Raw genomic sequence first — 44361 nt, 5'->3', positions numbered from 1 at the left:
GCCACCGCCACTGCGGCCAATGCGGCCACGGCGGCCCCGGCCGCGTCGGCCGCGCTGCGCCACGAGTTGCCGCTGGCGGTGGCCGCCGGCCTGCTGCCGCTGAGCGGCATGCTGGCCTTCAGCGCCAAGGCCGGCCTGCTGCTGCAACTGGCCGCCGTGTTCGCCGGCATGAGCCTGCTGACCTTAGGCGGCGGCTATGTCTTCATCCCGCTGCTGCAACACACGGTGGTCGACGCCTACGGCTGGCTGACGCCGCACCAGTTCGTCGACGCCCTGGCGCTGACCCAGCTCAGCCCGGGCCCGGTGATGATCAGTTCCGCCTTCGTCGGCCTCAAGGTGGCCGGACTGGCCGGCGCCGTCGCCGCCAGCGTCGGCATGTTCCTGCCCAGCGCCGTGCTGATGATCGCCGCCAGCGGCGCCATGCAGCGCATCCGCGGCTCGGCCCAGGTCCAGGCGGCGCTGCGCGGCGTGCGCGCGACGCTGGCCGGCATGGTGTTTTCCGCCGCCGTCACGCTGGCCGGCCTGACGCAGCCGAGCTGGGCGGCGGTGCTGATCTGCGCCCTGTCGCTGTGGGCGCTGACGCGCTGGCGCATCGACGCCGCCTGGGTCGTGCTGTGCGCGGCGCTGGCCGGCTGGCTGGTTTTCTGAGGAGAGTTGACATGAGCACTACCGTATCGCACGGCGGCCAGCAACGGCCGCGTCCGGTGATGATGATACCGCTGCGCCGCTGCGGCAGCCACGCGCTGCGCCTGCGGCTGAATGCATCGCCGCAATTCTATTCGCCCTACCCGCTGCACATCGTCGACCTGGTGCCGCTGCTGCCGCTGTACGGCGACCTGAGCGACGACCGCGCCTACTTCAGCCTGGTGGTCGACGTGATCGGCCTGCAAGCCGTGAGCATGGTCAAGTGGCCGGACATGGTGTTCGACCCTGTGGAACTGTTCGAGACCCTGCGCGACCAGCCGCGCAGCGTGCACCGCGTGGTGTGGGAACTGCTGCTGCGCGCCGGCCAGCGCCAGGGCGCCGCCGTGGTGATGGACAAATCGCTGGACAGCGTGCACTACGCGCCGGAGCTGATGCGGCTGTATCCGGACATGCTGTTCGTCAACGTGGTGCGCGATCCGCGCGCGCAGGTGGCGTCGATGAACAAGGCCATCATCCACGACTTCGACACCCTGCTCAACGCCCAGACCTGGCTGGCCGCGCACCAGGCGGCGGACCAGGTCATGCGGCAATGGCCGGAGCGCGTGCTGACGATACGCTATGAAGATTTCCTGTCCCGCCAGCAGCACACGCTGGAGGCGGTGTGCCGCTTCCTCGGCATCGCCTTCCTGCCGCAGATGCTGGACGTGGCCGCCTCGCGGGAAGCGCGCCAGCTGGCGCAGATGTCGTCGCTGTGGTCGTCCAACTGCTATCCGCCGATCGCCGCCAACATCGACAAGTTCAAGCAGCAGCTGACGATGGCGGAGATCGAAATGATCGAAACGCTGACCGGCGGCTATATGGACCGCTACGGCTACACCCGCCTGACCCCGGGCGACGCCGGCGGCCTGCCGGCGCTGCGCGAGCAGGCCGCCCACCGTTCCAGCGCCGGCCGGGCGCAAGCGTGGTGCGACCTGGAGCGCAACAATTTCCGCGACTACGCGCTGCGCCGCAGCCGCGCCGACTACCTGGCCCAGCTGCGCGCCCGGTTGCAGGCGCAGCCGCCCGGCCGCGACGGCGGCGCCACGCTGGAGCGGCTGGACCCGGCGACATTCGAGGTCGGCGACTGAGCAGGCCGGCCTAGGTCAGGTGGCCGGTGCACTTGGCCAGCGCCAGCCGCAGCTCGCGGATCTTGGGCGGTTTGCTCAGCACATGGTCGACATGCACCGGCGCATCGCCGCTGTCGGGGATCAGGCGCTGGCCCCAGCCGGTCAGCAGGATGACGGGGACGGCCGGCGCCACGCGCTTCACGGTCTCGGCCACCTTGCGGCCATCGACATACGGCATGCCGAGGTCGGTGATGACGACCTCGTAGCGGCGCCCGCCCGCCTCCGCCTCGTTGAACAGGTCGATGCCGGCCTGGCCGCCGTCCGCCTTGCTCACATGGTGGCCGTCCAGGCTGAGGATGTTCTGCAGCGAAGCCAGCACGGTGGGATCGTCGTCGACGATCAGGATGCGCAGGCCCGGCTCCGGCGCATACGACGGCATCACCGGCGCGCTGTCGTCGGACGCCGGCGCCACCGGGAAGTACATCTGCACCGCCGTGCCCTTGCCCAGCTCCGACACGATGGCGATGCGGGCCGAATGGCGCTCCGTCATGCCATACACCGTGGCCAGGCCGAGGCCGGTGCCGCGCTCGCCCTTGGTGGTGAAGAACGGCTCCAGGCAGCGCCGCTGGGTCGCCTCGTCCATGCCGGTGCCGCTGTCGGCCACCTCCACCTGCACGTAGGGGCCGCTGCCGTCGTCCATCTGCTCGGCGTAGCGGGTGCGCAGCGTGACCGCGCCGCCGTCCGGCATGGCGTCGACGGCGTTGAAGATCAGGTTGGTCAAGGCTTCGCGAATCTCGCCCTCGACGCCGAGGATGGGCGGCAGCTCCCCGGCCAGCTCCTGGCGCATCTCGATGACGATGCCGCGCTGCTGCGGCATGTCCGACCAGCGCGCGCGGGTCAGGTCGACCACGTGCTGGATCATCAGGTTGACGTTGACGGTGCTGTGCGTCAGCTGCGGCTCGCGCTGGCGGTAGAACTCGCGCATGCGCGCCACGGTCGAGGCCACGTCGTCGATGGCGCGCTCGATCACCTGCAGGCAGGAGCGGCCGTTCTCGCTCAGGCCATGCTCGGTTTCCAGCAGCGATTCGGCGTACAGGCCGATCGGCGAGATGGCGTTGTTGATGTCGTGCGCGATGCCGCTGGCCATCTGGCCTAGCGCCCGCAGGCGTTCCTGCTTGGTCACCTGCACCTGGCTCTGGTGCAGGTCGTCGTAGGCCTGTTGCAGCGCGCCGTACAGCCTGGCCTGGTTGGCCGCCAGCGCCACGTGTTCGCTGAGCTGGCGCAGGAATTCGCAATCGGTGCTGGAGAAGTCGCCGCCGCTGGAACGGGCGACGATCAGCACGCCGAACACGGTGCTCTCGGCCAGCAGCGGCGCCAGCACCATCGAGCGCATGCCGGCCTTGGCCAGCCGCTGCGGGAAGGGGAAGTCGACCGCGCGCACATCCGGCTCGTACACCAGTTGCCCGCGCACGCAGCGCGACAGGCCGTTCTGGTCGATGCCGATCTGCGCGCCGTCGGTCATCGCCATGGTCTGCGCCAGCGGCCGGCTGCGCAAGCCCACGCTGGCGACTTCCAGCGCGGCGCCGTCGTACATGCAGATGGCGCCGAAATCGATGGGCAGCTGGTCCTCCAGGCAGCGTATCACCACCTGGAAGATGCTGGGCAAGTCCTGGCGGTCGCCGATCGAGCGGGTGATCTGGTGCAACAGGCTCATGCGCGCCAGCTGGGCCACCACCTTGCGCTCGGCCGCCAGCCGCTCCGACACCTCGGTCTGCAAGGCCACGTTGGCGTGGATCAGCTCGTCGCGCGATACCGTGGTTTGCCGCAGCCGGTCGACCATGCGGTCGAAGGAGCGCGCCAGGCTGCCGATCTCGTCGTCGGCGCGCGCATCGAGCACGAAGTCCAGGCTGCCGGCGCCCACCACCTCGGTGGCCTGGTGCAGCCGCAGCAGCGGCTTGGTGACGCTGCGCAGCGTCAGCCCCATGGCGCCGATCACCACCACCAGCACCAGCCCGCCCAGCAGCGCGCCGGAGGCGACCAGGTTGGACTGCGCCGTCAGCATATTCGCGCGGCTCAGCCGGGCCAGATCCTCGGCGTCCGACATCATGGACTGGGCGCGGTTAATCATCAGCCCGGACAGGCGCGCCTCCAGCTCCAGCAGGATGACGCGCCGTTCCGGCATGCGTGCGAACTCGCCCTGCAAGCCCTGCAACTCGGCGAACAGGCTGCCCAGCGACTGGTGGCGCTCGCGGATATCGTTCAGCAGGTCCAGCTCGGCCTCGCCGGCGAAGTCGCTGTCGCCGGCGATCACCGCCTGCAGCGAGCGGTGCCGCTGCAGCCACTGCGCCCGGGTGCGGGTCTGGTGGTACAGCACATACTCCAGCGACAGGTAGCGCAGCGCCGCCGCGCCGCGCAGCACCTCGCCGCTGACCGCGGCCTTGGCGATCTCCTGCCGCATCTGCTGCGTGGTGCGGGCAAAGATCGCCGCCATCACCGCCAGCAGGATGATGCAGATGATTTGCGCCAGCTTGAGGCGGGTGGAAATCTTCACGCGCGGCCCCTAGTAGATGATGGTCACTTCACCCGGCAGCACGGTCTTGAGGCCATCCAGGTAAACGTGGTCGAGGAAGTTGGGCACCTCGCGCGCCTTCGTCAGCTCGCCCTTGATCGCCCAGCGCGACTGGTCCTCCAGCACCAGCAGCAGGCTCTGGTCCAGCGCCAGTCCGAAATGATGGGCGGGCCAGGCCGCCAGCATCGCCGCCTGGCCCTTGGGCGACAGCTTGGGGAAGAACGCCACGGCGGCGGCCGGATTCTGGATGCAGTAACGCTCGCCCTGGTCCAGCGCCTGCAACAGCCGCACCATGGTCTGCGGGTGCTGCTGTATGTAGCCGGACAACGCCACCATGTTGTAGATGCTCTCGTAGACATCGGCGCCGCTGAAGCGGATGGCGTTGCTCCCCAGGCTTTCCTCGGCCGCCGCCAGGAAGGGATCCCAGCCGCTGATGGCGTCGACCAGGCCGTCGGCCAGCGCCTGCGCCAGCGCATCGGGCGGGTAGTTCCGCAGCTCCACGTCGCGGCTGTCCAGGCGCTGGCGGTTGAGGAACACGTCCAGCGTGAAGTGGCCGGAGGTGGCCAGCGTCACGCCGATGCGCTTGCCCTTCAGGTCGGCGGGCCTGGCGATGCCGCGGTCGCGCCGCGCCACCAGGCCGTGGTCGCTGCCGGTGCGGAAGATGGTGCTGACCACCTGCACCGGCGCCGCCTCCATGGCGAAGAACATGATGGGAATATCGGCCACGGTCGCCACGTCCGCCCGGTTGGCGACGACGGCCTGCAGCGCGCCCCTGCCGCTGGTGTAGGGCTGGAGCTGCACCGCCAGCTGCTTGCCGGCGAAATAGCCCTGGGCCTGGGCCGCCAGCACCGGACAGGCGCCGACATACTCGGTGTTGGTGGCGATGATGATGGGGGTCGGCGCCGCCTGCAGCCTGGCGCCCGGACGCAAGGCCAGCCACAGGCAAACGCCGGCAACGAAGACGGCGACGGCAAGCAGCAACAGGGCCTTGAAATCCAGACGTTTCATACAGACTCCTGCGAAGGATGGCGGTCAGTTGGCGTGGTGCATCGTGGTGCGGACTCCGGGGTTGGTCGTCGCGGCGTTAATCAGCGGCAGTTCGATGCGGAAGGTGCTGCCTTCGCCAGGCTTGCTGTCGACGCCGATGGAGCCGCGCATCGCTTCGATCAGGCGCTTGGTGATGGTCAATCCCAGTCCCGTGCCCTCCTCGTCGGATTCGTCGAGCCCGGCGCGGCCGAAGGGCAGGAATATGGTTTGCAGCTGCTCCGGCGTCAGGCCGATGCCGCTGTCGCTGATGGCGACGCAGGCGTAGCCGCGCTGGCCGATGCTGCAATCGACGCTGACGCTGCCCTGCGGCCGGTTGTACTTGATCGCGTTGGAAAACAGGTTGACCAGTATCTGCTTGAGGCGCATGCGGTCCACGCTCAGCTCCAGCCGGCAATCGGCCGGCAGCAGCAGCGCGATGCGGCGCTTCTCGGCCAGCGGCGCCACCAGCGCATGGACTTCGCGCAGCACCTCGTCCAGCATGACGGCTTCCAGCACCAGCGACACCTTGCCGGCCTCGATCTTGGACAGGTCCAGCATTTCATTCACCAGCGACAGCAAGTGTTTTCCGGAAGAGACGATGTTCTGGGAAAATCGCTGTCGCTCGCCTTCGCCCTTGGGGAAGCGGTCGCTGGCCAGTATCTGCGCGAAGCCGAGGATGCTGTTGAGCGGCGTGCGCAGCTCGTGGCTCATGCTCGACAGGAAGGCGGACTTTTCGTGGTTGGTGCGCTCGGCTTCCTTGCGCGCCGCTTCCAGGAACAGGTTCACCCGGCCCAGCTCGTCGATGCGGTCGCGCAGCGCCGCCTCCAGCTTGACGTTTTGCTGGCGCAGCTGGCGCGATTCCAGCGCGCGCGCCAGCACCGGCAACAGCGTCGCGGCCTTGAAAGGTTTGATGATGTAGTCGAAGGCGCCGATCTTCATCGCCTTGACGGCGGTATCGACCGTGCCGGCGCCGGTCATGATGATGCAGGCGATGCCGGGATCGAGCGCGCGCACCGCCTCGATCAGGGCCAGCCCGTCCATGCCGGGCATGTTCATGTCGGTCAGCAGCAGGTCGTAGGCCTGGCCGCGCAGGTGGGCCAGCGCCGCCTCGCCGGTGGTGAAGCCGGCGGCGTCCAGATCATGCTGTCCCAGGATGTCGCACAAGGCTTTCAGGTGCACAGCCTGATCGTCCACGACCATAATACGCGAACGCGGGACAAGCTCGGACATAGCGCCTCCATCAACCATTGTTGGGCTAATTCATTATGCCAAGTTTCACCCCCATAAAACTCACCAATACTATCCGTCGTGCACACGCTCGGCACCGCGCTGCGCCTTGCCGAACATCATGCGCTGGTAGCGGAAAGCATCACGGATATTGGCGCGCAGCGCGTGGTCGTCCCAGGGCTTGGTGTAGAAGCGGTAGATCTCGCCACGGTTGATGGCGTTGAGCACGCCCTCGACGTCGATATAGCCCGACAGGATGATGCGTACGGTGTCGGGATACAGGCCTTTCACGCGGCTGAGGAACTCGGTGCCGTTCATGCCCGCCATGCGCTGGTCGCTGACCACCACCTGCACCTGGTGGCTGGCCAGCAGGTCGAAGGCCTCGGCCGCGCTGTGGGCGCGCAACAGGCGGTAGCCGTCCGGACGCAGCAAGCGGGTCAGCGCGGCCAGGACGGCGGGCTCGTCGTCCAGCATCAGCAGGGTCTGCTGTTCTCCCGGCGTCTCGTCGGCCGGCAGCGGCAGGCTGCGCTCCTCGCGCAGCAGCGCGCCGAAATCGTCGGGCGGCAGCGGCTTGCTGAACAGATAACCCTGCATCTCGTCGCACAGGTGATGGCGCAGGTAAGCCAGTTGCGGCGCGCTCTCCACGCCCTCGGCGATGACGCGGAAGCCCAGGCTCTGGCCCAGCGCGATGACGGAGCGGACGATGGCGGCCACCTTGGGCTCGGCCAGCATCTCGCGCACGAAGGACTGGTCGATCTTCAGGTAATCGACCGGGAACAGCTTCAGGTAAGCCAGACTGGAGTAGCCGGTGCCGAAATCGTCGATCGACAGCGCGATGCCCATCTGTTTGAGCCCCTTCACCACGGCCACCGCGCCTTCGACGTTGTGCATCACCAGGCTTTCGGTCAGCTCCAGTTCCAGGTAGCGGGCGTCGAGGCCGCTGTCGGACAGCGCCGCCTGGACTTCGGCGCTCAGTCCCGGATCGCGGAACTGGCGGGCCGACACATTGACCGCCACCCGCAGCGGCGTCAGCCCGGCCTGCTGCCAGGCGACATTCTGGAAGCAGGCGCTGCGCAGCACCCAGCGGCCGATCTCCACGATCAGCCCGGTTTCCTCGGCGACGCCGATGAAGCGCGCCGGCGACACCATGCCCATGGCCGGATGCTGCCAGCGCAGCAAGGCCTCCATGCCGATCACGGCGCCGGTGCGCAAGTCCAGCTTGGGCTGGTAGTGCAGGCTCAGTTCGTCGCGCGCCAGCGCATGCCGCAGCTCGGCCTCGATCAGCGCGCGCTCGCTGATGCGGCTGTGCATGGCCGCCTCGTAGAATTGCAGCCGGTTGCGGCCGCCCTCCTTGGCCCGGTACATGGCGATGTCCGCATGCTTGAGCAACTGCTGCGGTTCGCCGCCATCGAGCGGGTAGACGCTGACGCCGATGCTGCACGTGACCGTCAGCATCTGCCCGGCCAGCGTCATCGGCGCGGCGATGGTTTCCTGCACCTGCTGCAACAGCGCCGAGGCCGGCGACTCGGGCGAGTCCGACAGCAGCAGCAGGAATTCGTCGCCGCCCAGCCGGGCCACGGTGTCGCTGTCGTCCAGGCAGGCGCGCAGGCGCAGCCCGATCGTGCACAGCAGCTCGTCGCCGGCCTGGTGGCCCAGGCTGTCGTTGACCAGCTTGAAGTTGTCGAGGTCGATGAACACCACCCACAGGTGATGGCCGTAGCGCTCGGCATAGCCGATGGCCTGCGCCATGCGGTCGCCGAACAATGCGCGGTTCGGCAGGCCGGTCAGCGGATCGTGGTTGGCCTGGTGCTCCAGCTGCACCTGGTAGTTGATCGACTCCGTCATGTCGGTCAGCACGCACACGTGATGGCTGGGCGGGCCGTCGACGGCGGGCACCGGCGCCACATGCAGCCGCGCCCACAGCAGGTGGCCGTCGCGGTGGACGATGCGCAAGGTCATCGTCAATTCGTGCACGCCGCTCAGGGCCGCGCGCAAGGCGTCGCGGTCGTCGCTTTGCTGCTCCAGCAGCATGTCCAGGCTGCGGCCCGCCGCCTCCGCCCCGGTGTAGCCGAACAGCCGCGTGAAAGCCGGGTTGGCGTAATCGATCAGTTCGCCGGCCGGGCCGTGGGCGGTGATGACGACCGCGTTGTCGCTGGCCTCCAGCGCGCGCTGGCGCAGCTGCAAGGTCTGCTCGGCCTGCTTGCGCGCGGTGATGTCCTCGATCGTGCCCAGCACGCCGATGATGTTGCCGCGCTGGTCGTGGAAAGGCAGCTTGTTGACCAGGTACCAGAGCACGCTGCCGTCGCGCTGCGCCAGATGGTCTTCGACGTTGAGACGGGCCTGGCCGGTGGCGATGATGTCGCGGTCGTCGGCGCGTATCGCCTCGGCGTTGTGGCGCCATGGAAAGTCGTCGTCGGTCTTGCCGACCACTTCCTCGTTCGCCGTCAGGCCGGCGGCGGCGGCAAACACCGCATTGCAGCCACGGTACTTGCCGTCCAAATCCTTCCAGAAGATCTGGTGGGGAATGTGGTTGATGACCAGCTGCTTGAGCTCGCGCGACGCGTACAGCGCCGCCTCCATGCGCAGCTGCCCGGTCACATCATGGGCGACGACAAAGCGCGCCTGCCGGCCGGCGATGGTGACGGCGTGCGAAGAGATCTGCACTTCGATGCGGCTGCCGTCGGCCTTGACGTGGGTCCAGTTGCCGGCCTTCTCCGTGCCTTTGAGCGGCGCAGCGGCCAGGTTGCGTTCCAGCGCCGGGATGTGCTCGGCCGGACGGATGTCCCTGATGGTCATCTGCAGGAACTGCACCTCCGTGTAGCCGTAGTGCGCCACGGCGGCGGCGTTGACGACCAGGAAGCGCAGCGTCTGCAAATCGTAGACCCACATCGGCTGCGGGTGGTCCTGGAACAGCCGCTTGAAGCGCAGCAGCGATTCGTAGACATCGTAGTGGTTCAGGTCGTAGGCCAGGCACAGCAAGCGCGCCGGCAGGTATTCCGTTGCAGGCTGCAACTCGATGGACTGGGTCACGGGATGGAGGCTGCCGTCGGCGCCCCGCAGTTCCAGCTCGCCGTGCCAGCAGCCATGTTCGCGCGCGGCCGGCAGCGCCGTCTCCAGCAGCACCAGTCCGGCCCAGTCGGCATACAGCCGCGCCGCCGGCTCGCCCGAGGCAAAGGCGCCCAGGTGCTGGCGGGCGTACAGATTCAGGGCCGCCAGGCGGCCGTCCAGCGTCACCGTCAGGACGAAATACGGACACTGGTCGTAGCTCGGTGGCGGATCGATGGGCGGCGCCGCGTGCTGCCACGCGCCGGCGCCGGAAGGCAGGGCATGGCTCAGTGCTGCCGGGACTGGTGGATCGAATTCCATGATCGAGCAAGCGTCGCTTGACGCCCCGAAAACTTCGTCGATCCATCTTAGCAGAAGCCAATAAAGCGGCGCGCACCGCTTTCAGCAGTGCGCCCGCCGTCGCGCTTACTCCGCGCGGTCGTACGAGAACTGGATGCCGGCGGTGCCGCCGGTGGACACGAACAGGTCGATGAAGGCCGGCACGGTGTCGCTGCGTTTCCAGTCGCGCTGCAGTTCGCAGAACAGCTGCACGGTGCTGATCAACTTGCCGCCGGCCTGCTCGATGCGGCGCAGCGCCATCTCGTGCGCGGCCACCGAGGTGCCGCCGACGGCGTCGGCCACCACGTACACTTCATAGCCGGCCTTGAGCGCGTCGAGCGCCGGGAAGGTCAGGCAGGCTTCGGTCCACAGCGCGGTCATGATCAGTTTCTTGCGGCCGGTGGCTTCCACCGCCTGGCGGAATTCCACGTCTTCCCACGAGTTGATGGTGGTGCGGTCGATGGTCGGATAGTCGCCCAGCACCTTGCGCAGTTGCGGGATGGGCGGCTTGTTCAGGCCGGTCTTGACGTTGACCGTCGAGTGGATGACGGGCAGGCCGTAGGCCACGGCGGCCTTCGAGGCGCCGACGATGTTGTTGATCAGCAGTTGCCGGTCCATCGAGGCAATCGAGTTCACCTGGACAGGCTGGTAGTCAATGATGACAAAAGCGCTGTTCTGCGGCGTCAGCAGATGGTCGGTGGCGGGATCGCGGATGGTTTCGCTGGTCATGGGGGGTACTCCTTTGGTTGAAAAAACAAGACTGCGCACATAGTAAATCCTTAACATAATTCTCGGAAGTAACATAAAATGCCGTCAGTGTTCTCCATTTGGGACAATCAGCGATCATGGATTTAAACGATTTATATTATTTTGTAAAAGTGGTCGAGCATGGCGGCTTCACGCAGGCCGGCCGCGCGCTGAATATGCCGAAGTCCAAGCTCAGCCGGCGCATCGCGGCGCTGGAGACCGAGCACAATGTGCGCCTGTTGCAGCGGACCACGCGGCATTTCTCGGTGACGGCGATGGGGCAGGAATTCTACGAGCGCTGCGTCGGCATGCTGGTGGAGGCGCAGGCGGCGCGCGAGGTGATGCAGCGCGAGCATTCGGAACCGCAGGGCATCATCCGCATGAGCTGCCCCACCGCCCTGCTCGATTATCGGATCGGCGACCTGGTGGCGCGCTTCATGGCCGAGTATCCCAAGGTGCAGGTCCACCTCGACGCCACCAACCGCCGCGTCGACGTGCTGGGCGAGGGTTTGGACCTGGCCTTGCGGGTGCGCTTTCCGCCGCTGGAGAATGTCGACCTGGTGATGCGCGTGCTGTCGTCCAGCCCGCAGCGGCTGGTGGCCAGCCCGGGCCTGCTGGACGGCTTGTTCGCCGGCCGCAGCCGTCCCGCCGCCCCGGCCGATCTCGACGACCTGCCCAGCCTGGACTGGGGACCGTCGCGCGACCATGTCTGGCAGCTCGACGGCCCCGACGGCATGGAAGCGCAGGTGCGGCACCGCCCCCGCTACCTGACCGACGACATGACGGCGCTGCGCCAGGCGGCGCTGCGCGGCACCGGCATCGTGCAGCTGCCCTACATGGTGGTCGAGGAAGACCTGCAGCAGGGACGGCTGGTCGAAGCGTTGCCGGGATGGTCGCCGAAGGGCGGCATCATCCACGCGGTGTTTCCGTCGCGCCGGGGCTTGCTGCCCGGCATACGGCTGCTGATCGACTATCTGGCCGACCACATCATCAAGGAGTGAGCGCCCTACTCGGCGATCTTCTTCACCTCGATCGATTGCAGCCATTTGACGTGGCGCGGGCCGCTGCGGATATCCTTGCTGGAGACCATGGCGATGCGGCCCTCGTCGTCGCCGAGCGGCTGGCCGTCTTTTTCGAAGTAGACCAGCACGCCCTCGCCCACCGGCGAGTTGAACAGCTCGGACCACGAGAACACCACCTTGTAGCCATCGCTGGCGGTGGCGATGACGACCATCTTCTTGACGTCATTGTGGTCGCGCGACACCACGACGGCCTGCTCCAGCAGATCGCGCAGGCGCACGCCCTTCAGGTTTTCCAGCTGGCCGGCTTTGGCGCCGCCCTGCCGCACCAGCGGCAGCTCGCCCAGCTTTTGTGCCGGCAGCTGGCGCAAGTCCGCCACGTTGAGGTTGAGCGCGTGCTCCACCGCGCCCGTCACGGCCAGGCGGGTCGTGACATATTTGGCGGTGTCGCCATCGGTGGGATGCGCGGCCGCGTGCACCGAGGCACACAGCGCGATCGTGAAAAACAGCCTGCGTAGTAAATAGCCCATCATCTTTTCCTTTGCTTGGGGTTGCTTAGTATTGGTAATTGACGTTGCCGAACCACTGGCGTCCGGCGCTGGGGAAGCCGTCGGCCAGCGAGTAATTCCGGTCGCGCAGATTGCTCACGCCGGCCGCCAGCGCGACGCCGCGCGCGGGACGGTAGACCGCTTTCAGATTCAGCGTGGCGTAGCCCGCCAGCTGCACCGTGTCCGACGCCCAGCGGCTGCTGTTGCGCTCGGCGATGGCGATGAGGTCGATGTCGTCGCGCGGATGCAGCATGGCTTGCGCGGTCAGCTTTTGTTGCGGCACATCGGTCAGCCGGGTCGTTGGCGAGCTCAGGTTCTTCAGCTCGGTGTAGGTGTAGTTGGCCGCCAGCTCGACCATGCTGCTGAGCGTGCCGCGCGCATCGAGTTCGATGCCCGACGAGCGCACCCTGCCGATATTGCGCATCTGCGACTTGATGCCGGAGACGTTGGCCACGGCCTGGATCTTGTCGCCGATCTCGCTGTAGAAGTAGGCGGCCTGCAACTGGCCATCCTTCCACGGCTGGCCCTGGTAGCCGATCTCATAGTTGCGCGCAGACTCGGGCCGCAGCGCCGGGTTCTCGATGTAGGTGCCCAGGCGCTGCGAGTAGCGGTCCTTCAGCGTCGGCAGGCGCGACTTGTGGGCGATGGTCGCGTACAGCCGCGCGCTGGCGGACAGGTCTTCGAACAGGCCGGCCTGCCAGTCATGCGCGCTCTTCGTGTCCGGCAGCGTGTAGGGATTGCCGGCGCTGTAGACGGTCTGCGGCCGCAGCTGGTGGCGGCCCGCGCCCAGCGACAGCATGGTCGACGGGCGCAGCTGGACATTGTCTTCCAGCGCCAGCGACGCCAGCGCATCCTTGAAGATGGCGTTGGTGGCGCCGGTGCCGTCGCGTTCGACGTGCTTGTCCACCTTGTAGTGGGCGATCAGGCGCAGCGTGTTGATCGCCGCCTGGCGCGTTTCAAGTTCCATCGACGCGCCGCTGGTCCAGTCGCTGTAGATGCTGCGGCCCGTGCCCAGGCTGCCCGCGCCTGCGGTCTTGAGCGTGGTGTAGCTGCCGTTGGTGTAGCTGTCGACTTCGTTGCCGTAGTTGTCGTGGTAGGCGCGCACCTTCAGCGCCGCGCTGGCGCCCAACGCGGTGCGCGAGATGAAGTACATGCTTTCCTTGTCCCAGTATGGCCACTGCCAGTAGCGCGCGGTGGCCGGATCGGTCGATGGCGGCTGGCCTTTACTGCCGTGCTGCTGGTAGTAGCTCAGCGCGTACTCGTCGCCCGCGCGCGGCGTCACGCCCAGCTTCAGCGAGACCTTGCTGTCGCGCCGGTAAGCGTTGTTGCGGGCGCCGCCGTCTTCGGTGGCGGTCGGGCGGAAATCGGACGACAGCGGGAAGGTGTCGCTCTGGTCGTAGGCGGCGCCGGCCTGCACATACCAGATGCCCTGCCTGCTGCCGACGTTGGCCGAGGCCTGGCGTCCGTGGCCGCTGGCCCAGCCGAGCGCCGCGTCGCCTTCGAGGGCGGCCGTGGGCTTGCGCGAGATGAGGTTGATGGCGCCGCCCAGCGCGTTCGGCCCGTACGCCATCGAGCTGAAGCCTTTGGCCACCTGGATGCTGGCCAGGTCGGCGGTGCTGAAGCGGGCGAAGTCGACATAGCCGTCGTACGGCACGTAGACCGGCACGCCGTCGATATACAGCGGCACCTGGCGCGCATCGAAGCCGCGCACGGCGATGGTTTTTTCATTGCGCGCATTGGTCGACAGCGTGACGCCGGACAGCAGGTTGAGCGCATCGCCGACATTGTCGCGGTTAAACTGGCGCATCTCCTTGCGGCCGATGACGGAGGCCACCTGTTCCTTGCCGATTTCGCCGACCTGATCGAGCGTGCCGGTGACGACCACGGTGCCCAGCTCGAACGGCCGGGCCTCGCCGCCCTGTTGAGCGGCCACATTGCCGCCGGCTCCCAGCGCCAGCAACGCCGACGCCATCAACGTCAGCCGACGGCCGCGCTTTTCCTTCTGATCCATATGACTTCCCCATGTAAAAAAACCTTAGCCCCGGACCTTAAAGAATCCCGGCTTACAGCGCAATATAGTTGGCTATATAGCGATTATCGCAACAAAAAAGGTTTTATGGGATAAGCAAGAAGGAGTAGATACCGCCATTCATCGACGAAATGGCGGCGATACGCTACGCGGCGGGTACGGCTTCCGTCAGCGCAGCCACGGCTTTGACCAGCTGGCTGTTCAATTCCTCATGCTTGAGCACGCCGCGTTCGAGATCGTAGTTGTCATGGAAGCTCGGGATGGAAAGGCTGGCTTTGACGTGGCCGCCAAAAAACGGCGCGGAGCCGGTCGCCGCCGCCAGCACGCTGGCGCCGCCACGGGCGCCCGGCGAGGTGGACAGGAGAACCAGGGGCTTGTTCTGAAACACCTTGGACTCGATGCGCGAGCACCAGTCGAACAGGTTTTTAAAGGCCGCGCTGTACGAGCCATTGTGTTCGGCGAACGAAATCAGCAAGGCGTCGGACGCCGCGATTTTTTGCAGAAAAGCCTTGGCCAATTCAGGATGGCCCGACGCCGCTTCCCTGTCGATGCTGAACAGCGGCATTTCGTAATCGTTTAAATCCAGTACCTCGACCTCCGCACCGTCCACCAGACCGGCCGCGTAAGTCACTAATTTTTTGTTGATCGATTTGCTGCTATTGCTCGCTGCGAATGCCAATAACTTCATATTCCGCCTAAATCCTGAAGCATAGCAAAAATATGGTTTTTTGATAAATGTTTTCAATCCGGCCGCCGCCGCGAGAAGACGGCCGGATCGTCACTACCGCTTACTTGAAGCTGTAGTCCAGGCTGACATACACATAGCGGCCGCGCGGATCGCCCCAGCTATCGTTGTAACCCAGCGAGGAGCCCGGATCGAAAGCCGGATCGCGGTTGAACACATTGTTGGCGCCAACGCGTATCACCGCGTTCTTGATGCCCGAATAGGCCAGCGATGCATCCAGCGTGGCGATGGCCGGAATGCGCCGTCCCTTGGCATAGAAGTCATACCATTGGTTCTGCACGGCCGATGGCGAGCGGTCGACCTTGGTGCCGGCCACGTATTTGACGATGCCGGTGCCGCTCCACACGCCCTGGTCCCAGTTCACGCCCACGTTCGCCAGCACGCGCGGATTGCCGTACTCGCCGGCGTCGCACGAGGTGTTGTTAGGGCAGTTGATGTAGACGTTATCGGCCAACAGCACCGTGTCGTAGCGCAGCGTGTAGTTGGCTTCGCTGAACACCTTGATGCGGCCCAGCTTCTCGGTGCGGAAGGTGTAGGACGCTTCCAGGTCGATGCCGGAGGTGTGCGTCTGGAAGCGGTTGACCCAGCCTGTCTTGATGTTGGACAGCTCGCCGCGCAAAGGCCCCAGCCGCGCCTTGTCGGCCGCCGACAGCGTCGCGTAGGCCGCGATATCCTCGGCCGTGACATCGTCGCGCGTCACGTGCGACTTGTAGGCGCCGTCTTCGTTGTCGAGCACCGTCGTGGTATCGAGGATGTCGATCTTGTTTTTCCACTTGATGTCGTAATAGGTCAGGCCGATGTTCAAGTCCTTGATCGGCTCGATGACGAAGCCGATGTTGTACTGGTTCGACTTCTCCGGCTGCAGATCCTTGGTGCCGACGTTGGACGCCTTGACCTGGCGGGTGCAGTAGGAATCGAAATACACATCGCCCTCGACGCAGCGGTGCGGATCCTTGGTCTGGTAGAAGGCGTCGCGGCCCTGGCTGAAGCGCTGCGGCAGCGACGGCGCCACCATGCCGGTGCTGTAGTTCGCGCGCAGCATGATCTCCTTGCTCGGCTTCCACTTCACGCCGAACTTGGGATTGGTGGTGGCGCCGGCCAGCTCATATTTGTCGTGGCGCACGGCGGCCTGGGCCTCCAGCGTTTTCAGCAACGGCAGGCTCAGCTCCGCATACACGGCCGACAGTTTTTCCGAACCGGAGATCGGCGGCAGCACCGCGTACTGGCCCAGCAAGCCCTGCTGCCAATCCTGCGACGGCGTGTACGACAGCGAATTCTTGCGCAGCTCGGAGCCGACCGACACGCCGACCTTCCCGCCCGGCAGCTCGCCGAACTCGGTCGCGGCCTGCAGCTTGATGGAATCGGATTTGCTGCGGGTCTTGACGAACATCTCGCCCGACAGCTCGCGGATCAGGGCGTCCGAATTCTTGTTGACGCCGAAGGGGTTGAAGCGGCCGTCGTCGACCGCCTGGTTCAATTCCTCCAGCTTGTAGGCGCCCAGCGTATCGGTGCGGCCGCGCTCCTCGCCGTGCGACAGCGTGGCCGACCAGTCCCAGCCGGCCAGCTCGCCCTTGAGGCCGGTCATCAGCCAGAGGTTGTCGACGTTGGTCTTGATGCCGCCTTCGTAGACCGGGAAATCGCGCCGCACCGTCACCGGCTTGCCGTAGGTGTTGAAGGGATTCGAGGCCGGAATGACCAGGTTGTTGCGCGCGCGGTTCTGCAGCCACGACGACTGGCCGACGATGCGCTTGTCGAAGTTGGTGTAGAAGGCGTTGGCGAACAGCGTCAGGTCCGGCGCGATATCCCAGTTCAGCGCGGCCGTGGCGCCGGCGCGGCGCGAGGGCTTGACCAGGTCGGTGAATTCCGCCGTCGCCGACAGGCAGCCGTTGCGGGTCGGCGAAGGGAACCATTCGGCGCCGCTCGGATACGGCAACTTGGAGCCGGCCAGGCATTCCGGGTCGGCGAAGCGGTTGCCGCCTATCGACAGCGTGCCGGCATCGGTGCCGTGGGCGCCGTACACATTGGCGTACTGCAGGCCGCCGCTGGCGCCGAAGTCGATGTGGTTGGCCCAGTCGCGGTCGGTGCCCTTGATGCGCTTGGTGTCCTCGTACATGGCCGCGTAGGTCAGGTTGAATTTCTGCGTGGCGCGGTCGCCGTAGCCGCCGGCCACCGACAGCTTGCGCACATCGCCGCCGCCCAGCGTGGTGGTGCCGTAGCTGGTGCTCAGGTCCACGCCCTGGTAATTCTGGCGCATGATGAAGTTGATGACGCCGCCCACCGCATCGGTGCCGTAGATTGCCGAGGCGCCGTCCTTGAGCACTTCGATGCGCTCGATCGCCGCCAGCGGCAGCATGTTCAAGTCCACCGAGGTGAAGCCGTTGGAATCGTCCGAGCCGGACACCGGCAGGCGGTTGCCGTTCAACAGGATCAAGGTCGGCATGCCGCGCAGGCTGGCCGTGGTGGCGCCGTTGCGGAAGTCGTTGCCGCCGCCGAAATCGCGGCCGTTGCCGCCGACCGAAGGCAGGTTGCGCAACACGTCGAGCACCGAGGTGGCGCCGGAGCGCTTGATGTCTTCCTTGGTAATCATGGTCATCGGCGACACGCCCTCCTGGGCGATGCGCTTGATATTACTGCCGGTGATTTCCACCCGCTCCATCCTGGCGTCCGGCTTGGGCGCGTCCGATTGTTCCTGCGCCTGCGCCTGCGCCAGCGCCACGGCGTTGGCCGACAACAAGGCCAGCGCAAACTTCACCCAGCGTACAGCTATTTTTTCCTGAAACATATTACTCGTCTCCTGGTAATGACGTCCCCCATCGCGTGTGCGGGATCGTTGTCATGAAACTGCCGGTTTACTTCGAAAGCCTGCTTCAACAGAGGCTATCGAATCGGCACCAAGCTTACGTGGGTCGGCTGAGTACGTCTTGGCGCGGTTAGCGCCAAAGACGGACGAAATCGGCATAACCGCGCGATCCCGGCATACCGAAATGAATATGGCTCCCGGAGGAGCCATGCATGACCAGCACTGATGGGATTGCGTTTCCGCGGCTAGCCGGAGTGTTCTTCCGTCTGCTTTGCCGCGTACATGGCCTGATCGGCATGGCGTATCAAATGCGCGATGTCGCTGCCATGCTCGGGATAGTGGGCGACGCCTATGCTGGCGGTGGCCGTCAGGCTGAGGCCGTCGGCCAGCGACATCGGCATCGCCAGCACCTGGTGGATCTTCTCGACGATTTGACGGGCGTCGGCGGCCACCAGGACTTCTTCCACGATGACGACAAACTCATCCCCACCAAGCCGCGCCACGGTGTCGGATTCGCGCACGCAGTGCTTCAGGCGCTGCGCCACTTCGCGCAGCAACTGGTCGCCGCAGGCGTGGCCGTAGTCGTCATTGATCTGCTTGAACTTGTTCAGGTCGATGAACAGCAGCGCCAACTGGCTCTGGTGGCGCTGGGCGCGCGCCAGCGCCATCTGCAGCCGGTCGTGGAACAGGCGGCGATTGGGCAGCTGGGTCAGCTCATCGTGCTGGGCCATGAAGCGCAGCCTGGTGTATAGCTGTTGGCGATGTATCGCCGTTGCCACCTGGTTGGAAACAAACAGCAGCAATTCCTGCTCCTGGTCGCTGTAGCCGGACAGGCCCGACGCCTCATCGCCCTGCAGCAGCAATACGCCGATCCGGCCCTGCGTGGTCGCCAGCGGCACGCCGATCCAGCAGACCGGAGCGGGGCCAACTGTCGCCTGCAGCGCCAACGGCAGCCGTGTCATGGTGGCCGCTGTCAGCAGCACCGGCTGTCCGCTGCGCGACACTTCCTCACCCAGCCAGCGCGCCACCGGATGCGGTGCGGCGCTGCCGCCGGCATTGGCGTGGTAGGCGAACTGCAGGCAGTCGTCCTGCTCGCCCCGCAACGCGACCGCGAATCCGGCCGCCGGCAGCATGGCGCCGATAATCCCGTGTATGCGTTCGAACAGGGCCGGCAGGTTGTCGCTGGCATGGGCGGCCTCGGAGATCGCATACAGCGTGTATTGCATCGCCTCGGCCTGCTTGGTCGCCGTGATATCGCGCGCCACGGCCACGCGCAACTGGTCCGCCTCGGACCAGCGGGCCGACCACATGATGTGGACGATCTTGCCGTCCTTGCGGACATACCTGTTTTCAAAACGCGAGTTGGGATGGCCGTCCATGATGGTGCGCGCCGCCGCCAGCGTGCGCTCCCTGTCGGCCGGCGCGACCAGATTAATCATCTGCATGCCGACCATTTCCTGGGGAGCGTAGCCGAAGATACGCTCACAGGCGGCGCTGACAAATACAAAGCGGCCTTCCGCATCGACCATGCACACGGCATCCATGAGCAAGTCGGTGAAACGAGCTATCGTGGAGGCAAGAGATTTTTCCATATTGGACAATTCTAGTCCCGATTGCCCTACATCAAGAAATTCCTCAGGCGATTGTGACGAAAGCCCAACACCATCCTTGCTTACGATTTGCTAACGTTGCCTGCTAGTCTCGCTTCGGCGTCTCGTAGACGGGCGCGGCCACGCCCTGCATGGTGCTGGCGGTGGGCGCTTCGGTGCTGAACACCAGTACCTCGTTGGCGCCCTCCTTCAGCCACGATGCCGGCAGGTACAGCGTTTGCTGCGGACCGATGTGCCAGTAGCGCCCCAGATGGTGGCCGTTGACCCAGACCTGCCCCTTGCCCCAGCCACGCGTGTCGAGGAAGGTGTCGACCGGCTTGGCCAGCGTCAGCGTGCCGCGCCAGAAGCCCGGCGCCCCGGCCGCATCGCCTACCGCGCCTGCCGGCAGGCGCTTCAGCGCCGCGGCATCGAGCGGCAGCGGGTAGACCGTCCAGCCCTCCAGCTCATCGTCGCCCAGCTTCACCGCGCGCGTGATGCCCTTGTTGTCATCGACCAGTTTGGCGCCGAAGCCGATACGCCCCATCGCTTCCACCAGCAGATCGAGCTGGGCGCCGGCCGGCAGATCCACCGCCAGCGTGCTCTCGCCCAGACGACGGTCCAGCTTGCCGATCACACGGCCATCGGCCAGCACGGTCGCCTGGTCGTGCAAGCCTTCGAGCACCAGCTTGCCCTTGGCCGGCGCATCGAGCCGCTTGCGATACAGGATGTAGCCGTAGTTCTGGCCATACTCCTCCATGGCCCTGGCCCAGCGTGAAGGCTGGGCCTTGGACAGCAGCTCCAGCCGGGCCAGCAGGCTGCCGGCCGGTTGCAGCGCGAAAGCGGGCAGCGCCTGCGGTTGCGGCGCGGCGGGCACCGGCGGCAGCGCCGTTTTCAAATGCCGGGCGATAACGTCGCGCAAGGCGAAGTACTTGGGTGTCGGGCGTCCCGCCTCGTCCAGGGCGGCGTCGTAGTCATAGCTGGTGGTGTCCGGCTGGTAGGGCTCGCTGCCCGAATAGTTGGCGCCGGCCAGCCAGCCGAAGCTGGTCCCGCCGTGGAACATGTACAGATTGAACGATACGCCCTGCGACAGCATCCGGTCCACCGTGCGCGCCGCCTCCTCGGGACTCTGGGTGTGGTGTTGCTCGCCCCAGTGGTCGAACCAGCCGGCCCAGTATTCGCCGGCCATGCGCGGGCCATGCGGACGCCAGGCGGCCAGTTCCTGAACCGAGGCCTGGGCATCGTCCGCGCCGCCGCCGAAGTTGACCACGGCCGGCACATCGGGCAGCGTGCCGCCTTCGAACAGCCGGCCGGCGCCGCCGTCGGAAGTGAACAAGGGCGCGTCAAAGCCGGCCCGGCGCATCTGCGCCCGCACGGCGCGCAGGTAGTCATGATCGCGGCCGTAGGAACCGTACTCGTTCTCCAGTTGCAGCATCAGGATGGGGCCGCCGCGGCTGCTCTGCAGGTCCGCCACCTCCTGCGCCAGACGCTTGAAGTAGCGCGCGCTGGCGGCGAGGTAGCGTGCATCCATGGACCGCACGCGCAGTCCCTGCGTGCGCAGCAGCCAGGCCGGGAAGCCGCCGAAATCCACTTCGGCGCAGACATACGGCCCGGGCCGCAGCACCACGTTCAAGCCTTCCTCCGCAGCCGTCTTGATGAAGGCGCGCAGATCGTTCTGGCCGGAGAAGTTCCACTGCCCCGGTTCCGGCTCGTGCTGCGACCAGAAGGCATAGGTGGTCACGGTGTTCAAGCCCATCGCGCGCGCCATGCGCAGGCGCTCGCGCCAGGCGGCGCGGGGGATGCGCGGGTAATGCATTTCGCCGGAGCGGATCACGAACGGCTGGCCGTCGAGCTTGAAGTGCGCGCCGTCGATGGCGAAGTGCGGCGGGCGCGCCGACGGCTCGGCCGCGTACGCCAGCGTGCTGCTCAGGCCCAGGGCCAGCAGGCCGATCTGGATAGTTTTGGTCAGATTCAAGGTATGGACTCCGGTCACGATTAACGGTATTGATAGCGCAGCACCAGCGAGGCCCTGCGCGGCGTTTGATATTGGCTCGGTATGCCCCAGTTCACATCCGGCACGATGGTGTTGTCGGCGTTCACGTCGGCGCTGTAGGTGTTGTAACGGTCGGTGATGCCGCGCCGGTTGAACAGGTTCTGGATGCTCAGGTCCAGGCTCAGCTTGTTGTGCGCGCCTATCGTCATGTCGTAGCCCACGCCCATGTCGAATTGCCAGAAGAACGGCAGGCGGCCGCTGGTGCCCGCCGTCTTGACCCCGACCGGGTTGGTGCTGGCATCGCAGTAGTGTCCCCACGAACCCCAGTTGTAAGAGAGGCTGTTGACGTCGGGATTGAGGCCGAAGCAGCTGACCGGCTCGCCGCTGTGCATGCTGAGTATGCCGCTGGTGCGCAGGCCGCTCGGGAAGTAATAGGCACTCGATGCGGTGAACGCGTGGCGGATGTCGTTGGTCAGATTGCCGCTGGCGCCGCGCGTCGTCTCCGGAAAATCGTAGACGCCGGTCTGGCCGATATAGCCCGCGTTCCGGTTTTCCAGATTGAGGAAGCCATTGTCATTGCCGAACGAACGGGTCCAGGTATAGCTCAGGTTCAGGTACCACGGCTCGCCGGCGCTGCGCGAGTGGCTCGCATCGAAGGTCAGGTGGATGTACTTGTGCTTGGGTTTGGGCAGGCCGAATTCGGCAGCCGGTATGGTCAGCGATACCGGCTTGCCATCGCCGCGGAAATCGCGCGTGACCGTGACGTCCTCGCCAGGATTGAGTTCGAAGCATTCGTAGTCGCTCGGATAGTTCGGATAGCCGTGGGTATTGGCATACTTGCCTATGCCCTGGCCGTAGCAGGTGGAGTTGATGACGCGCTTCAGCTCGGCATAACCGAAGTCGACCTGGCCTACCCAGTGGCGGTTGAACGCCTTCTGCGCGTACAGCTGCAGCTCGTTCTGGTAAGGCGCTTTCAGGTTGGTGGTGGCCACCTGGTCTGCCGCCGGCGGCGTGCCGTCATGGCCGGGCGCGGTGTAGGTGGAACCTATCTGCGTCAGGCCCAGCGGCAATTGGGTGTTGGGGTCGATGCCGCTGTAACGGTACCATTTGCGCTGTTCGAGGTGGGACTCGGCGACGCCGAAGCTGAAGTTCGATGGCATGGACAGCGAATAGCGCCCCAGGTTGGCCCCGACCTTCAGGCTGGAATCGCCATGCACATCCCACGACAAGCCCAGGCGCGGCGAGGTGGTCGGGAACGAGAACAGCGGGCGCTCCAGCGCGTCCTTGTTGACGAACTTGTCGAAGCGCAGGCCGCCGTATAGCATCACGCCTTTACCGATTTTCCAGTAATCCTCAAGATAGGCCGCCTTGTTGATCGACACCATGCGACCGAACTCATGGTTGAAATAGTAGCCGACGTACTTGCCGCCGACCTGCTCGCCATTGGGCAGCTGCACGGTGTTGGGACGGTCGTAATAGGTGTACCAGCCAGCCTGCGGCGTGTGCCAGTCCTGGCCGAGAAAGTGCTGGTAGTACTCGGCCCCGAACACGATCTTGTGATTGTCCAGGCTCCAGCTCAGGTCGCCCTTGTAGCCGCGCCGCCAGTAATCGTCGGGGCGAAAATTGACGGTGCGGTCCTGTATGCCGATGTTGCTGGTCTTCTGGGTCTGGCTGTTGTAGGCGTCGACATAGGGGATGTCTTCGGCGCCGTGGGCGCGATCGTTGAGCTGTCCCAGGAAGCCGCCCATCAAGCGCAGTTCCAGGTTGGGCGTGAGGTTGCCGTGGTAATTGGCAATCAGCATGCGCTCCGTCACCGGCGCATACGAACTGGACGAAAAGGCGCCGACCTGCGTGGTGTAGTCCTTCAGCAGGCGATAGGTGTCGGTGCTGATGCTGCTCCACGTCCGCGAGCCGGTCAGATTGAGCGTGTGGTCATCGTTGATGTTCCAGGTCAGATTCAGCAGCAGGTTCTTGCTTTGCGAACTGGCGATTGACTCGCGATTCTGGCTGAAGGTGTAGCTGCGCGATGGCAGCCGGTCACCCAGCAGCACGAAGGCGAACAGCTTGTCCTTGACCAGCGCCCCCGACGCCCACAGGTAATTCGTCGTGCTCGCCTCGCTGCGGTTGTTCGAGGAATAGCGGTAGTAATCGCCCTGCCCGTTGCGTATATCCTTTTCCGCCGGCATCAAGGTGGCCGATGTCGCCGGCGTGTAATACATCGCATAGCCGGCCTCGAATTTGTTCGAGCCCTGGCGCACCGTCTGCGCCATGATGCCGCCGGTGGCATTGGTCCACGAGGCGCCGAAGCTGCCCGCCATCACCTCGGTTTCCTGGATCGCCTCGCGCGGCAGGCGGTTGGCGCCCAGCAGCGTGCGGTCATTGGTGGTGTCGAATTCGTTGAGGTAGTAGCGGTTTTCCGCCGGCGACGCCCCGCCCAGCTGGACCAGCCCGGTCGTGTTCTGGTCGTAGCGCACGTTGGAGCGCAAGCGCGCAATCGATTCGGCGTTGCCGTTGAGGAGAGGCAGGCTGTTGATCAGCTCCCGGCTGTAGTGGCTGGATAATTCCGGGGTGTTGACGTCGATGGGCAGCACCATGGTCTGGGCCGAGTTGCCGGCCACGGTCACAGTGGCGAGCGCGTCCGGGCCGCCCTGGTTTTCCGCCGTCACGGCAAGCACGGCCGTGTCGCTGTTGGGCTTCACGCTCACCTGCCGGACGGCGATCACCTGCTCCCCCTGCCTGAGCGTCACGGTGTACAAGCCGGGGTTGAGGCCCGAGGTCTTGTAGCGGCCTTGTCCGTCAAGCGGCAGTTCGCGTTTGAAGCCGGTCTGCTCGCTGGTGACGGTCACCCGGTTCGCACTCGCGCCCACCGGCACCGCGCCATACAAACCACCGGTGATCGACTGGGCGTATGCGCCGTTGATTCCGGCGATGCCGGACAGCAGGCTCAGGACGAGCAGCGATAGCCGCGCAGCAGTGTTACCTGCCTTCGGTATTTTCTTCATGCATAGTCTCCGTTCTTATTTGCGAATATAAGTTTTTGCGGAATACAACGCGGCTAAAGCTTTCGTTTTCGTAAGCTTTACCTGAATAAACCTTAAAATTAAATAAGGTTTTAGTCAATGAAAAGAAAATATCCGGAGGAATTCGTCAGGTTTTAAGTGATAATATCTTTCGTTTCGCGATATTGACGGGTTGCGATGTTTCGTTTCGTTACGAAATTACAACATCGATCATCAACGGACGTCCAGCAGTTCCACGTCAAAGATCAGGTTGGCGTTCGGCGGGATCGGGCCTGCGCCGTTTTCGCCGTAGCCCATGCTGGCCGGTACGATCAGCGTGCGTTTGCCGCCGACTTTCATGCCCTGGACGCCCTCATCCCAACCCGGAATCACTTGTCCGGCGCCGAGCCGGAAGCTGAACGGTCCGCGGCCGACGGAGGAATCGAACTGGGCGCCATGCTGCGCCGCTGCGGCCGGCTCGTACAGCCAGCCGGTGTAGTTGACGACGGCGGTGACGCCGGCCGCTGCATCCTTGCCGGTGCCGACGACAATATCGATCTTTTGCATAGGCACGGCAGCGGCCGCAGGCGCTTGCGGCGCCTTAGGGCGGTCGCAGCCCGCCAGGGCGAAGGTCAGGGTCAGGCCGATAACGCAGGAGTACAGCAGCTGTTTCATGGTGTTCTTTCGTTTAGAAGTGCAAATAGAGAGGTCGCTTGGGGCTCTCATGAGGCCCGGATGCCGGCGCATTATGGCTGATCGTTCACGCTCCTGCCAGCGCGCGGCACGCTTGACCGCCTTGTCTGAGTGCGATTGACATATCCCGAATGCACACTACAATGGGATATGTTTATTGTATATACCATGGAGAAAAGTGATGGAACAAGGCGCCATTTTTCAAAACAATCGCAGCCAAGCCATCCGCTTACCCAAAGCGGTGGCGTTTCCTGAAGACGTGAAGCGGGTTGATGTCGTCGTGCTGGGCCGAACCAGGATCATTACGCCTGCGGGTGAATCCTGGGAAAGCTGGTTTGACGGCCCGGGAATCTCCGCTGACTTCATGCTGGAACGCGAGCAGCCCGCCGAACAAGAGAGGGAATCTTTTTAAATGCTCAAGTTCATGCTTGATACCAACATCTGCATTTTCACCATCAGGAACAAGCCGGCCCCTGTTCGCGAGATGTTCATTCGGCAGCATGGCTTGATGTGCATCAGCACGATTACCTTGATGGAGCTTTTCTACGGCGTGGAGAAATCCGCCCATCCGACGCGAAACTTGGTGGAAGTGGAAGGCTTCGCGGCCCGCCTGGAGGTATTGGATTTTGACAGCAATGCCGCCGCACACGCTGGACAGATCCGCGCAGAGTTGGCCCGGGCTGGGACGCCAGCTGGCCCCTATGACCAGATGATCGCCGGCCATGCCCGTTCACGCGGCCTGATCGTCGTCACCACCAATCAAAGCGAATTTGAACGCGTGCCTGGACTTCGCGTGGAGGATTGGACTCTGTAGATGCGCGAATACTGGCAAACGCAAAAAGGGCAGCCACATCGGCTGCCCTTCTACATACTGGAGCGGGAGAAGAGTCTCGAACTCTCGACCTCAACCTTGGCAAGGTTGCGCTCTACCAACTGAGCTACTCCCGCTTGGAGTTCAAATTGTCTGGAGGCGAGGATCGGAGTCGAACCGACCTAGACGGCTTTGCAGGCCGCTGCATAACCGCTTTGCTACCTCGCCAGAGGAAACTTTTTACTGAGACGCACAGCGGGGTTACGCGCTGCGATCCGGAATTCTGGAGCGGGAGAAGAGTCTCGAACTCTCGACCTCAACCTTGGCAAGGTTGCGCTCTACCAACTGAGCTACTCCCGCATTGGAGTTACTGATTTTTACTGCGCCAACCAGTTCCGAAGAAACTGGAGCGGGAGAAGAGTCTCGAACTCTCGACCTCAACCTTGGCAAGGTTGCGCTCTACCAACTGAGCTACTCCCGCATTGGAGTCCAACATTCTAGCAGCTAGCTGCCGTTATTGCCAGTGCTACTTGTTCTTGATAACTTGGAGCGGGAGAAGAGTCTCGAACTCTCGACCTCAACCTTGGCAAGGTTGCGCTCTACCAACTGAGCTACTCCCGCGTCGCTGTCATCAACAACAGGCCAGCATTATAGAGGATCCATGACGCCTGTCAATGGTCTTGATATCAATCTTATCGATTGCGCTCCAAAACCTGCGGCCGGCCCTGGTCCGGCCGGCTGTAATCGCAGACGCCATGCGGGAATATCCGTTGCAGCCTGGCCTTTTGCTGCGCCGTCCATTCCACGCCGGCGGGATAGCTGCCGTCCCGCAGCGCCTGCGCGACCGGCTTCAGCGCGCACTTGAAGACATCGCCCTTGATCGATTCCCCCGCCACCATGCGCGGACTGGAAAACAGCGGGAAGGCTTTGGAACAGGCGCCCGGAGGTTTGGCGTCCAGGATGCCGTCCCACACCGACGGCCCGGCGGCGATGACGGCGCCGCCGGTATCGATGCAGCGGTCGGTGAATTCGGCCGGCGCCGGGCCGCCGCTCAGCAGCCGATCCATAGTCGACAAGGCTTCCAGCACCCTGCCCTGCATATCTGCCTCGGAGCGGGTGAACCAGATCACCTGGCGTTTGGCCTCGGCGCGATTGGCGCCCAGCAGGCGCGCCCGCACCGAGAAGGCCTGGCGCGCGTTGTGCATGTTCAGCTCCGGCTCAAGATAAGGCCGCAGATCGATCATCGGGATGCCGAGGCGCTGGCCGGTGAACACCTGGCCCGTGCTGTAGGCTTTGCGCATCGCCTCCACGCTGCCGCTGCGGCGTGGCGCAGGCGTGCCCTCCGGATCGCGGCAGGTGGCGCTCCGCAGCATGTTGCGGCTGTCGTAGGGGTCGTCCTTGCCCTGCCAGTCCACGAAGTCGGCCTGCTCCTTCCAGCCGCCTACGCAGGCGTTGAGGCGCAGGAATTCGTCGACACCGATCACGCCCTGCGCCAGCGCCTTCAAGCCGTACTGCACGCCCTCGTTGTCGATGGAGATCGGAGCGTAGCCCTGGCTGTCGGTGCCGTAGATATCGGCCAGGTCGTTCCAGTGCGTCCATTTCACCTTGTCGAAGGCGCCGGCGGGATAGCGGTAGAAGGTCGCGGCCAGGTCGTAGCGGTCGTCCTTGTAGCGCGGGTTCAGCACCGTCACGATCGCCATCTTCCAACCGTTGATGCACTCGGTCGAACCGGCGCCGCCGGTCCACGCGTGGCGCGCGCCATCGCTGGCGTTCATGCCTTCGATGGCGATTTGATTGCTCCACCTGGCCCACGGCGACGCGGGATCGAGCGCCACCTCGTCCTTGAAGTACTGGCTCAACAGCGGGCAATCCGAGATCGGGATGGTCTGCGTAATCATGTCCGGATAGGACTGGAGCGGAATGCCGCCATCCAGCAAACCGGGATGGTTTTGTGCAAACAGGTACTGCTGCACCGCACCGCCCGATCCACCCAGGCCGATGGTGAACAGCGGCGCGCCATAAGCTTCGACAAAGCGGGCCTTGGTCAGCAAGGCGGTCTGCCCGGCCAGGCGCATGTTGTAATGGACGCCGGCTTCATTGCCGGTCGAGCTGACGATGGCGTAGCCCTGCTCCAGCATGGGCACCATCAACTGGCGCTCGTTGCCGCTCAAGCCTCCGGGCTTGAACCACAGCGGCGAGCCTTGATGATGGCCGATGCCGACACCGCCGCCCAGCCAGTACACCAGCTTGCGGTTCCAGGCCGCCGGCTCGGGCTTGGCCGCCGGCGCCAGCATGGCGATGGTGTAGACGAAGCGGTTGATGGTGCCCACTTCAACCCGCACCACGAACGGCACGGCCGCGCCGTTGCGCTTAAAGGTCGTCAGGTCTGGGGGAGGCGCCGCGTAGCCGGTGGCGGGATCGAATGGCTTGAAGCGATTGCCGGCGAGGTAGAAGTACTCGACCCGCGTCGCGATGCTGCAATTGCGGCTGTAGCCGACGATGGCGCCGCTGGCTTCATCGACCACGGGGTGGCCGATACCGTCCTGGTTGTCGACGCTGGGCTGGCCCAGGCCTGCTTCCTGCGTGCGGCAGACGAAAGGTTGTTGTTGCTGCGCCTGCGCTGCCAGGCAGATTGCGGTTGCCGCGCAAGCGGCCAGGAATCTCCAGAACGCCATCGCGTGCTCCTGATCTGGTGGTGTGGACCTCACCAGATCATAGCATTTTGTTATTAGTTCAGCGTACCCGCTTTTTCCTTAATCAGCGGCCAGGCCAGGCGCAGGTAGTAGAACATCGACCACACCGTCAGCACGGCCGCCACTTCCAGCAGGCGCGAGCCCCAGAACTGGGTGTCGATGGCGCCCCACAGCACGTCATGGAACAGCAACAGCGGAATGGCCATCATCTGCGCCGTGGTCTTGATCTTGCCCAGCGAGCTGACCGCCACCGATTTCGACGCGCCGATCTGCGCCATCCACTCGCGCAGCGCCGAAATGGCGATCTCGCGGCCGATGATGACGAACGACAGCACGGCATTGGCGCGGTCGAGCTGCACCAGCACCAGCAAGGCGCCAGCCACCATCAGCTTGTCCGCGACCGGGTCGAGGAAAGCGCCGAAGGCCGAGGTCTGGTTCCAGCGGCGGGCCAGGAAACCGTCGAACCAGTCGGTGACGGCGGCAACGATGAACACCAGCGTGGCCGCCAGGTTTTGATCCGCAACGGGAAGGACAGTGGTGGGCAGATAGTAGACGCCCACCACAAGCGGAATCAGCGCAACGCGCAACCAGGTCAACAGTATCGGTATATTGAAGGGCATAAGCTCGAAAATTAGTGCGGCCGTGAAAATTGTTAATGCGCCGCTAGTCTACCTTGCCGCCGCACATTAAACCAGCGCACTGTTGCTGTGCATGCCCTAATGCAGTTGCTTGTAGATCTCTTCCGCCAATGCGCTGGAGATGCCTTCAACCTGCTTCAAGTCCTCGACGCTGGCGTCGACCACGCCACGCAGGCCGCCAAAGCGCGCCAACAGGCGCTGGCGGCGCTTGGCGCCTATGCCTTCGATCTCTTCCAGGCGCGAGGTCTGGCGCGTCTTGGCGCGCTTGGCGCGCATGCCGGTGATGGCGAAACGGTGCGCCTCGTCGCGGATCTGCGCCACCAGCATCAGCGCCGCCGATTCCTTGCCCAGCTCCTGCGAGGCGCGGCCGTCGACGAACATCAGCGTCTCCAGGCCCACGCGCCGCCCTTCCCCCTTGGCCACGCCGACGATCAGGCTGATATCGAGTCCCAGCTCGGCGAACACCTGACGCGCCATTTCGATCTGGCCCTTGCCGCCGTCGATCAGCACCACGTCCGGCATCACGCCGTCGCCGTTGGCGACCTTTTCGTAGCGGCGGAACAGCACCTGGCGCATCGCCGCGTAATCGTCGCCGGGCGTGATGTCGTTGATGTTGTAGCGGCGGTACTCGCCGTTCTGCATCTGGTGGTGGTGGAACACCACGCACGAGGCCTGCGTGGCCTCGCCCTGCGTGTGCGAGATGTCGAAGCATTCGACGCGCAGCGCGTCGATGTCTTCCGGCTCCAGCTGCAATGCCTCCACCAGCGCGCGCGTGCGCGACTGCTGCGAGCCCTGCTCCGACAGCAGCCGCGCCAGCGAGATCTCGGCGCCCTTCTGCGCCAGCTCCAGCCATTTGCGGCGCTGGTCCTGCGGCTGGAAGATCAGGTTGATGCGGTGGCCGCACTGCTCCTGCAAGGCCTGCATCAGCGCCGGGTGGTCGAACTCGATATTCAGGATCAGCGTGCCGGGGATGAACTTCTCGCTGTAGTGCTGCGCCAGGAAGGCCGCCAGCACCTCGACTTCAATCGCCTGCTCGGCGATCGCCTCGGCGTCGCCCAGGTGGGTCGGGAAGTAGGCGCGGTCGCCCAGGTGGCGGCCGCCACGCACCATCGCCAGGTTGACGCAGGCGCGGCCGCCCTGCACCAGCACGGCGATGATGTCGACATCGGCGTCGCCGGTGGTCTCCATGCTCTGCTGGTGCAGCACGCGCGACAGCGACTGGATCTGGTTGCGCACGCCGGCGGCCTGCTCGAATTTGAGCTCGGCGGCGTAACCGTGCATTTTCTTTTCCAGGTCGGCCATCACCTCGCTCTGGCGGCCGCGCAGGAAGCGCGCGGCGTTGTCGACATCGACCTTGTAGTCTTCCTTGCTGATCAGGTCCACGCACGGTGCGCTGCAACGGCCGATCTGGTGCAGCAGGCACGGGCGCGTGCGGTTGGAATACACGCTGTCCTCGCAGGTGCGGATCAGGAACACCTTCTGCAGGATCTGCATCGATTCCTTGACCGCCCACGAGCTGGGGAACGGGCCGAAATACTGGTTCTTCTTGTCCACGCCACCACGGTAGTAGACCATGCGCGGCGCGTCACCGCCGGTGATCTTCAGGTAGGGATAGGATTTATCGTCGCGGAACAGGATGTTGAAGCGCGGGCTGAGGGCCTTGATGAGGTTATTCTCAAGGATCAGCGCCTCGGCTTCGCTGTGCGTGACGGTGGTTTCCAACCGCGCGATGCGCTCGACCATCATGGCGATGCGCGGGCTGCTGAGGTTTTTCTGGAAGTAGCTGGAGACGCGCTTCTTCAGGTCGCGCGCCTTGCCGACGTAGAGCACTTTGTCGTCGGCGTCGAAATAGCGGTACACGCCCGGCAGGTTGGGCAGCTTGGCCACGGTGGCCAGCACTTGTTCGCGCGGGTCGGGCGCGCTGGTTTCCACTTCCAGTTCAGTCATACTTGTCTCACTGCGCCTGTTCGACGATGACGAAGGCGACGGCGTATTCTTCCTCGTCGCTGACCGTCACCTGGGCCGACAGCTTGTTCTTGTCCATGAATTCCTTCAGCACGCCGCTGCACACGATCATCGGTTTGCCGCTGGGCGCGTTGAGCATCTGCGCGGCCGGCCACGTCATCGGCATGCGCATGCCCAGGCCGATGGCCTTGGAGAAGGCTTCCTTGGCGGCGAAGCGCGTGGCGACGAAGCGGATGCCGCGCGCCGCGTGCTTGGCTTTACGCGCCAAATACTTTTCCATCTCCTGCGGGCCGAGGATCTTGGCGGCGAAACGGTCGCCATGGCGCGCCAGCGCCGCCTCGATGCGCGGGATTTTGCAGATGTCGGTGCCTATACCGTAAATCATTTTCTTGCGCCCAGGCGGGTCGAGACCATGATGGCCTTCATCTCGCGCACGGCGTTTTCCCAGCCGACGAACACCGAGTGGGCGACGATGGCGTGGCCGATATTGAGTTCGGCGATTTCCGGGATCGCGGCAATCGCCTGCACGTTGGTGTAGTGCAGGCCGTGGCCGGCGTTGACCTTCAAGCCTTTCGATACGCCATACAGCACGCCGCGATGGATGCGTTCCAGCTCGGCGGCCTGCTCGGCGCCTTCGGTGTCGGCATAGCGGCCGGTGTGCAGTTCGATCACCGGGGCGCCGATTTCGGCGGTGGCGTTCATCTGCGCTTCGTCGGCGTCGATGAACAGGCTGACGCGGATGCCTTCGTCCTGTAGCTGCTTGACGGCGGCCTGCACGGCGTTGAAGTGGGTGACGACATCGAGGCCGCCTTCGGTGGTGACTTCGGTGCGCTTCTCCGGCACCAGGCAGACGTCGGCCGGCTTGATGCGGCAGGCGAAATCGATCATCTCCTGCGTGACGGCGGCTTCCAGGTTCATGCGGGTCAGCAGCTGCGGCGCCAGCGCGATGACGTCGGCGTCCTTGATGTGGCGGCGGTCTTCGCGCAGGTGCAGTGTGATGCAGTCGGCGCCGGCCTGCTCGGCCAGCAGCGCGGCGCGGATCGGGTCTGGATACGTGGTACCACGGGCATTGCGCAAGGTGGCGACGTGGTCGATGTTCACGCCAAGGTCGATGATGGTACCGGAGGGTTGCAGGAAGCTCATTAGTTTATACCGTTTATCTAGTTATAACTGCATCAAGTCGATCAGGATCTGGCGCGTGTTCAGCGGCGCGCCGCCCAGGTGGTGCGCCAGCAGGAAGCGCATCAGCTGCTTGCTCTGCGCCTGCGTGGCGGCGTCCTGGTAGTCTTCGCTTTCCATGTCGAGCAGGGTCTTGCCGGCCACGCGCGGCCACGCATCGGCGGCGCGCTCGGGGCGCGGGCCGCGTTCCGGGTCCACCACGTAGACCACGTCGGCCTGCACGGCGCGGCGCGTTTCGATGCAGCGGGTCAGGTCGGCGGCGACGCCTGTCTCTTTAAGTAGGGCCCGTTCGAATTTTCTCAAGACGATGGGCGCAGGTTCGTTGTGGGCGAGCTGGTTGAGCGTGGCGACGTAGTGGTCGAACAGGCGCGGGTGCGCGTCGTCGCGGGCCAGCAGCTTGACCAGCAGCTCGTTGAGGTAGAAGCCGCACAGCAGCGCGGTTTTCTCCAGCGGCAGCATGCCGCCCACCCATTCGGCGTCGGTCAGCGTGCGCAGTTCGGATTTGCCGACCCAGCTCGACGACAGCGGCTGGAAGGTCTGCAGCACGCCGCGCAGCTGCGAGTGCGGGCGCTTGGCGCCCTTGGCGATCAGGGCCACGCGGCCGAAGTCGCGCGTGAACAGGTCGATGATGAGGCTGGTTTCTTTGTAGGGATAGCTGTGCAGGACGAAAGCCGGCTGGCCGGCGACCTTGGTGCCGAAGGTGCGCTCGCGCGACGGTGCGCGCGGGCGCCTGGCCGGTGCGGCGGCTGCAGCGGCCGGTGCAGCAACAGCTGCGGCCGGCGCCGGGGCGGGCACCACTTCACGCTCCGCCTCAGGCTCGGCCTGCAACGGTGCCGCTGCGATGTCGGCGTCTAGCGTGGTGGTGGACATCGCCTCTCTTTTATTCGTAGCCGTAGGCGCGCAGACCCGCTTCGTTGTCGGCCCAGCCGGATTTGACCTTGACCCAGATTTCCAGGTACACCGGGCCGCCGAACAGGCGTTCCATGTCCAGGCGGGCCTGGGTCGAGACTTCCTTCAGGCGCGCGCCCTTGTTGCCGATGACCATGGACTTGTGCGTGTCGCGCTCGACCAGGATGGCGGCGAACACACGGCGCAGGTCGCCCTCCTGCTCGAATTGTTCGATCAGCACGGTGCTGGTGTACGGCAGCTCGTCGCCGACCAGGCGGAACAGCTTCTCGCGGACGATTTCCGACGCCAGGAATTTCTCGCTGCGGTCGGTGATGTCGTCCGGTCCGAAGATCGGCTGGTTTTCCGGCAGCAGTTTCTTGATTTCTTTTTCCAGGCCGTCCAGCTGGAAGCGCAGCTTGGCCGACACCGGCACGATGGCCGCGAACTCATGCTTGGAAGCGACCTGCTGGGCGAACGGCATCAGCGCGGCCTTGTCGCGCACGCGGTCGGCCTTGTTGATGACCAGGATCACCGGCACTTCTTTCGGCAGCAGATCCATCACCTGCTGGTCGGCCGGGCCGAAGGTGCCGGCCTCGATCACGTACAGGATCAGGTCCGACGAGATCAGCGTGTTGGTGACGGTCTTGTTGAGCGTGTTGTTCAGCGCGTTCGAATGGCGGGTCTGGAAGCCCGGCGTGTCGACGTAGATGAACTGGGCGTCGTCATGGGTCTGGATGCCGGTGATGCGGTGGCGCGTGGTTTGCGCCTTGCGCGAGGTGATGCTGACCTTGGCGCCGATGAGGGTATTCATCAGGGTCGATTTGCCCACGTTGGGGCGGCCGACAATGGCGATATAGCCACAACGGAAGTTGGCGGAGGTCGTTTCGGTATTCATTTCAGTTCTCTTTACTTGTTTGCTGCTTTGGCAGGCGGTGGCGACGGTTCATTATCAACCGCGGCCTCGGTCGTCTGCACGGTGGCGATGCCGGCCAGCTTCAGCTGGGCAGCGCGTGGCTTGGCCTTGCGGCCGGCGGCCGGGGTCTTGACCAACGTTTGCTCGGCCACTTCCAGCGCCAGTTTGGCGGCGGCCTGTTCGCCGGCGCGGCGACTGCCGCCGCGTCCGTAGACCTGGATGCCCAGCTTGGGCACCAGGCATTCGATTTCGAATTCCTGGCTGTGCGCGGCGCCATGGGTGGCCACCACATTGTACAGCGGCAGGGAAATCTTTTTACTTTGCAGGAATTCCTGCAGCAGGGTCTTGGCGTCCTTGCCCAGGGTTTGCGGGTCAACCGACTCCAGGATAGGAATGTAGAAGGCCCGGATCACGTCGCGCGCGGGGTTGAAGCCGCCATCCAAAAAAATGGCGCCTAACAGCGCCTCAAGCGTGTCGGCCAGGATCGAAGGACGGCGGAAACCGCCCGACTTCAACTCCCCTTCCCCCAGCCGCAGGAACTGCGACAGCTCCAGCTTTTGCGCGATTTCGTACAGCGATTGCTGCTTGACCAGGTTGGCGCGCAGGCGCGACAGGTCGCCCTCGTCGATCGCCACGAAGCGCTCGTACAGGATGGACGCCACCACGCAGTTCAGGATCGAATCGCCCAGGAATTCCAGTCGTTCATTATGCAAACTGCTATGGCTACGGTGCGTCAAGGCTTGCTGCAACAGGCCAGCATCCTGGAACGTATAGCCTAAACGGTTTTGCAATAACTGAAGATTCATTGTTCTGTACGGTTCTTTACTTTATTGATCGGTTTTGGCCGGAGCCGGCACGCCGTTTTTCGACGTCGTGCCCTGGTATTCCAACAGCAGGCTGGCCGGTCCGACCAGCGGGATTTTCTTTTCGTAGGCGAAGCTGATTTCGAATTCGCCGTTTTCCTTGGCGATCAGCAGATCGCGGCTGGTGATCGAGCTGATGTAGCCGGTGGTCGCATTGGCGTCGAACGATTTCTGCATCTCCAGCACGGAACCGCCGGTGGCCTTGGCCGTGACGATGGCGTTCTGGATCGCCCGATACTCGGTGTAGGTCGGCACGATCTTCAGCGCCAGCACGCCGATGAAGCCCAGCGCGGCCAGCACGAAGATCAAGCCAACCAGGGAAATGCCGTTCTGCCGTTTCAAGCCTGATTGCATCTTATTCCCTTTCGACCGAGTGTGCGCTAAGTGGACGTTTAATGGATGCTGCCGATGCGGCGCAGATTGCCCAGGTTCATCCACACCACGATAGCCTTACCGACAATGTTCTTGTCCGGTACAAAGCCCCAGTAGCGGCTGTCCGCGCTGTTGTCGCGGTTGTCGCCCATCATGAAGTAGTTGCCTTGCGGAACCACGCAAGTAAAGCCTTCGTACTTGTAGGTGCAGTTTTCGCTGTAAGGGAACTTCTTCACGCCATCCAGGCTCAACGTAGGCGCCGCCTCGTTGTTGAGGATGCGGTGGCTGACGCCGGTCAGGTTTTCCTGGAACTGCTTGTTGTACTGCAAGTGTTCGTCGTCGAGATAGTCGTCCAGCGGCGCGTATTTCACTTCCATGCCATTGACCGTCAAGCGCTTGTTTTCATACGTGATTTTATCACCCGGCACGCCAATGACGCGCTTGATGTAATCCTGGGTCATATCCAGCGGATATTTGAACACCATCACGTCGCCGCGCTGCGGGTTGTTGATCTGCACGATCTTCTGGTTAATCACCGGCAGGCGGATGCCGTAGGTGAACTTGTTCACCAGGATCAGGTCGCCCACCAGCAGGGTCGGCACCATCGACGACGACGGGATCTTGAACGGCTCGAACAGGAAGGAGCGCAGGAAGAACACCAGCGCGATCACCGGGAAGAAGCTGCCCGAGTACTCGATCCAGGTCGGCTGGCGCAGCAGGTTCGCTTCGATCGCGGCGCGGTTGCCCAGGTTGTCGACCTTGATGCCGTCGGCGGTGAGCTTGGCGTTGCGGGCGTCGTAGTCGGCCAGCGCGCGGTCGGCGGCGGCCCGGCGCTGCTTGGCCAGGTAGAACACATCCAGGAACCAGATCACACCGGTGATCACCATCAGTACGAACAGGATTAAAGCAAAGTTACCTAAGATCACTTGCAGGTTCATTTGTCGTCCACTTGTAAGATTGCCAGGAACGCTTCTTGTGGGATCTCTACCGAGCCCACTTGCTTCATGCGTTTTTTACCTGCTTTTTGCTTCTCCAGCAGTTTCTTCTTACGGCTGATGTCGCCACCGTAGCACTTGGCCAGCACGTTCTTGCGCAACGCCTTGACGTTCTCGCGCGAGATCACATTGACGCCGATGGCGGCCTGGATCGCCACGTCGAACATCTGGCGCGGAATCAGTTCGCGCATCTTGGCAGCCACCTGGCGGCCGCGATAGGCGGAGTTGGAACGGTGGACGATGATGGCCAGCGCATCAACCTTCTCGCCGTTGATCAGCATGTCGACCTTGACCACGTCGGACGCGCGGTATTCCTTGAACTCGTAGTCCATCGACGCGTAACCGCGCGAGGTGGATTTCAGCTTGTCGAAGAAGTCCAGCACGATCTCGCCCATTGGCATTTCATAGACCAGCTTGACCTGGCGGCCGTGGTAAGCCATGTCCATCTGCACGCCGCGCTTGCCGATGCACAGCGTAATCACCGAGCCGACGTACTCTTGCGGCATGTACAGGTTGACCGTGACGATAGGCTCGCGGATCTCGTTGATCTTGGTCGGCTCCGGCATCTTGGACGGATTGTCGACCTTGATGATGCTGTCGTCGCGCATGACCACTTCGTACACCACGGTCGGGGCCGTGGTGATCAGGTCCATGTCGAATTCGCGTTCCAGGCGTTCCTGGACGATTTCCATGTGCAGCAGGCCGAGGAAGCCGCAGCGGAAGCCGAAGCCCAGCGCCTGCGATACTTCCGGCTCGTACATCAGCGCGGCGTCGTTCAGCTTGAGCTTTTCCAGCGAGTCGCGCAGCGCGTCGTACTGGTTGGCCTCGACCGGGAACAGGCCGGCGAACACCTGAGGCTGCACTTCCTTGAAGCCTGGCAGCGGCGCCGGCGCCGGGCGGTTGGCCAGGGTGACGGTGTCGCCCACCTTGGCGGCCTTCAACTCCTTGATGCCGGCGATGATGAAGCCCACCTGGCCGGCCGACAGCTGCGGCAGCGAGACCGAGCGCGGCGCGAAGATGCCGACGTCTTCCACCAGCTGCAGCGAGTCGGTGGCCATCAGTTTGATCTTGTCTTTCGGCTTCAGGGTGCCGTTCATCACGCGCACCAGCATGACCACGCCCACATACGGGTCGTACCACGAGTCGACGATCAGCGCCTGCAGCGGCGCGTCCGGGTCGCCCTTCGGCGGCGGGACTTTGGCGATGATCGATTCCAGCACGTCTTCCACGCCCAGGCCGGTCTTGGCCGAGCAGTGGACGGCGTCGCCGGCTTCGATGCCGATCACGTCTTCGATCTCGGCGATCGCGGTCGGCGGATCGGCGTTCGGCAAGTCGATCTTGTTCAGGACCGGCACCACTTCCACGCCCAGGTCGAGCGCGGTGTAGCAGTTGGCCACGGTCTGGGCTTCCACGCCTTGCGAGGCGTCGACCACCAGCAGCGCGCCTTCGCAGGCCGACAGCGAGCGCGACACTTCATAGGAGAAGTCGACGTGGCCGGGGGTGTCGATCAGGTTCAGGTTGTAGACGATGCCGTCACGGGCCTTGTATTGCAGGGCTGCGGTCTGGGCTTTGATCGTAATGCCGCGCTCGCGCTCCAGATCCATCGAATCGAGCACTTGCGACTCCATCTCGCGTTCGGACAAGCCACCGCACAATTGAATGATGCGGTCCGCCAGGGTCGATTTACCGTGGTCGATGTGGGCGATGATGGAAAAATTGCGTATGTTGTTCATTAACAAATATTCAAAAACGGGTTTGAAACGACGGGGCGCAAATACAGCTCACAACAGCTGCGCGCAATACGAAAAAAGCGCTCCGAGCGGGGCGGTAATGCCCTGGCGAGCGCCTTGATGACAGCCACTGAAAGCAAAACGGAAGCTTTTCTACCCCCGCATTTTACCGGATTTCAGAGGGGAAAGGCCGACTTATGCAGTGCGAAATGCATATTGCTTAAGGCTTTGAGGCAAAAAATGCGGCGAAAATGCTTATTTATTAAGCACTTCGCGCACTTTGGCTTCGTCGAGGAAGTAGTGGCACAGCTCAGGCTGGGACAGGTCGGCGTACAGCACCGGCACCAGTTCGTCGAAACGCGCCACCAGGGCGTCGTCGGCGTCGACATCGATGACGTCGACGGTGATGGGTTGGGACGGGGTTTGCAGACGCATCAGGGCGTCCAGCATGTCCTGGCAGAGGTGGCAGTAGCTGCGGGAGTAGAGAGTGAAATGCATGGCGTGTGCGACGGCCTGGCCGCCGTCACTCCCGCGCAGGCGGGAGTCCATGCTGAGCACGCTCGGCATGGGTCCCCGCGTTCGCGAGGACGACGGCGCTACGGCCGACTATCTTACTTCGCGCTAGGACGCACGGAAACGAACTGCGCCACTTCGCCGCGGCGCACCAGCAGCACCGATGGCTTCTTCGCGTCGAGCTTGGCCACGGCCGCGTTGAACTGCTTGGCGTCCTTGACTTCGATGTTATTCAACTGCAGCAGCACATCGCCCTCCAGCACGCCAGCGCGGCCGGCCACGCCCTCGGCCGAATCGACCACCACGCCGCCATCGACGCCCAAGTCCTTCTTCTGCTCGGCGGTCAGATCGCTGACCTTCAAGCCCAGCGCATTGGCCTTGGTTACTTCCGGCTCGGCCTTGCCGCCCTTGCCTTTGCCGACCTTGACGGTCTTGTCCGCTTCCAGTTCGGCCACGGTGACAGGCAGGTCCAGCTGCTGGCCCTTGCGCCACACGGTGACGGTGGCCTTGCTGGCCAGCGCCGTGCCACCCACCAGACGCGGCAGGTCGGACGAACGCGTGACCGGCACGCCGTTGAACTTGAGGATGATGTCGCCAGCCTTGATGCCGGCCTTGTCGGCGGGACCGCCCGGCTCGACCAGCGACACTTCGGCGCCCTGCGCGTTCTTCAGGCCCAGCGACTCCGCCACTTCCTTGCTGACTTCACCGATCTGCACGCCGATGCGGCCGCGCGTGACCTTGCCGTTTTTCTTCAACTGCTCCGACACGCGGATCGCCTCGTCGATCGGCACGGCGAAGGAAATGCCGTTGGAGCCGCCCGACAGCGTGGCGATCTGCGAATTGATGCCGATTACTTCGCCGCGCATATTGATCAGCGGGCCGCCCGAGTTGCCGGGATTGACCGCGACATCGCTCTGGATTAGCGCCAGGTAGTCGCCGGTGTCGCGCTGCTTGGCCGAGATGATGCCGGCGGTGACGGTGTTCTCCAGGTTGAACGGCGAACCGATCGCGATCACCCATTCGCCGACGCGGATCTTGTCCGAATCGCCCATCACCAGGAAGGGCAGCTTGTCGCCCTCGATCTTCAGCACGGCCACGTCGGTGCGGGCGTCGGCGCCCAGCACCTTGGCCTTGAACTCGCGCTTGTCGGTCAGCGTGACGAACACCTCGTCGGCGCCGTCGACCACGTGGGCGTTGGTCATCACATAGCCGTCGGCCGACAGGATGAAGCCGGAACCGACGCCGCGCTGCACCGGCTCATCGGACGGCGCCTGGCGGCGGCCACGCGGCACGGCCTTGCCGCCCGGGCTGCCCGGCTGCGGCAGCGCGCCGCCAAAGAAGCGGCGCAGGAATTCCTGCATTTCTTCTTCTCCCGGCTGGCCGTCGGCATTGCCGCGGCCGCTGAGCTTGAGACGTTCGGTGGTGCGGATATTGACCACCGCCGGACCGACGCGGTCGACCAGGTCGGCAAAATCAGGCAGGCCGATGACGGCGCCCGTGACCGGCGTGGCGGCCGTCGCGGGAGCCATGCCGAGCACGGCCGGCGACATCCATACGCTTGCGCTGACCAGCAGCGCGGAAAGAGTTTTACTACCAGCAGCGAAATTATTTTTCATGGAAAGTATCAGTCTTTGTAAAGTTCCGGAACGCAAGTACCCCGCCGGCAAGGTTGCGCGAGGCTAAGGCTAGCGTATGGTAAGCGAAAAGTCGCCAGATGGCGCGCTCAGCGATGTTATAAGCGTATGCGTTTCAGGGCAAGATGACATCCGCCGGCGACTCGGCCTGGTCGGGTGCGGGCGCCGACGGGTCGGGCCCGCGTTCGGCCGATGTGGCTGCCGCCGTGTAGGCAGGCTCGGCCGCGAGGCGGGCCGCCAGCGAAGCGCTGAAGCCATCGCTTAACGCGCCACTGGCCTGGTCGCGCAGCACGTCGCCGGCCAGATGGTAGGCGCGCCAGGCCGCCTGCCCTTCCATCGTGTCGAGCGCCGCCAGGGCGAGCTCGCGCTCACTGTCCGCCAGCTCACCGTCGGCCAGCGCCGAGATGTTTTCGTGCAGTCTTTTCTGGGTATCCATCGCGTATCCCGCCATGTCAAAACACATCCGCCGCGCCTGCCGCAGGCGCATTGCCAGTTGCCAATAACACTTGCCATCATTCTCGCCTTACCAGCGCTTGTCAACAGGCAAGTCCAACAAAGGCTTCAATTTTTCGGCGATGACTTCGCGGGCGCGGAAGATACGGCTGCGTACGGTACCGATGGGACAGGACATGATGTCGGAGATTTCCTCATAGCTCAGTCCCTCGATCTCGCGCAAGGCGATCGCGGTACGCAAATCCACGGGCAAGGCATCCATCGCCGCGTTGACGGTCTGGGCGATCTGCTTGCTCGCCAGCATGGACTCCGGCGTATTGATGTCGCGCAAATGCTCGCCATCGTTAAAGGCTTCGGCTTGTTCGGCGTCGGCTTCGGTCGACGTGGGCGTGCGGCGCCCCTGCGTGGCCAGGAAGTTCTTGGCGGTGTTGATGCCGATGCGATACAGCCAGGTGTAGAAGGCCGAGTCGCCGCGGAAATGCCGCAGCGCGCGATAGGCCTTGATAAACGTCTCCTGCACCACATCCTCGGCTTCGGCCGGATCGTGGACGATGCGCGACAGCAGGCGCATCAGCCGGCGTTGGTACTTCGCCACCAGCAAATCAAACGCCTGCTTGTCACCATCCCGCACCCGGTCCACCAGCACCTGGTCACACTCACGTTCTGTCGTCACTCCTGCATTCCTCGATGGCCTGCAGCGTGGCCGAATTCTGTAGCCATATGCTATAGAGTTAGCCCGCTGCAAGAAGTTCACAGTGTTCGCGTTTTTATTTCAGCACGTGCGGTGATGGCCCGGCAGGCCAGCGACAAAGCGCGCCAGTCGGCGGGCGTGACGCTGTCAGGCAGCACTCTCAGCACCTGCACCCTGCCGCTGTCGCCGCCCAGCCGCAATAGCAGCAGGCCCGGCCATATGGTCGAACCTTCAAGCAGGCGCAGGGCCACCCCGTGCTCCCGGTATACCGCCAGCCGCAACTGGCCGACACCGGAAATATCAAGCTGGCACACATTACGATGCGGCCGCCCGCGCCAGCCGAGCACGCCTGCCAGCACACACAGCAGCGGCGCGCACCAGCCCGGACATGCAGCGGCCGAGGCCATCACGCAGCAGCACAGGCCGGCATGCACGATGCGCAAGCCGGACGAGGGGCGAACGATGACAGAGACCGCAATCGACATGGGCAGCGGGCGCACAACAACAAAGGGGATTACACTCGGAAGCGCCGGCCGCGAAGGCCGGGCAATTCTGGCGCCGGCGAATGCCGGCGCCGAATCCACGCTCACCCTGATTGGACAGGGCTTGCGTGGATTAGTTCAACGCGGGGTCGAACTTTTACGGACTTTAGATCTTGCCGAACACCAGACTGCCATTGGTGCCGCCGAAGCCGAACGAGTTCTTGACTGCATACTCGATCTTCATCGGACGGGCCACATTGGCGCAGAAGTCCAGGTCGCAAGCAGGGTCCTGGTTGAAGATGTTGATGGTCGGAGGCGACACCTGATGGTGTACCGCCAGTACCGTAAACACTGCTTCCAGGCCGCCGGCGCCGCCCAACAGGTGACCGGTCATCGACTTGGTCGAATTGATCACCATGTTCTTGGCGTGCGCGCCGAAGGTGCGCTTGATGCCCTGCACTTCCGCCACGTCGCCCTGCGGGGTCGACGTGCCGTGTGCGTTCAGGTAGTTCACCTGGTCCGGATTGATGCCGGCGTTGGCCAGCGCTGCAATCACGGACTTGCTGCCGCCGCTGCCATCTTCCAATGGCGAGGTCATGTGATAAGCGTCTGCGCTCATCCCGAACCCCAGCAGCTCGGCGTAGATCTTGGCGCCGCGTGCCTTGGCGTGTTCGTACTCTTCGAGCACCATCACGCCGGCGCCTTCGCCCAGCACGAAACCGTCGCGGTCCATGTCCCATGGGCGGGACGCGGTCGCTGGGTCGTCGTTGCGGGTCGACAGCGCGCGGGCCGAGGCGAAACCGCCCAGACCCAGTGGCGATACGGTCGATTCCGCACCGCCGGCCACCATGACGTCGGCATCGCCGTACTCAATCATGCGGGCGGCCGCGCCGATGCAGTGCAGGCCGGTGGTGCAGGCCGTGACGATCGACAGGTTAGGACCACGCATGCCGTACTTGATCGACAGGTTGCCCGAGATCATATTGATGATCGAGGCAGGCACGAAGAAAGGCGAGATACGGCGCGGACCGCGCTTGTCGTACTCTTCCTTGGTGGCTTCGATCAGCGGCAGGCCGCCGATACCGGAACCGATGATGACGCCGATGCGATCGGCATTCTCTTCGGTGACGACAATACCGGAGTCTTGCACCGACTGGATGCCGGCTGCCATGCCGTAATGGATAAAGGTATCCATGTGGCGCGCTTCCTTAGCGGGGATGTAATCCTCGATATTGAAGCCTTTGACTTCACCGGCGAACTTGGTGGTGAAAGCTTGCGCATCAAACTTGGTGATGTTGGCAATCCCGGATTTACCCTCGGTGATCGCGGCCCACGATTCGGCAACGGTATTGCCGACCGGGGTCACGGCGCCCAGGCCGGTGATGACAACACGACGGTTTTTAGAACCTCTCAAGCGATTCTCCTAAAGTCGATCGGGCAGAAATTACGCCTTGACGTGGGCGGTAGCGTAGTCGATCGCTTGCTGCACGGTGGTGATCTTTTCTGCTTGTTCGTCAGGGATTTCCATTTCGAATTCGTCTTCCAGGGCCATCACCAGTTCAACGGTGTCCAGGGAGTCAGCGCCGAGGTCGTCGACGAACGAGGATTCGATCTTGATGTCTGCTTCGGCGACGCCCAGTTGCTCAGCGACGATTTTCTTAACGCGTTGTTCGATATCCGACATGTTATGGCTCCATTTTGTTTGTTACGGAAAGCGCGCATTTTATCAGGTTTGCGCACTGAAAAACTAATTTCGGTAGCTGCTGCGTATTTGCCTACAACTAATCCGAAATCACTGCTAAAAGACGAGAACCGGTGGATTTTACGCCACCGGAACACATCAGTTCATGTACATCCCGCCGTTCACGTGCAGGGTGGTGCCGGTAATATACGCTGCTTGCGGCGACGCCAGGAAGGCGACGGCGGCGGCGATATCCTCGGGTTTGCCCAGGCGTGCCAGCGGGATCTGCGTCAACAGGGCAGCGTGCTGCTCTTCGCCCAGGCCCTTGGTCATGTCGGTGTCGATGAAGCCCGGCGCCACGCTGTTGACGGTGATGTTGCGGCTGCCGATCTCGCGCGCCAGCGCGCGACCCATGCCCTCCACGCCGGCCTTGGCGGCGGCGTAGTTCATCTGGCCCGGATTGCCGGAGGACGCCACCACCGAAGTGATGTTGATGATACGCCCAGTCTTGGCTTTCATCATGCCGCGCAGGACGGCGCGCGACAGGCGGCCGACCGAGCTCAGGTTGGTGGCGATGACGCTGTCCCACTCTTCGTCCTTCATGCGCATGGCCAGCTGGTCCTGCGTGATGCCGGCGTTGTTGACCAGGATGCCGACGGCGCCGAAGGTCTTGGTGATCTCGTCGATGACGGTGGCGCAGCGCTCAGGGTCGGTGACGTTGAGTACCATGCCCTTGCCTGCTTC

General features: G+C 64.0%; 37 protein-coding genes and 5 tRNA genes (1 of these 42 cut by a window edge). 5 read left to right on the top strand and 37 right to left on the bottom strand.

Going from position 1 to position 44361, the window contains the following annotated elements:
* Together GEV02_RS29225 and GEV02_RS29220 are read left to right on the top strand one after the other, a co-directional pair.
* A partial coding sequence (locus tag GEV02_RS29225; RefSeq protein WP_174999396.1) for a chromate transporter occupies positions 1–648 on the top strand: 648 nt, incomplete at its 5' end.
* An 11-nt stretch (positions 649–659) separates the two neighbouring features.
* The gene (locus GEV02_RS29220) at positions 660–1772 is read left to right on the top strand and encodes a sulfotransferase family protein (protein WP_152841340.1); all 1113 of its coding nucleotides are present in this window, start codon (positions 660–662) and stop codon (positions 1770–1772) included.
* 10 nt (positions 1773–1782) lie between these two features.
* Here GEV02_RS29220 and GEV02_RS29215 read toward each other — a convergent pair whose 3' ends face one another.
* The 5 genes from GEV02_RS29215 to GEV02_RS29195 all read right to left on the bottom strand — a co-directional run bounded on the left by GEV02_RS29215 (position 1783) and on the right by GEV02_RS29195 (position 10686).
* Entirely contained in the window at positions 1783–4302 is a 2520-nt protein-coding gene (locus tag GEV02_RS29215) for an ATP-binding protein (RefSeq protein ID WP_328595943.1), read from the bottom strand.
* 9 nt (positions 4303–4311) lie between these two features.
* Complete coding sequence (locus GEV02_RS29210) at positions 4312–5328, bottom strand: ABC transporter substrate-binding protein (RefSeq protein ID WP_152841339.1); 1017 nt, start codon at positions 5326–5328, stop codon at positions 4312–4314.
* A 24-nt stretch (positions 5329–5352) separates the two neighbouring features.
* Positions 5353–6576: a hybrid sensor histidine kinase/response regulator gene (locus GEV02_RS29205; RefSeq protein ID WP_152841338.1), complete on the bottom strand. Its 1224-nt coding sequence runs from the start codon at positions 6574–6576 to the stop codon at positions 5353–5355.
* A 69-nt stretch (positions 6577–6645) separates the two neighbouring features.
* Entirely contained in the window at positions 6646–9939 is a 3294-nt protein-coding gene (locus GEV02_RS29200) for an EAL domain-containing protein (protein ID WP_235923033.1), read from the bottom strand.
* A 105-nt stretch (positions 9940–10044) separates the two neighbouring features.
* Positions 10045–10686, bottom strand: a complete 642-nt coding sequence (locus GEV02_RS29195) for a hydrolase (RefSeq protein ID WP_152841337.1) — start codon at positions 10684–10686, stop codon at positions 10045–10047.
* Positions 10687–10799: 113 nt separating this feature from the next.
* Here GEV02_RS29195 and GEV02_RS29190 point away from each other — a divergent pair, with 113 nt between their 5' ends.
* The gene (locus GEV02_RS29190) at positions 10800–11705 is read left to right on the top strand and encodes a LysR substrate-binding domain-containing protein (RefSeq protein WP_328595945.1); all 906 of its coding nucleotides are present in this window, start codon (positions 10800–10802) and stop codon (positions 11703–11705) included.
* Positions 11706–11710: 5 nt separating this feature from the next.
* Here GEV02_RS29190 and GEV02_RS29185 read toward each other — a convergent pair whose 3' ends face one another.
* The 8 genes from GEV02_RS29185 to GEV02_RS29150 all read right to left on the bottom strand — a co-directional run bounded on the left by GEV02_RS29185 (position 11711) and on the right by GEV02_RS29150 (position 25098).
* The gene (locus GEV02_RS29185) at positions 11711–12253 is read right to left on the bottom strand and encodes a molybdopterin-dependent oxidoreductase (RefSeq protein ID WP_152841335.1); all 543 of its coding nucleotides are present in this window, start codon (positions 12251–12253) and stop codon (positions 11711–11713) included.
* Positions 12254–12278: 25 nt separating this feature from the next.
* On the bottom strand, positions 12279–14282 hold the full coding sequence (locus tag GEV02_RS29180; RefSeq protein ID WP_152841334.1) for a TonB-dependent receptor plug domain-containing protein: 2004 nt from the start codon (positions 14280–14282) through the stop codon (positions 12279–12281).
* A 163-nt stretch (positions 14283–14445) separates the two neighbouring features.
* Positions 14446–15045 (bottom strand): NADPH-dependent FMN reductase, encoded by a 600-nt coding sequence (locus GEV02_RS29175; RefSeq protein WP_235923031.1) that lies wholly within the window; start codon positions 15043–15045, stop codon positions 14446–14448.
* Between the two features lie 43 nt (positions 15046–15088).
* Positions 15089–17827, bottom strand: coding sequence for a TonB-dependent receptor (locus GEV02_RS29170; protein WP_152841333.1), 2739 nt, complete (start codon positions 17825–17827; stop codon positions 15089–15091).
* Between the two features lie 263 nt (positions 17828–18090).
* Positions 18091–19437 (bottom strand): sensor domain-containing protein, encoded by a 1347-nt coding sequence (locus GEV02_RS29165; protein WP_152841332.1) that lies wholly within the window; start codon positions 19435–19437, stop codon positions 18091–18093.
* A gap of 103 nt (positions 19438–19540) precedes the next feature.
* The gene (locus GEV02_RS29160; protein ID WP_217433167.1) at positions 19541–21406 is read right to left on the bottom strand and encodes a glycoside hydrolase family 35 protein; all 1866 of its coding nucleotides are present in this window, start codon (positions 21404–21406) and stop codon (positions 19541–19543) included.
* Positions 21407–21426: 20 nt separating this feature from the next.
* Complete coding sequence (locus GEV02_RS29155) at positions 21427–24426, bottom strand: TonB-dependent receptor (RefSeq protein ID WP_152841331.1); 3000 nt, start codon at positions 24424–24426, stop codon at positions 21427–21429.
* Between the two features lie 231 nt (positions 24427–24657).
* Positions 24658–25098 (bottom strand): FKBP-type peptidyl-prolyl cis-trans isomerase, encoded by a 441-nt coding sequence (locus GEV02_RS29150; RefSeq protein ID WP_152841330.1) that lies wholly within the window; start codon positions 25096–25098, stop codon positions 24658–24660.
* A 199-nt stretch (positions 25099–25297) separates the two neighbouring features.
* Here GEV02_RS29150 and vapB point away from each other — a divergent pair, with 199 nt between their 5' ends.
* Together vapB and vapC are read left to right on the top strand one after the other, a co-directional pair.
* The gene (gene vapB, locus GEV02_RS29145) at positions 25298–25528 is read left to right on the top strand and encodes a type II toxin-antitoxin system VapB family antitoxin (protein WP_152841329.1); all 231 of its coding nucleotides are present in this window, start codon (positions 25298–25300) and stop codon (positions 25526–25528) included.
* Complete coding sequence (gene vapC, locus GEV02_RS29140) at positions 25529–25930, top strand: type II toxin-antitoxin system tRNA(fMet)-specific endonuclease VapC (protein ID WP_152841328.1); 402 nt, start codon at positions 25529–25531, stop codon at positions 25928–25930. It begins immediately after the preceding gene.
* Positions 25931–25988: 58 nt separating this feature from the next.
* On the opposite strand, the gene GEV02_RS29135 is transcribed toward vapC, so the two are convergent.
* The 24 genes from GEV02_RS29135 to fabG all read right to left on the bottom strand — a co-directional run.
* A tRNA-Gly gene (locus GEV02_RS29135) sits at positions 25989–26064 on the bottom strand.
* Positions 26065–26081: 17 nt separating this feature from the next.
* A tRNA-Cys gene (locus GEV02_RS29130) sits at positions 26082–26155 on the bottom strand.
* A 56-nt stretch (positions 26156–26211) separates the two neighbouring features.
* A tRNA-Gly gene (locus tag GEV02_RS29125) sits at positions 26212–26287 on the bottom strand.
* A 45-nt stretch (positions 26288–26332) separates the two neighbouring features.
* Positions 26333–26408, bottom strand: a tRNA-Gly gene (locus tag GEV02_RS29120).
* A gap of 64 nt (positions 26409–26472) precedes the next feature.
* Positions 26473–26548 (bottom strand) — tRNA-Gly (locus GEV02_RS29115).
* Positions 26549–26619: 71 nt separating this feature from the next.
* The gene (locus GEV02_RS29110; protein ID WP_152841327.1) at positions 26620–28602 is read right to left on the bottom strand and encodes a DUF6351 family protein; all 1983 of its coding nucleotides are present in this window, start codon (positions 28600–28602) and stop codon (positions 26620–26622) included.
* A 53-nt stretch (positions 28603–28655) separates the two neighbouring features.
* On the bottom strand, positions 28656–29240 hold the full coding sequence (gene pgsA, locus GEV02_RS29105; RefSeq protein ID WP_008449877.1) for a CDP-diacylglycerol--glycerol-3-phosphate 3-phosphatidyltransferase: 585 nt from the start codon (positions 29238–29240) through the stop codon (positions 28656–28658).
* A 96-nt stretch (positions 29241–29336) separates the two neighbouring features.
* Entirely contained in the window at positions 29337–31205 is a 1869-nt protein-coding gene (gene uvrC / locus GEV02_RS29100; RefSeq protein ID WP_152841326.1) for an excinuclease ABC subunit UvrC, read from the bottom strand.
* 7 nt (positions 31206–31212) lie between these two features.
* Positions 31213–31608, bottom strand: a complete 396-nt coding sequence (acpS, locus tag GEV02_RS29095; protein ID WP_152803556.1) for a holo-ACP synthase — start codon at positions 31606–31608, stop codon at positions 31213–31215.
* The gene (gene pdxJ, locus GEV02_RS29090; protein WP_152841325.1) at positions 31605–32366 is read right to left on the bottom strand and encodes a pyridoxine 5'-phosphate synthase; all 762 of its coding nucleotides are present in this window, start codon (positions 32364–32366) and stop codon (positions 31605–31607) included. Before pdxJ ends, acpS begins: the two co-directional genes overlap by 4 nt.
* Positions 32367–32387: 21 nt before the next feature.
* A complete protein-coding gene (gene recO, locus GEV02_RS29085) occupies positions 32388–33272 on the bottom strand; it encodes a DNA repair protein RecO (RefSeq protein ID WP_152841324.1) in 885 nt (294 codons plus the stop codon).
* Between the two features lie 10 nt (positions 33273–33282).
* A complete protein-coding gene (gene era, locus GEV02_RS29080; RefSeq protein ID WP_008449886.1) occupies positions 33283–34185 on the bottom strand; it encodes a GTPase Era in 903 nt (300 codons plus the stop codon).
* 11 nt (positions 34186–34196) lie between these two features.
* Positions 34197–35009, bottom strand: coding sequence for a ribonuclease III (gene rnc, locus GEV02_RS29075; protein WP_152841323.1), 813 nt, complete (start codon positions 35007–35009; stop codon positions 34197–34199).
* Between the two features lie 21 nt (positions 35010–35030).
* Positions 35031–35420: a DUF4845 domain-containing protein gene (locus GEV02_RS29070; RefSeq protein ID WP_070360846.1), complete on the bottom strand. Its 390-nt coding sequence runs from the start codon at positions 35418–35420 to the stop codon at positions 35031–35033.
* Positions 35421–35458: 38 nt separating this feature from the next.
* Complete coding sequence (lepB, locus tag GEV02_RS29065; protein WP_152841322.1) at positions 35459–36376, bottom strand: signal peptidase I; 918 nt, start codon at positions 36374–36376, stop codon at positions 35459–35461.
* Positions 36373–38166 (bottom strand): translation elongation factor 4, encoded by a 1794-nt coding sequence (gene lepA, locus GEV02_RS29060; protein ID WP_008449896.1) that lies wholly within the window; start codon positions 38164–38166, stop codon positions 36373–36375. The genes lepB and lepA overlap by 4 nt, the downstream gene beginning before the upstream one ends.
* A 252-nt stretch (positions 38167–38418) precedes the next feature.
* Positions 38419–38661 (bottom strand): glutaredoxin family protein, encoded by a 243-nt coding sequence (locus GEV02_RS29055; RefSeq protein WP_152841347.1) that lies wholly within the window; start codon positions 38659–38661, stop codon positions 38419–38421.
* 113 nt (positions 38662–38774) lie between these two features.
* Positions 38775–40292 carry a Do family serine endopeptidase gene (locus GEV02_RS29050; protein WP_408014867.1) on the bottom strand — a complete coding sequence of 506 codons (1518 nt, stop codon included), beginning with the start codon at positions 40290–40292 and terminating at the stop codon, positions 38775–38777.
* A 133-nt stretch (positions 40293–40425) separates the two neighbouring features.
* Positions 40426–40773, bottom strand: a complete 348-nt coding sequence (locus GEV02_RS29045; protein WP_235923029.1) for a sigma-E factor negative regulatory protein — start codon at positions 40771–40773, stop codon at positions 40426–40428.
* A 60-nt stretch (positions 40774–40833) separates the two neighbouring features.
* Positions 40834–41436 (bottom strand): RNA polymerase sigma factor RpoE, encoded by a 603-nt coding sequence (gene rpoE / locus GEV02_RS29040; protein ID WP_328595942.1) that lies wholly within the window; start codon positions 41434–41436, stop codon positions 40834–40836.
* A 77-nt stretch (positions 41437–41513) separates the two neighbouring features.
* Positions 41514–41939 (bottom strand): protein YgfX, encoded by a 426-nt coding sequence (locus GEV02_RS29035; RefSeq protein ID WP_152841321.1) that lies wholly within the window; start codon positions 41937–41939, stop codon positions 41514–41516.
* Positions 41940–42102: 163 nt separating this feature from the next.
* Positions 42103–43350 carry a beta-ketoacyl-ACP synthase II gene (gene fabF, locus GEV02_RS29030; protein WP_008449908.1) on the bottom strand — a complete coding sequence of 416 codons (1248 nt, stop codon included), beginning with the start codon at positions 43348–43350 and terminating at the stop codon, positions 42103–42105.
* Between the two features lie 30 nt (positions 43351–43380).
* Entirely contained in the window at positions 43381–43620 is a 240-nt protein-coding gene (gene acpP / locus GEV02_RS29025; protein WP_008449912.1) for an acyl carrier protein, read from the bottom strand.
* A 156-nt stretch (positions 43621–43776) separates the two neighbouring features.
* Positions 43777–44361, bottom strand: the 3' portion of a protein-coding gene (fabG, locus tag GEV02_RS29020) for a 3-oxoacyl-ACP reductase FabG (RefSeq protein WP_152841320.1). It continues 162 nt past the right edge of the window; the window shows 585 of its 747 coding nt (coding positions 163–747); its start codon lies beyond the right edge, outside the window; it ends in the stop codon at positions 43777–43779.

Source organism: Rugamonas aquatica (assembly GCF_009380215.1).
Taxonomy (GTDB): Bacteria; Pseudomonadota; Gammaproteobacteria; order Burkholderiales; family Burkholderiaceae_D; genus Rugamonas; species Rugamonas aquatica_B.
This window is presented reverse-complemented; position numbering and strand designations above follow the sequence as displayed.

Bases quoted from the DNA above. Each gene is read 5' to 3' on its own strand.
- GEV02_RS29220 (WP_152841340.1), top strand. From the start codon at position 660: ATGAGCACTACCGTATCGCACGGCGGCCAGCAACGGCCGCGTCCGGTG.
- GEV02_RS29210 (WP_152841339.1), bottom strand. From the start codon at position 5,328: ATGAAACGTCTGGATTTCAAGGCCCTGTTGCTGCTTGCCGTCGCCGTC.
- GEV02_RS29205 (WP_152841338.1), bottom strand. From the start codon at position 6,576: ATGTCCGAGCTTGTCCCGCGTTCGCGTATTATGGTCGTGGACGATCAG.
- GEV02_RS29200 (WP_235923033.1), bottom strand. From the start codon at position 9,939: ATGGAATTCGATCCACCAGTCCCGGCAGCACTGAGCCATGCCCTGCCT.
- GEV02_RS29195 (WP_152841337.1), bottom strand. From the start codon at position 10,686: ATGACCAGCGAAACCATCCGCGATCCCGCCACCGACCATCTGCTGACG.
- GEV02_RS29185 (WP_152841335.1), bottom strand. From the start codon at position 12,253: ATGGGCTATTTACTACGCAGGCTGTTTTTCACGATCGCGCTGTGTGCC.
- GEV02_RS29180 (WP_152841334.1), bottom strand. From the start codon at position 14,282: ATGGATCAGAAGGAAAAGCGCGGCCGTCGGCTGACGTTGATGGCGTCG.
- GEV02_RS29170 (WP_152841333.1), bottom strand. From the start codon at position 17,827: ATGTTTCAGGAAAAAATAGCTGTACGCTGGGTGAAGTTTGCGCTGGCC.
- GEV02_RS29165 (WP_152841332.1), bottom strand. From the start codon at position 19,437: ATGGAAAAATCTCTTGCCTCCACGATAGCTCGTTTCACCGACTTGCTC.
- GEV02_RS29155 (WP_152841331.1), bottom strand. From the start codon at position 24,426: ATGAAGAAAATACCGAAGGCAGGTAACACTGCTGCGCGGCTATCGCTG.
- GEV02_RS29150 (WP_152841330.1), bottom strand. From the start codon at position 25,098: ATGAAACAGCTGCTGTACTCCTGCGTTATCGGCCTGACCCTGACCTTC.
- vapB (WP_152841329.1), top strand. From the start codon at position 25,298: ATGGAACAAGGCGCCATTTTTCAAAACAATCGCAGCCAAGCCATCCGC.
- vapC (WP_152841328.1), top strand. From the start codon at position 25,529: ATGCTCAAGTTCATGCTTGATACCAACATCTGCATTTTCACCATCAGG.
- GEV02_RS29110 (WP_152841327.1), bottom strand. From the start codon at position 28,602: ATGGCGTTCTGGAGATTCCTGGCCGCTTGCGCGGCAACCGCAATCTGC.
- pgsA (WP_008449877.1), bottom strand. From the start codon at position 29,240: ATGCCCTTCAATATACCGATACTGTTGACCTGGTTGCGCGTTGCGCTG.
- uvrC (WP_152841326.1), bottom strand. From the start codon at position 31,205: ATGACTGAACTGGAAGTGGAAACCAGCGCGCCCGACCCGCGCGAACAA.
- acpS (WP_152803556.1), bottom strand. From the start codon at position 31,608: ATGATTTACGGTATAGGCACCGACATCTGCAAAATCCCGCGCATCGAG.
- pdxJ (WP_152841325.1), bottom strand. From the start codon at position 32,366: ATGAGCTTCCTGCAACCCTCCGGTACCATCATCGACCTTGGCGTGAAC.
- recO (WP_152841324.1), bottom strand. From the start codon at position 33,272: ATGTCCACCACCACGCTAGACGCCGACATCGCAGCGGCACCGTTGCAG.
- era (WP_008449886.1), bottom strand. From the start codon at position 34,185: ATGAATACCGAAACGACCTCCGCCAACTTCCGTTGTGGCTATATCGCC.
- rnc (WP_152841323.1), bottom strand. From the start codon at position 35,009: ATGAATCTTCAGTTATTGCAAAACCGTTTAGGCTATACGTTCCAGGAT.
- GEV02_RS29070 (WP_070360846.1), bottom strand. From the start codon at position 35,420: ATGCAATCAGGCTTGAAACGGCAGAACGGCATTTCCCTGGTTGGCTTG.
- lepB (WP_152841322.1), bottom strand. From the start codon at position 36,376: ATGAACCTGCAAGTGATCTTAGGTAACTTTGCTTTAATCCTGTTCGTA.
- lepA (WP_008449896.1), bottom strand. From the start codon at position 38,166: ATGAACAACATACGCAATTTTTCCATCATCGCCCACATCGACCACGGT.
- GEV02_RS29055 (WP_152841347.1), bottom strand. From the start codon at position 38,661: ATGCATTTCACTCTCTACTCCCGCAGCTACTGCCACCTCTGCCAGGAC.
- GEV02_RS29050 (WP_408014867.1), bottom strand. From the start codon at position 40,292: ATGAAAAATAATTTCGCTGCTGGTAGTAAAACTCTTTCCGCGCTGCTG.
- GEV02_RS29045 (WP_235923029.1), bottom strand. From the start codon at position 40,773: ATGTGTTTTGACATGGCGGGATACGCGATGGATACCCAGAAAAGACTG.
- GEV02_RS29035 (WP_152841321.1), bottom strand. From the start codon at position 41,939: ATGTCGATTGCGGTCTCTGTCATCGTTCGCCCCTCGTCCGGCTTGCGC.
- acpP (WP_008449912.1), bottom strand. From the start codon at position 43,620: ATGTCGGATATCGAACAACGCGTTAAGAAAATCGTCGCTGAGCAACTG.